Origin of the sequence: Parabacteroides sp. MSK.9.14 (genome assembly GCF_019041495.1) — a bacterium.
Lineage (GTDB): Bacteria > Bacteroidota > Bacteroidia > Bacteroidales > Tannerellaceae > Parabacteroides > Parabacteroides merdae.
In genome coordinates this window covers 57672-115342 of sequence record NZ_JAHPXO010000009.1, presented here as the reverse complement: position 1 = coordinate 115342, position 57671 = coordinate 57672, and the positions used below count along the sequence as shown (strand labels likewise).

44 protein-coding genes, 1 tRNA gene and 1 pseudogene (2 of these 46 cut by a window edge) are annotated in these 57671 nt (G+C 46.8%); 23 read left to right on the top strand and 23 right to left on the bottom strand.

The window, feature by feature from the left end:
- The 4 genes and pseudogenes from KTG12_RS07065 to KTG12_RS07050 form a co-directional block, all read left to right on the top strand.
- Positions 1–614: pseudogene (locus tag KTG12_RS07065) on the top strand (SusC/RagA family TonB-linked outer membrane protein); it begins 2471 nt to the left of the window's first position.
- A gap of 25 nt (positions 615–639) precedes the next feature.
- Positions 640–2238 carry a RagB/SusD family nutrient uptake outer membrane protein gene (locus KTG12_RS07060; RefSeq protein WP_005640251.1) on the top strand — a complete coding sequence of 533 codons (1599 nt, stop codon included), beginning with the start codon at positions 640–642 and terminating at the stop codon, positions 2236–2238.
- 193 nt (positions 2239–2431) lie between these two features.
- Entirely contained in the window at positions 2432–3601 is a 1170-nt protein-coding gene (locus KTG12_RS07055; RefSeq protein ID WP_022322010.1) for a glycoside hydrolase family 105 protein, read from the top strand.
- 325 nt (positions 3602–3926) lie between these two features.
- Positions 3927–7280 carry an SUMF1/EgtB/PvdO family nonheme iron enzyme gene (locus KTG12_RS07050; protein ID WP_155143941.1) on the top strand — a complete coding sequence of 1118 codons (3354 nt, stop codon included), beginning with the start codon at positions 3927–3929 and terminating at the stop codon, positions 7278–7280.
- 40 nt (positions 7281–7320) lie between these two features.
- Here the strand turns inward: KTG12_RS07050 and KTG12_RS07045 are convergent, their stop codons facing one another.
- Together KTG12_RS07045 and KTG12_RS07040 are read right to left on the bottom strand one after the other, a co-directional pair.
- Complete coding sequence (locus tag KTG12_RS07045; RefSeq protein WP_138272934.1) at positions 7321–10284, bottom strand: AAA family ATPase; 2964 nt, start codon at positions 10282–10284, stop codon at positions 7321–7323.
- On the bottom strand, positions 10281–11525 hold the full coding sequence (locus KTG12_RS07040) for an exonuclease SbcCD subunit D (RefSeq protein ID WP_046451429.1): 1245 nt from the start codon (positions 11523–11525) through the stop codon (positions 10281–10283). The genes KTG12_RS07045 and KTG12_RS07040 overlap by 4 nt, the downstream gene beginning before the upstream one ends.
- A 171-nt stretch (positions 11526–11696) precedes the next feature.
- Here KTG12_RS07040 and KTG12_RS07035 point away from each other — a divergent pair, with 171 nt between their 5' ends.
- On the top strand, positions 11697–13367 hold the full coding sequence (locus KTG12_RS07035; RefSeq protein WP_216945419.1) for a putative transporter: 1671 nt from the start codon (positions 11697–11699) through the stop codon (positions 13365–13367).
- Between the two features lie 4 nt (positions 13368–13371).
- Here KTG12_RS07035 and KTG12_RS07030 read toward each other — a convergent pair whose 3' ends face one another.
- The 3 genes from KTG12_RS07030 to KTG12_RS07020 all read right to left on the bottom strand — a co-directional run bounded on the left by KTG12_RS07030 (position 13372) and on the right by KTG12_RS07020 (position 15397).
- Entirely contained in the window at positions 13372–14556 is a 1185-nt protein-coding gene (locus KTG12_RS07030) for a class I SAM-dependent methyltransferase (protein ID WP_046451427.1), read from the bottom strand.
- Between the two features lie 74 nt (positions 14557–14630).
- Positions 14631–14717, bottom strand: a tRNA-Ser gene (locus KTG12_RS07025).
- Between the two features lie 128 nt (positions 14718–14845).
- A complete protein-coding gene (locus KTG12_RS07020; RefSeq protein WP_005640236.1) occupies positions 14846–15397 on the bottom strand; it encodes an NADH peroxidase in 552 nt (183 codons plus the stop codon).
- Positions 15398–15586: 189 nt separating this feature from the next.
- On the opposite strand from KTG12_RS07020, the gene KTG12_RS07015 reads away from it, so the two are divergent.
- Positions 15587–16645 carry a class I fructose-bisphosphate aldolase gene (locus tag KTG12_RS07015; protein WP_022322812.1) on the top strand — a complete coding sequence of 353 codons (1059 nt, stop codon included), beginning with the start codon at positions 15587–15589 and terminating at the stop codon, positions 16643–16645.
- A 64-nt stretch (positions 16646–16709) separates the two neighbouring features.
- Here KTG12_RS07015 and KTG12_RS07010 read toward each other — a convergent pair whose 3' ends face one another.
- Positions 16710–18836, bottom strand: a complete 2127-nt coding sequence (locus KTG12_RS07010; protein ID WP_173022555.1) for a S9 family peptidase — start codon at positions 18834–18836, stop codon at positions 16710–16712.
- Positions 18837–18921: 85 nt separating this feature from the next.
- Here KTG12_RS07010 and KTG12_RS07005 point away from each other — a divergent pair, with 85 nt between their 5' ends.
- Entirely contained in the window at positions 18922–19410 is a 489-nt protein-coding gene (locus KTG12_RS07005) for an SPOR domain-containing protein (protein WP_005640233.1), read from the top strand.
- A 114-nt stretch (positions 19411–19524) separates the two neighbouring features.
- On the opposite strand, the gene lepA is transcribed toward KTG12_RS07005, so the two are convergent.
- Positions 19525–21312: a translation elongation factor 4 gene (gene lepA, locus KTG12_RS07000; RefSeq protein WP_005640232.1), complete on the bottom strand. Its 1788-nt coding sequence runs from the start codon at positions 21310–21312 to the stop codon at positions 19525–19527.
- A gap of 85 nt (positions 21313–21397) precedes the next feature.
- On the opposite strand from lepA, the gene KTG12_RS06995 reads away from it, so the two are divergent.
- Positions 21398–23575: a tetratricopeptide repeat protein gene (locus KTG12_RS06995; RefSeq protein ID WP_216945418.1), complete on the top strand. Its 2178-nt coding sequence runs from the start codon at positions 21398–21400 to the stop codon at positions 23573–23575.
- Between the two features lie 67 nt (positions 23576–23642).
- On the opposite strand, the gene KTG12_RS06990 is transcribed toward KTG12_RS06995, so the two are convergent.
- From KTG12_RS06990 to KTG12_RS06980, 3 genes are all read right to left on the bottom strand, one after another.
- Positions 23643–23819 carry a hypothetical protein gene (locus KTG12_RS06990; RefSeq protein ID WP_005640230.1) on the bottom strand — a complete coding sequence of 59 codons (177 nt, stop codon included), beginning with the start codon at positions 23817–23819 and terminating at the stop codon, positions 23643–23645.
- Positions 23820–24035: 216 nt separating this feature from the next.
- The gene (locus KTG12_RS06985) at positions 24036–24905 is read right to left on the bottom strand and encodes a carbohydrate kinase (RefSeq protein ID WP_022322815.1); all 870 of its coding nucleotides are present in this window, start codon (positions 24903–24905) and stop codon (positions 24036–24038) included.
- Positions 24906–25090: 185 nt separating this feature from the next.
- Positions 25091–27823, bottom strand: coding sequence for a substrate-binding domain-containing protein (locus KTG12_RS06980; RefSeq protein WP_022322816.1), 2733 nt, complete (start codon positions 27821–27823; stop codon positions 25091–25093).
- Between the two features lie 96 nt (positions 27824–27919).
- Between KTG12_RS06980 and KTG12_RS06975 the strand changes: the two genes are divergently transcribed.
- Positions 27920–28387, top strand: coding sequence for a WbuC family cupin fold metalloprotein (locus KTG12_RS06975; RefSeq protein ID WP_138272936.1), 468 nt, complete (start codon positions 27920–27922; stop codon positions 28385–28387).
- A 217-nt stretch (positions 28388–28604) separates the two neighbouring features.
- Here KTG12_RS06975 and KTG12_RS06970 read toward each other — a convergent pair whose 3' ends face one another.
- Both KTG12_RS06970 and metA read right to left on the bottom strand, forming a co-directional pair.
- Positions 28605–30434: a U32 family peptidase gene (locus KTG12_RS06970; RefSeq protein ID WP_138272937.1), complete on the bottom strand. Its 1830-nt coding sequence runs from the start codon at positions 30432–30434 to the stop codon at positions 28605–28607.
- Positions 30435–30456: 22 nt separating this feature from the next.
- On the bottom strand, positions 30457–31389 hold the full coding sequence (metA, locus tag KTG12_RS06965; RefSeq protein WP_005640220.1) for a homoserine O-succinyltransferase: 933 nt from the start codon (positions 31387–31389) through the stop codon (positions 30457–30459).
- A gap of 108 nt (positions 31390–31497) precedes the next feature.
- Here metA and KTG12_RS06960 point away from each other — a divergent pair, with 108 nt between their 5' ends.
- The 6 genes from KTG12_RS06960 to KTG12_RS06935 all read left to right on the top strand — a co-directional run bounded on the left by KTG12_RS06960 (position 31498) and on the right by KTG12_RS06935 (position 38685).
- A complete protein-coding gene (locus tag KTG12_RS06960; RefSeq protein ID WP_005640219.1) occupies positions 31498–33903 on the top strand; it encodes a TonB-dependent receptor in 2406 nt (801 codons plus the stop codon).
- A gap of 144 nt (positions 33904–34047) precedes the next feature.
- Positions 34048–34455 carry a methylmalonyl-CoA epimerase gene (gene mce, locus KTG12_RS06955; RefSeq protein ID WP_005640217.1) on the top strand — a complete coding sequence of 136 codons (408 nt, stop codon included), beginning with the start codon at positions 34048–34050 and terminating at the stop codon, positions 34453–34455.
- Positions 34456–34567: 112 nt separating this feature from the next.
- On the top strand, positions 34568–36121 hold the full coding sequence (locus KTG12_RS06950; RefSeq protein WP_005640215.1) for an acyl-CoA carboxylase subunit beta: 1554 nt from the start codon (positions 34568–34570) through the stop codon (positions 36119–36121).
- Between the two features lie 21 nt (positions 36122–36142).
- Positions 36143–37030, top strand: a complete 888-nt coding sequence (locus tag KTG12_RS06945; protein WP_046451493.1) for an OadG family transporter subunit — start codon at positions 36143–36145, stop codon at positions 37028–37030.
- Between the two features lie 22 nt (positions 37031–37052).
- The gene (locus tag KTG12_RS06940; RefSeq protein WP_005640211.1) at positions 37053–37484 is read left to right on the top strand and encodes a biotin/lipoyl-containing protein; all 432 of its coding nucleotides are present in this window, start codon (positions 37053–37055) and stop codon (positions 37482–37484) included.
- A 4-nt stretch (positions 37485–37488) separates the two neighbouring features.
- Positions 37489–38685, top strand: a complete 1197-nt coding sequence (locus KTG12_RS06935; RefSeq protein WP_005640209.1) for a sodium ion-translocating decarboxylase subunit beta — start codon at positions 37489–37491, stop codon at positions 38683–38685.
- A 192-nt stretch (positions 38686–38877) separates the two neighbouring features.
- Here the strand turns inward: KTG12_RS06935 and KTG12_RS06930 are convergent, their stop codons facing one another.
- The 4 genes from KTG12_RS06930 to tsaB all read right to left on the bottom strand — a co-directional run bounded on the left by KTG12_RS06930 (position 38878) and on the right by tsaB (position 43104).
- Entirely contained in the window at positions 38878–39024 is a 147-nt protein-coding gene (locus tag KTG12_RS06930) for a hypothetical protein (RefSeq protein ID WP_005640207.1), read from the bottom strand.
- A gap of 281 nt (positions 39025–39305) precedes the next feature.
- The gene (locus KTG12_RS06925; protein ID WP_216945417.1) at positions 39306–41396 is read right to left on the bottom strand and encodes a BT4734/BF3469 family protein; all 2091 of its coding nucleotides are present in this window, start codon (positions 41394–41396) and stop codon (positions 39306–39308) included.
- Positions 41396–41782: an HU family DNA-binding protein gene (locus KTG12_RS06920; protein ID WP_005640203.1), complete on the bottom strand. Its 387-nt coding sequence runs from the start codon at positions 41780–41782 to the stop codon at positions 41396–41398. The genes KTG12_RS06925 and KTG12_RS06920 overlap by 1 nt, the downstream gene beginning before the upstream one ends.
- Positions 41783–42384: 602 nt before the next feature.
- Positions 42385–43104 (bottom strand): tRNA (adenosine(37)-N6)-threonylcarbamoyltransferase complex dimerization subunit type 1 TsaB, encoded by a 720-nt coding sequence (gene tsaB / locus KTG12_RS06915; RefSeq protein WP_138272938.1) that lies wholly within the window; start codon positions 43102–43104, stop codon positions 42385–42387.
- Positions 43105–43327: 223 nt separating this feature from the next.
- Between tsaB and KTG12_RS06910 the strand changes: the two genes are divergently transcribed.
- The 8 genes from KTG12_RS06910 to KTG12_RS06875 all read left to right on the top strand — a co-directional run bounded on the left by KTG12_RS06910 (position 43328) and on the right by KTG12_RS06875 (position 50551).
- The gene (locus tag KTG12_RS06910; protein ID WP_173022983.1) at positions 43328–44200 is read left to right on the top strand and encodes a YicC/YloC family endoribonuclease; all 873 of its coding nucleotides are present in this window, start codon (positions 43328–43330) and stop codon (positions 44198–44200) included.
- Between the two features lie 9 nt (positions 44201–44209).
- Complete coding sequence (gmk, locus tag KTG12_RS06905) at positions 44210–44779, top strand: guanylate kinase (protein WP_005640193.1); 570 nt, start codon at positions 44210–44212, stop codon at positions 44777–44779.
- Positions 44776–44949, top strand: coding sequence for a hypothetical protein (locus tag KTG12_RS06900; protein WP_005640190.1), 174 nt, complete (start codon positions 44776–44778; stop codon positions 44947–44949). The genes gmk and KTG12_RS06900 overlap by 4 nt, the downstream gene beginning before the upstream one ends.
- Positions 44934–45545: a nicotinate (nicotinamide) nucleotide adenylyltransferase gene (nadD, locus tag KTG12_RS06895; RefSeq protein WP_005640188.1), complete on the top strand. Its 612-nt coding sequence runs from the start codon at positions 44934–44936 to the stop codon at positions 45543–45545. Before KTG12_RS06900 ends, nadD begins: the two co-directional genes overlap by 16 nt.
- A gap of 90 nt (positions 45546–45635) precedes the next feature.
- Positions 45636–47366 (top strand): lysine--tRNA ligase, encoded by a 1731-nt coding sequence (gene lysS, locus KTG12_RS06890; RefSeq protein WP_005640186.1) that lies wholly within the window; start codon positions 45636–45638, stop codon positions 47364–47366.
- Positions 47367–47376: 10 nt separating this feature from the next.
- Positions 47377–48372 (top strand): NAD(P)H-dependent glycerol-3-phosphate dehydrogenase, encoded by a 996-nt coding sequence (locus tag KTG12_RS06885; protein WP_005640184.1) that lies wholly within the window; start codon positions 47377–47379, stop codon positions 48370–48372.
- A gap of 10 nt (positions 48373–48382) precedes the next feature.
- On the top strand, positions 48383–49726 hold the full coding sequence (locus tag KTG12_RS06880) for a glucose-6-phosphate isomerase (RefSeq protein WP_046451416.1): 1344 nt from the start codon (positions 48383–48385) through the stop codon (positions 49724–49726).
- Between the two features lie 90 nt (positions 49727–49816).
- Entirely contained in the window at positions 49817–50551 is a 735-nt protein-coding gene (locus KTG12_RS06875) for an HAD-IA family hydrolase (RefSeq protein ID WP_005640180.1), read from the top strand.
- Positions 50552–50613: 62 nt separating this feature from the next.
- Here the strand turns inward: KTG12_RS06875 and KTG12_RS06870 are convergent, their stop codons facing one another.
- The 7 genes from KTG12_RS06870 to KTG12_RS06840 all read right to left on the bottom strand — a co-directional run.
- A complete protein-coding gene (locus KTG12_RS06870) occupies positions 50614–51501 on the bottom strand; it encodes a sugar phosphate isomerase/epimerase (protein WP_046451414.1) in 888 nt (295 codons plus the stop codon).
- A gap of 169 nt (positions 51502–51670) precedes the next feature.
- Positions 51671–52915 (bottom strand): ABC transporter permease, encoded by a 1245-nt coding sequence (locus KTG12_RS06865; protein ID WP_022322824.1) that lies wholly within the window; start codon positions 52913–52915, stop codon positions 51671–51673.
- An 11-nt stretch (positions 52916–52926) separates the two neighbouring features.
- Positions 52927–54108, bottom strand: coding sequence for an ABC transporter permease (locus tag KTG12_RS06860; protein WP_046451413.1), 1182 nt, complete (start codon positions 54106–54108; stop codon positions 52927–52929).
- Positions 54109–54128: 20 nt separating this feature from the next.
- A complete protein-coding gene (locus KTG12_RS06855) occupies positions 54129–55136 on the bottom strand; it encodes an HlyD family secretion protein (protein WP_138272939.1) in 1008 nt (335 codons plus the stop codon).
- A 75-nt stretch (positions 55137–55211) separates the two neighbouring features.
- A complete protein-coding gene (locus tag KTG12_RS06850; RefSeq protein WP_022322826.1) occupies positions 55212–56621 on the bottom strand; it encodes a TolC family protein in 1410 nt (469 codons plus the stop codon).
- A gap of 220 nt (positions 56622–56841) precedes the next feature.
- Positions 56842–57450 (bottom strand): Crp/Fnr family transcriptional regulator, encoded by a 609-nt coding sequence (locus KTG12_RS06845; RefSeq protein ID WP_022322827.1) that lies wholly within the window; start codon positions 57448–57450, stop codon positions 56842–56844.
- Between the two features lie 2 nt (positions 57451–57452).
- A protein-coding gene (locus KTG12_RS06840) for a hypothetical protein (protein WP_005642210.1) crosses the window boundary here: on the bottom strand, positions 57453–57671 show its 3' portion. 687 nt of this gene lie beyond the right edge of the window; 219 of the gene's 906 nt are visible here — the last part of the coding sequence; its start codon lies beyond the right edge, outside the window; the stop codon is at positions 57453–57455.

Below are 57671 nucleotides of genomic sequence, written 5' to 3'. Positions count from 1 at the left end.
TCAGCTGGGATGCCGAAAGCGGCAAGTTCCTGAATGAAGAAGGAAAAGAATACCAAAAAGGCGCTGTCCCCGGTTCTGCTAAACTGGAAGACAAAGACGGAAACGGCTCTATCACAGCCGATGACAAGAAAATCATCGGTTCCAAACTGCCCAGCTTCCTGCTGTCAATGGGTAACCGCTTCGATTACAAAAACATCTACTTCTCTTTCTTGCTGAACGGAGTGTTCGGACAGACAAAAGAATTACATGACTACAACTTCGACCGCTGGATGCCGACATACAACTACATAAGCGGTATGGACTACTGGACACCGGAAAATCCGACAAACGAAATGACATCTCCTGCTTATGTTCCTTACGATAAACATTCATTCTACAAAAAAATGAATTACGTCAATATCAAGAACATCACGATCGGATACACGTTCCCGAAGACAACATTAAGTGCAATTGGAATCAGCTCGCTGAGTATCAATGCAAGTGTCAACAACCTCTATACTTTCAGTAACATCGACAACTGGCTGAACTTAGAAGATAGCGATGCTAACAGAAATGTTCTCGTTACCTACCCGACAGCCCGTTCTTACATGTTTGGATTAAATCTTACTTTCTAACATTATAATATAATTGAATTTGGATATGAAAAATATATTAGCAACTGCCGCTGCTGCATTTTTATTGGTGACATCAACCGGTTGTTCAGGTTTTCTGGATGAAGAGCTAAAAAGCTCGCTATCTCCAGACAATACATACACAAGCAGCTATGGTTTTGAAGTCGGAGTAAACGGGTTGTACGGTTGGGCCCGTTCCGAATTTAACACATGGGGAGGAGCAACAACAAGCCAGGGACAAGCTTGTCCGTACGAATCATTTCAGGTAGCAACAGACATTGTCTACACAGGGCATGGAGACGGTTCATTGGTTCCTTTCGAAAACTTGTCTTATACACCATCCACAACATTTGTCACTTCCTATTGGAACTGGGGATACGGTTTGATCGCCTCTGCCAATGAAATCCTCGAATATTCGGAAGGTAATGTAAATTGGGACAAACCGACCGATAAAGCCTACTATCAGGCTATCGCTCGCTTCTTCCGCGCTTATGCTTATCGGTATCTGGTATATTTGTACGGAGATGTTCCATATGTTGATAAAATTGAAAAAGACTTCCGGATAGACTTTACCCGCACACCGAAAGCGGAAGTTTTAGGCAAGATGATCGAAGACTTGCAGTTTGCAATCGCAAATCTTCCGGAAGATCCCGATAAGGTCGAAGTTGGACAGTTAACAAAATGGGCTGCCCAGCATATGCTTTCGGAAGTATACCTCATGGCAGGCAAGTATGCAGAAGCGGAAGCAGCAGCAAAAGCTGTAATCGATTGCGGTTACTTCCATCTGATGACTTCACGCTTCGGTGCGGAGAAAGACAAAGCCGGAGATCCGTTCTCCGATATGTTCAAAGAATATAACCAGAACCGTACTTCCGGTAATATGGAAAGCATCTGGGTTATGCAACTCGAATACAACACGACCGGAGGCGGCGGAGCAAACGAAGACTGGACAAAACGTGCTTGGGTTCCCAAATACTACAACGAAGACGGCTTTGTGTTGGCAGACTCTTTAGGCGGACGTGGTTTGGCACAGATCGTCCCATTCAAATGGTGGATCGACAGCAACGACTTCTTCGCTTCAAGCGATATTCGTAACTCGGAATATAACATCAAGAGAAACTGGTATTACAACGATGCTTCTTCTGATAAATATGGAAAGAAAGCCGAAATCACAGAAGAGACATGGACAAAATTCACCATATACCCGGCTGTCACGAAATTCTTCTACGGAAAAGCAGAGGATTTGAGCTATGGCGGTAACAATAAAGACCGTATGAAGTTCCGTCTTGCCGAAACATATCTGCTATTGGCTGAAGCACGCTTGATGCAAAACAATGCACAAGGAGCCGCAGACGCGATCAATGTAATACGCAAACGAGCCAATGCACCGGAAATTACAGCTAAAGATGCCACAATTGACTTCCTACTGGACGAACGTATCCGTGAATTGGTTGGTGAAGAGTTACGCCGATTTACGTTGGTTCGTACAGGCAAGCTGGTTGAACGCGTAAAGAAATACAACCCGCACAGCAACACTATGGATGAACATCACACCTTGTGGCCGATCCCGCAGACCATCATCGACTCTAACACAGGAGCCGAATTTCCACAGAATCCGGGATACTAAGCATTTAATAGCTATAAAGTAAAAACACACTTATAGGATGAAAGGGGAAGTTCCAGCCAAAGGGACATCCCCTTTCTTTTTAATAATCATAAAATTTGGTACATTTTTTACTCATTTTGAGATGATATTATTATATCCTGAGCCTTATCTTTCCTATTTTTGATGCAGAATTAAAAGAAACAGAACGAATATCATGAAAACTACAATCAAGTACATCTGTACAGGCCTCTCACTTTGCGCTTGTACCTGTTTAGTGAACAATCTGCCGGCACAGGCCGAAACGACAAATACAGCCGCTGTCAGTGCGACGGAAACGGGCTGGGACCGGCAAAGCATCATGGAAGTTGCCCGGCGGGTGGCGGACTGGCAGATCAAGGATTATCCCGAAAACAAATATGCCAAGAGCGAACCGCGCGGATGGATCGCCGGAGCACTTTATATGGGGATGTTCGACTGGGCGGAACTAAGTGGAGACAATACATATTATGACTGGCTCCGGAAAATCTTCAACCGACAGAGCTGGCAAGTTGCCAACCGGATGTATCATGCCGATGACGTTTGCATCGCACAAACCTACATCGATTTCTATAATAAGGAAAAGAACGAGAATATGCTGAAACCGACTATCGCCCGCGCCGACTGGGTTTTGAACAATCCTTCCAACGGAAGCATGGATCTCGATTACAGCAAAGGCAGCACGATCGAACGCTGGACGTGGTGCGACGCCCTTTTCATGGCGCCCGGAGTCTACACGCGGCTCTACACGCTGACCGGCAACCGTAAATACATGCACTTCGCCGACAGTGAATTCCGTGCTACCTACAATCACCTGTATGATAAAGACGAAGACCTTTTCTATCGCGACAGCCGATACATCGGACAGAAAGAAGCCAACGGCAAGAAGATTTTCTGGGGACGTGGCAACGGTTGGGTAATCGGCGGGCTGGCGGAAATCCTGAAGACGCTGCCGGCGGAAGATACCGAATTCCGTCCTTTCTATCTCGAACTTTATAAAGAGATGTCCGAGCGCCTCGCCGGACTGCAAGGAAAAGACGGTTATTGGCATGCCAGCCTGCTGGACCCGGACAGCTATCCTTCACCCGAAACAAGCGCGACCGGATTTATCGTTTACGGCTTGGCATACGGAATCAACCAGGGGTATCTGCCGGCAGACAAATACCTACCAGTCGTAAAAAAAGGATGGGAAGCACTGACCCGCGCAGTTGAAACGAACGGGAAATTAGGGTGGGTTCAGCCGGTAGGTGCCGATCCTAAAAAGGTGACACGCGACATGACCGAGCTCTATGGTACAGGTGCATTCCTGATGGCTGCATCGGAAATTTACAAATTAGCAGACAAATAAGTCACAACAAGGCTCTTTTTTTCATAAAAGTACCTGCAAAAGCTCTTGAACACCCGGGTAAACCCGCCTTTAACATCCGGATGTCGGGAGGGTAAACACCCGGATGTACAGATAACAAACATCCGGGTGTTCAGCATCAAATCTCACTATCTTGTTGAAAACAAGCGATATGCTTTGTATCTTTTTCTGCCGTATTGGAAAAAGATGGAGTGATAGTAGAGTGATAGATAAAAGTGACATATATCACACAACAAACAGTTGTATATGAATAGTTTATATACGAAGTGTGATAGAGTGATAGAGATTTTGAAAAAATAATAATGATATGAAGCATAAAGTTTGTTTACTCTTCACGTTCCTCTCTCTTTCCGTATCCGGTATTTCCGCAACGAACGGACAAGATTCAATACGCCAAATTCAGCTAAGCGATCTGGAAGTGCAAATCCGATGGGTAAATCCTACTGCCATACGTGCCTATCTGGACGACACAAAAACAGCATTGGGAGGAAAAGCTCCCGCGCTTTACGAAAAACTATCCCGTCTGGAAACACTTCTGCCCGGCGTGCGGCAGGCCTTCTCCGATAAGGTTTCCAGCAACACGGTCGACGAAGTAATTGGCCAAGCTCAAGAAATACTTGCCTTGAAGCGTGAGATCATCCTGGCCAACCCGCTGCTGGACATGGACAAGATCATAGTGGCCCGTTACCGTTTGGGAAACAAGGCCCGTAAGGCGATGGGCCCGTCGATGGGAACTTCGACAGCCAACTACAACTCGCTATTTTCCAACTCGCGTAAAGGCTACGATGCCGAGATCGACCTGCTCACGGGCTTGCGCGGACAAATCGAAAGCAGCCGGATATACAAGCCCGAAGCCGATGTTCCCGTTTCGGACATACAGCTCCACTGGGATGCCGACCGCCTCCTCTTCTCCTCGCTCGACAAGAACCGGAAGTGGCAGATATACGAAATGAACATCGACGGAAGCAACCTTCACCAAAAGATCACCGTTGATGAGCCGGATCTGGAATTCTGCGACGCCAATTACCTGCCGGACGGGAAAGTGGTGGCGACGACCAACATCGGTTACAACGGCGTTCCTTGCGTGCATGGCGACGATGTGGTAGCCAACCTTGTCTCCTTTGACCCCGAGACGCGTGCCTTGCGCCGCCTCACCTTCGACCAGGACGGGAACTGGTCGCCTATCGTGATCCCAAACGGACGCATCATGTACACCCGTTGGGAATATACGGACCTGACACACTATTTCTCCCGTATCGTGATGCACATGAACCCCGACGGGACAGAAAACAAAGCGCTCTACGGCAGCGGCTCCTATTTCCCGAACAGTACGTTCGACATGAAACCGCTCTCCAAGCACAGCAGCCGCTTCATCGGCATCATCTCCGGCCATCACGGGACGGCACGTTCAGGGCGGCTCGTCATCTTCGACCCTGCCAAAAGCCGGAAAGAGGAAAAGGGGATGATACAGGAACTGCCGTTCAAAGACCGCCCGATCGTCCCGATCATCAAGGACGAATTGGTGGAAGGCGTCTGGCCTCAGTTCATGAAGCCGTTCCCGCTTAGCGAAAAGTATTTCCTGGTCGCCTGCAAACCGGCGAAGGAGGCACTTTGGGGAATTTACCTGGTCGACGTTTTCGATAACCTGACACTCATTGCCGAGCAGGAAGGAGAAGGTCTGACCGCTCCCATCCCGCTGGTAAAACGCGAAACACCTCCTGTCATCCCTTCGAAGATCAAGCCGGACAGCAAAGAGGCTACGGTCTTTATCCAGGATATCTACGAAGGAGAAGGTACGCAGGGCGTTCCCCGGGGCACGATCAAGGCACTCCGTATCTTCGCTTATGAGTATGCCTATATCTTAGCTCCTTCCGATCACGATGCACAGGGAATACAGAGTGGATGGGATATCAAACGTATACTCGGAACAGTCCCGGTCGAGGAAGACGGTTCTGCGCTATTCACCATTCCCGCCAACACGCCGATTTCCATTCAGCCATTGGATAAAGACGGGACAGCCATCCAATGGATGCGCAGCTGGCTGACTGGGATGCCGGGCGAGATCGTCTCCTGCGTCGGTTGCCATGAAGATCAGAACAGCATACCCATTCCCAAACGCACGATTGCTTCGGCCAAGCAGGCACGCCGGCTGGAAACACCGGAAGGAGGTGTCCGCCCGTTCACGTTCCGTCTGGAAGTGCAACCGGTACTGGATCGTAACTGCGTCTCTTGCCACAACGGGAAAAATGCCGAACCGGACTTCCGCAAGGATCAGATGGTCACATATAAGAGAGGTATCTTGACGAAAATCAACAAGCAGTACGACCAAAGCTATCTGAACCTGCACCCATACGTGTACCGCCAGGGACCGGAATCAGACATCTATGTCCTCAAGCCGGCCGAGTTTCACGCGAGCAACAGCGAACTGATCCGCATCCTGCAAGCCGGACACCACGGCGTAGAGGTTCCGGAAGAGGACATGCGGACGCTCTATGCCTGGATCGATCTCAACGCGCCTTATTATGGGGCTTTCACCCAAATAGACCTGAAGCCTCAATCTCCCAAAGGTCAGGTGGAACGCCGTATGGAGCTGGCCGAGAAATACAGCGGTGTACAGGTTGACTGGCAAAAAGAGATTGCCGACTACGCCGACTGGCTGAAAGAAAACAAAAAGGCAGACGGCATTACCGGAGCAACGACCGGCGAAACAGTCGAAATAAAGAAGCCGACCAAACCGGTCCGCCCGGTCAAGGTAAAGGGATTCCCGTTCGACACGCAGACGGCGACTGCCCGGCAAGCTGCCAAAGACGAAACGACCCGCCGCCTCACCATCACTCCGGATGTACATATCGACCTGGTATGGATTCCCGCCGGCAGCTTTGTGATGGGTAACAACCGAACTCCCTCCGCTTCGCCAGCATTCAAGGCAAACGTGAAGGAAGGCTTCTGGATGAGCATGACCGAAATCACGAACGAGCAGTTCCGCGCACTTTTCCCGGAACACGACAGCCGGTACATCGGACAGACTTGGAAAGATCATACGACCCCCGGCTATGCAGCCAACCGGCCAAAACAGCCTGTCGTGCGCGTCAGCTGGGACGAAGCGAATGCTTTCTGCCAAAAGATCAGCGAAATATCAGGCAATACAGTTTCTCTGCCTACCGAAACACAATGGGAATGGGCAGCACGCTCGGGAAGCGCAGATGATTTCTGGTTCGGATCGACGGAGAGCGACTTCGGTGCTTTCGAAAACTTGGCAGACAGTACGACTGTCGATCTGGCGGTAACAGGCGTAGATCCGAAACCGATGCGGGCAAACGATCCCATGCGCAAGTTCTGGGATTTCCTACCGAAAATCCTGAACGTAAACGACCACCAACTGATCAGTTGCCCTGTTGCCTCTTACCAGCCCAATCCCTGGGGATTGTACGACATGAACGGGAATGTGGCGGAATGGACAGCCTCCGATTACATTCCTTATCCTTTAAAAGAAAAGGCAAACAAAAAGACTGCTGAGAAGAAAGTTGTACGAGGCGGCTCCTGGCGTGAACGTCCTAAATACTCCACATCGACCGTCCGTAAAGCCTACCTGCCTTGGCAGCGGCCGATGAACGTCGGCTTTAGAATTGTGGTTCTTGACCACGATTCTAAAGCCAATTAACAATTGAGAATTGACAATTAGCTTTCGACACATTTAATTGTCAATTCTCAATTCTTACAACGCTTTTTCCATTGCCTACCCGACTTACTTGTACGCGGACAGGGATGCGCTCTGTCATTTCCTGCACATGCGAGATGACGCCGATCTTGCGTCCCTGCGTCCGCAAACTTTCCAAAGCATCCATCGCCACACGAAGCGTCTCGGCATCCAAAGAACCGAAACCTTCGTCAATGAAAAGGCTTTCAACCCGCATCCGGTTGGATGAGAGGGAAGACAGGCCTAGCGCCAGTGCCAACGAAACAAGGAACGATTCGCCCCCTGAAAGGCTATGGACGGTACGCACCTCATCGCACATATCCCGGTCGATCACCTGCAAGGCAAGCGTTTCGGGAACCCGTTCCAGCCGATAGCGCCTTGTCAATTCACGCAGTTGCACATTGGCATAGTTCAACAGTATATCGAGCGTATATCCTTGCGCTATACGACGGAACTTGGCGCCGTCGGCAGAACCGGCCAGTTCGTTCAGCTTCGCCCAACGTTCGCTTTCCGTACGCCGGACATTCAATTCTTCCTGCAGACCGGAAACTTTCGCCTTGTTCTCCGTCTGAGTACGAAGCCGGAAAGCAAGTTCCGTCTTTTCCTGTGTGTACCGGGACAAGATAACTTCGAGTGGCTCTCCACCCGAAGAATCCAAATAATCAGCTGTCCATTTGTCTAAAGCCGCCTTTCTCCGGAGTAGGTCGGCAGAGGCCTCGGTCAGGTCTTTTGCAATCTGGTCGGCAATGCCGCGTATCTGGTCGGCGATGCCGGATTGCTCAGTCTGGGTGGCCGACAGTTTTTTCAAACGCTCTTTCAGTTCTTCCATTCGTCGGATGTACTCCTGTTCTACGCTATCTGCAGATCGGCCATTCAAAAGTTTCTTTCGTTCTGCCTGCAAAGAGGAAAAAGCGGCACGGTTCTTTTCGTGGAGCTGTCCGGATTCTTCGGCTTGCTTTTCGAGAGAAGGAAGGAAGGAGGCGAGAGATTCGCATTCGGCTTTTTGGGCGCTTTCCTGCCGTTCCAGTTGATGGAGTTTCTCGATATTCTCATGCCACTGACGGGCGAAGTCTGTCAATGTTTTACGGAAAGTTTCCGGATTCTGCAACCAGGCTTTCTGCCACTCACTATTGCCGAACAGCAGGTCGGCAGCCGAAAGGGACTGGGTCAACAGGGTGGATTGCTCTTTTACAATAGCTTCTTCCCTCTCTTGCCGACTGGCAGCGAGTTGTTGCTTACCAGCCATTTCCTTACAGGCGGCCTCGCTATCTGCAAGTTCTTTATGGAGTTGGAGCAACTGCTGTTGCAAACGGGTAAGATGGCGGGTATGAGCGACGTAGGTTTCTTTTTTATTCGATAAATCCTGCAATTGAAGGGTTAGAGCAGAAACAGGAGCGACAGGAACCTGATTTGCAAAAGGATGATGCGTGCTCCCGCAAACCGGACAAGGTTGTCCATCCTGCAACCTGCCGCGTAAATCCTTTATGTTACCGGAAGCCTCCAAGCGTGCCTGTTCGATAAGCAATTGTTCCCGTTCCTGGCGAAGTTTCTCGATCTGTTTGTCCAAAGCCGGTGCATCGACAGCTTTCAGTTCCTCTTCCAGATTCCGGTAATCCGCTTCAGCCCGCTTCAACGCCTGCTGTTTGTTTGCACTGGTCTGTTGCAGGTCGGAAAGTTGTTTATTCAACGCCGCCATCTCCTGCCGGAGCGTTTCGATCGAACGGACAGCCGCCTCCATCCCTGAACGGGTGGCCGATGCTGCATCCAAGTGCAACAACAAAGCTGAAAGTTGCTCCGCAATACGTTCCTTCTTTTTATAACGCTCGCGCCAAGCGGTCAGACGGGCAATCTCCTCCGCTCCCTGTCTCCGGCGGAGGACGGCAGCTTGATATTTCTTTTCGGCCTCTTCTTTCCGAAGCATTACATTTTTCAACTGCTGCTCCGAATGTGACAGGTCACGGATGGCTGTATCCAACTGGATATCCAGTTTACGCGCCTGCAAGATCTCCTGTTGAAGGGATTTGAAACGAGCCTCAGACTGTTGCTGTTCCTCCACTCCCTTTTCGTATTCATGGCGAGCGACCGTCAACAATTCCGTTGCGTGCACCAACTTATCGGCCGCCTCTTTTTGTTGTCTTTGGCGGATGGTTATCTGCTGTTCGATAGAACGGACGGCCTCTTGAAGGGCCTGTTGCTCCGCTTTCGCTTTCTCGACTCGCTGCAGCTCCTTTTCCGTTCCGGCAAGGCGAGTGCGCAAGTCGTTTTCTTCCTCATCCGTCAATAGCTCGATACCCTGTATTCGCGTTTGGATCAAGTCGAAGGCTTCTTTCGCCCGCGCATTCCTTTCAAATATCTGGCGAGAAATGGCGGAATAGAGTTCGGTTCCGGTCAACTTCTCCAACAAGGAAGCTTTTTCTCCCTGCTCGGCTTTCAGGAAAGTGGAAAAATCGTTCTGCGCCAGCAATACGGAACGCGTAAACTGTTCGAAAGTCAAGCCAATCAAATCGATAATACGGGCTTGCAAATCGGAACGCGTCCCTTGCTCTTCCTCCTCCTTGTCGAGGTTATACAGAGCCAAACGCGGATTCTGCAACCGTCCGTTTTCCTTGTCGCGTGCCCGCGCCACCGACCAGCGTGTCCGATAGCGGTGTCCGTTCAAGGCCATGAAATCCACTTCTGCAAAACCGGAGGATGTTCCCCGCCGCAGCAAGAAACGAGGATCGCTCTGCGACAATTGTTCATTACTGACATCCTGAAGCTTGACATTATTTTCTTTCGCCTGGTCGGTACGAGGCGTACGGGCGAACAGAGCTAAGCACATCGTATCCAAAAGGGTGGACTTACCTGCTCCCGTAGGCCCGGAAATAGCAAATATCCCGGCTGAAAGTAATGGCTCCACCGTAAAATCTATTTCAAAATCACCTTCCAACGAGGCCAGGTTACGACCTCGTATCGCTAATATCTTCATAGGGAAACCTCCCGCATTACATCGTTAAACATCTTTTCCAACTCTTCCGGCAAATCTCCCCCGAAACGGTTCGTAAAGGTATGGCGAAGCATATCCAGCGGAGCGATCTTTTGTAAATCCGTATAAGAGAAAGGACGAGAATCTTCCTCTCCCTCCTTTTTCGGATAAGAAGGGATGATGGAAGTCAGGCGTACAGCCTTATCCGCAAGTGCCTCCTCCACCCGATGCCGAAACCCCGGATCTGGCTCCGTCAGCAGTACCTGCACCTCCAGATAAGGCCATAGGCTGCGATCGGCTCCCTCTTCCGCCAACGGTAGGTTGGAAAGCGACAAAAGGACTTCGGCAGGCGACGCCGGTTCCGCCGGAATCCGATGCAGGGCGGTTCGGAGTGGGATGGGCACTGCTTCGAGATCCGACAGGCATCCGTTTTCGAGGGTAAAGGCAACAACCTGATGGTGATAATGCTGTTCGGAGAAAGACATCGGAAGCGGGCTGCCGGCATAGCGTACAGACTCGCGTCCCCCTACCCGTTGCGCCTTGTGGATGTGACCGAGGGCCGTATAGGCCAAGTCCTCATTAAAGGCTTCTACCGATATAGATTCAAGTCCTCCCATGATGGTCCGTTCGCTCCGGTCATCTTCCGACAGTTCAGCACCAGTCGCATGCAAGTGTCCCATCGCAAACAGGGCCTCGCCCGGTTGCCTTTGGCTGTCGGCATAGTCATAGAGCTGGCGATACATTCGGGTAACGCCCTCCACATAGGTATCTTTCCCTTCTTTCGAAGCGGGATAATCTCCCTGACGAAGATAGGGAACAGCCAGACAGATCGCTTCCCGTTTTCCTTCCTTATTATATAAAGGAATCAGAAGCGAATCGAAATCGATCTTGCACAGGTCGGTTCGCGGGACAACCCCTACAATTGACGTATTCAGTTCTTCCAACAGGGGTATCGGCGCCTCCAGACGGGCTGCCGAATCATGATTACCTGCGATAATCACGATCTGCAATTGTGGGTTATGCCGGTTCGCTTCCCGCAAAAAACGGAAAAAACGGCGTTGGGCGGCTGCCGACGGATTGGCAACATCGAAAACATCGCCTGCTATCAGCAAGACATCAGTCTGCCGTAGCGTCAATATATCGATCAACCACGAAAGAAATGCCTCATGTTCCTCATCACGGTCATACCCGAAAAAGGTTTGCCCAAGATGCCAGTCGGCAGTATGGATTATTTTCAATGACATGTTTTTCCAGATTTAATAAATATGAATCTGATCTTATTTTGGGGATAAAGGTAATGAAACAAACGAACAAAGACAATAAGGGGAGCCTGTGTCAAGCGCGGGAACGAGAGAAATAGATGACGAATCAAATTATTGTCCTATCTTTGTGCCGTCAATAAACAGGGGAACTTTATGAATTGGTTACAAGAGGCCTTTTTAGAGCCTACGATGGTGCAGGCAGTCATCATTATTTCACTGGTCTCTGCACTTGGATTGTATTTAGGACGGATCAAGATATTCGGGATCTCACTGGGTATCACATTCGTATTCTTTGCCGGTATCTTTGCCGGGCATTTAGGGATCGTCGTGAATAAGGATATGCTGTATTTTGCTCAAAGTTTCGGCTTGATCCTTTTCGTCTATGCATTAGGGTTGCAGGTTGGTCCCGGTTTCTTCTCTTCGCTGAAGAAGGGAGGGGTAGCTATGAACATGATGGGGTTAGGCGTTATCCTGCTCGGACTCATTATGACAGTCAGTCTGCACTGGGTAACAGGAGTTTCCCTTTCCAATATGGTCGGTTTGCTTTGCGGGGCCGTTACCAACACGCCTGCTTTGGGAGCCGCCCAACAGGCTTTGTTGCAGATAGATCCGGCCAATACCAAAGGGGTGACGGACATGGCTTTGGCGTGTGCCATCGCTTATCCGCTCGGCGTAGTGGGCGTGATCTTGGCGATTATTATCCTGAGAGCCTTGTTTGCCGACAAGAAACAGAAAGACTTAAAGGAACAACGCGACACGACTACCTATGTCGCCGAATTTCATGTAAGCAATCCGGCTATCTACGAAAAGAGCATCAAGGACGTAATGAAGCTGACGGACAAGCATTTCGTTATTTCACGTGTATGGAGAAACGGTAAAGTAAGCATTCCGACTTCGGACACCTTACTTCACGAGCATGACCACCTTTTGATCATCTCCGTTAAATCGGATGTCGAAAATATTAAAGTCCTTTTCGGCGAGCAGGAGAATGTAGATTGGAACAAGGCGGATATCGACTGGAATGCCATTGACAGCCAACTGATCTCGCGCCGCATCGCGGTGACACGCAACCGGGTGAACGGTGTGAAATTAGGCTCTCTCCGCCTTCGCAACCTCTACGGTATCAATATTACGCGTGTGAACCGTGCCGGTATAGACCTGCTGGCCTCTCCCGACCTGCGCCTGCAAATCGGTGACCGGTTGACTATCGTGGGAGAAGCGAATTCGGTAAACACAGTCGGAAAGATTTTAGGGGATGAGATCAAGCGGTTAAACAATCCGAACCTCTTGGCTGTCTTCATTGGTATATCGCTGGGGATGCTGTTAGGAGCATTGCCGATCACGTTACCAGGGATGAGTACGCCAGTCAAATTAGGGATCGCCGGAGGCCCGATCATCGTCGGAATCCTGATGGGCGCATTCGGCCCTCGTTTCCACCTGACAACCTACACGACAATGAGTGCCAACCTGATGCTTCGTCAACTGGGGATCATTATTTATTTAGCGGGATTGGGGATCGATTCGGGTGTACATTTCTTCGAAACGGTTTTTCGGGCAGAAGGATTGCTTTGGATCGGGCTTGGATTTCTGCTGACGATCGTGCCGGTGCTGATCGTCGGTTTCATAGCTTCGCAATTTTTCAAACTCGATTATGCGCACAACGTGGGTATGCTCTGCGGGAGCATGGCAAACCCGATGGCACTGAGCTATGCCAACACGACTGTCGATGGCGACGAACCCTCCGTTTCTTATGCCACCGTCTATCCGCTTTCAATGTTTATCCGCGTGATTTCAGCACAATTGGTGCTGATGTTATTCACCTGATCGATCAGGCTTTGGAACACTTAACCAGCACCTTTTCTCCATCCACCAAGGTGGTTGCAAAGAGATAGACGTGGCCTCCGTCGGTGATCTTCGTCCGCTTACGCAGTTCTTCTACGGAGAGAGGAAAATTACGCACGGTTATATTTGCTTGGGGGATTGTCTTTGATAGTCCTTTACAGAGTTTTCCGGTAAAAGACAGCACTTCATCCACTCGGAATCTGCGACCGGGAAAGTCGGAAACTAAATGGTCCGCTGTATATAGATGGCTGTTCACCTGCAACTTCTTCACTCCCGTCCGGACGGCAATCTGCTTAAATGCGCCGGCTTTTAAAACCGAGGCATTCGGTTCATACAAATATGTACCTACCTGACCGGCAGGAACCAATACGGCGCTACGTTCCTCTTCTAATGTAAAAGAGAAAGATTGCATTCCATCCAGTCCGAAATTGATGCACCGGACTAACGGTTCTCTGCCATCCGCCTCTCGTTCCACCACAAAAAGCAGTTCCTTGCATTCGTTCCTAACCGAAAGGACATGCACGGATGTCGTCCCCGGCAACAGCTCCAAAGTCATTTGTATATCTGCCATCGGCGAAAGCTTTGCAATGACATGCGGGGAACGTTTCAGAAGCGCCGGCAACAGTCCGGGCAGGTTAGGTTCACAATCCTGCAAAGCAAAAACCCGCTTGTTAGATTCTCCTCGGCGTGCAGGATCGATATAGAAAGCATCGACCTCCGGAAGGGTATCAACAACTTGGGCGGCATCAGCATTTATGATCGTTATATTGTTGGCCTCCAAGACAGAAAAATTATGTTTCGCGGCTTCACAATAAACAGGAAAACGTTCTATATAAGTCAAATGTTTCGCCTTGCGGGAAAGAAAATAGCTATCGATTCCCAGTCCTCCCGTCAGGTCGCAAATAGTCCAACTTTCACCAATCAGTTCCTGTTTATAAGCTGCTGTCTGTTCAGATGAACACTGTTCCGCCGCAATCTTAGCCGGAAAAACCAATTGTCCGTTCTCAAACCACGACGGCAACTTCTCCCGGATCTGCCTTCGGACAGCAATCTGATCGACTAAAAAGGGAATATCCATTCCGGGATACTTGGCAGCGGAAAGCAACAGGCGGGTTAAATCGTCTGTTGCATGTTCTTTGATAAACTGTATGTGTGAAGTTGTCAGTTCCATATCGGCACTAAATCAGTGACGACATAGAAAAAGAGGGTGTGTCATGATATTTGGTGGACACATCCTCTTTTCTGCGGAAAGCGAGGGATTCGAACCCCCGGTACAGTTACCCGTACACCGCATTTCGAGTGCGGCCCATTCGACCACTCTGGCAGCTTTCCTTAGGTCGTCGTTTGCGAGTACAAATGTAGGGAAAATTTAAATTCGTTGTCCCCTCAAAAGCATTTTTTTCCAATAAAAAGGGCACTCTCCTAAAAGAATGCCCTTCCTTTGTTAACGAATTTGCGAATTATTTGAAATAACGGTTGTATAAACCTTCAAATCCTTTACCGTGGCGAGCTTCGTCCTTACACATTTCGTGAACTGTGTCGTGGATAGCATCCAAGTTTAATTGTTTTGCACGAGTGGCAATACGTTTCTTATCTTCGCAAGCACCGCATTCAGCGTCTTTACGTTTCTCCAAGTTTGTTTTTGTGTCCCAAACAACATCACCCAGCAGTTCGGCAAACTTAGCAGCGTGTTCAGCTTCTTCCCAAGCATAGCGTTTGAATGCTTCTGCTACTTCAGGATAACCTTCACGGTCAGCTTGGCGACTCATAGCCAGATACATACCGACTTCAGTACATTCACCCATGAAATGCGCGTTCAAATCTTTAATCATTTCTTCATCACAACCTTTAGCAACACCGATCACATGTTCATCGGCAAAAGTCAATGCACCGGTAGTTTCTACCATTTCTTTAAATTTACTCTTCGGCTGCTTGCATTGAGGACAGAATTCAGGAGCTTCATCACCTTCGTGTACATAACCGCATACTGTGCAAATCCATTTCTTTTTCATCTTTGTAAATTTTTATTGGTTGTATAATCTAAAATAGTTGTAACACTCGTTATTTGTTCTTTGCAAATGTAGGGAAACATTCTAAAACAAGCCCTACAAAAACTCATAAATTTATTCTATCTGTTAATTGATAAAAACTATGAAACCTATCCTTTACGGCCCATGTTATATTAAAAAACTTTCATAAATATGGACACTTCAAAGATTATCAGCCTACTGGGCGAACAAAGCGAATTCCTGTTGGGACACACTTGTAAAACGATCGATAAATCACTTATACACATTCCTTCACCGTCTGTCATCGACAGTATATGGATCGGCTCGGATAGAAATATCCAAACATTAAACAACCTGCAACGCCTGTTAGGAAGCGGACGGTTGGCAAATACGGGATACGTCTCAATACTGCCTGTGGACCAAGATATCGAACATACGGCGGGAGCTTCCTTCGCTCCGAACCCGATCTATTTCGATCCGGAAAACATCGTCAGGTTGGCTATTGAAGGAGGATGTAACGGAGTAGCCTCTACGTTCGGAATCTTAGGTTCCATAGCACGTAAATATGCGCATAAGATACCGTTTGTGGTCAAACTGAATCATAACGAATTACTGACTTATCCCAATTCATACAACCAGATCATGTTCGGCTCCGTAAAAGAAGCCTGGGACATGGGAGCTGCAGCCGTAGGCGCTACCATCTACTTCGGTTCGGAAGAAAGTAGAAGACAGTTGGTCGAAGTGTCAGAGGCTTTTGAATATGCGCACGAGCTAGGAATGGCCACCATCTTATGGTGTTACTTGCGCAACAGTGAATTCAAAAAAGACGGTGTTGACTATCATGCCGCAGCCGACCTGACAGGCCAAGCCAACCATTTGGGTGTTACGATCAAAGCAGATATCATAAAGCAGAAGCTACCGGAAAACAACGGAGGATTCACAGCTGTCAAATTTGGCAAAATCGACCAAAAGATGTACACCGAACTAGCTACAGAACACCCGATTGACCTCTGTCGCTACCAGGTTGCCAACAACTACATGGGACGTGTCGGCCTCATCAACTCTGGTGGTGAATCTCACGGAGCTTCCGACTTGAAAGATGCGGTCTACACGGCTGTCGTCAATAAGCGGGCAGGCGGTATGGGACTGATCAGCGGGCGAAAAGCGTTCCAACGTTCGATGAAAGACGGTGTAGAGCTGCTGCACACCATACAGGATGTATATCTGGACCCGGGAATCACAATTGCTTAGTATAAATAAAGAAACGACGTCCCAGACTATTCGGAACGGCGTTTTCTCTTTTATGAATAAATCCTTATTTCTTCAACCACATATCCAGCCATTCGAAGAATGTACGCTGCCAAAGCACGCCATTCTGAGGTTTCAGCACCCAATGGTTTTCGTCGGGATAGATCAACAACTCGGCCGGAACACCTCGAAGGACAGCTGCATTAAACGCCGCCATACCCTGGTTAGCCAAAATTCGATAATCCTTTTCACCGTGGATGCAGAGAATCGGTGTATCCCATTTATCGACAAACAAGTGCGGGGAATTGGCAAATGTACGTTGTGCCGTCGCATTCTGTTTTTCCCAGTAAGCACCCCCCATATCCCAATTAGCAAACCACATTTCTTCTGTTTCCAGATACTGCATTTCCATATTGAAAATACCGTCATGTGCAATAAAGGCTTTGAAACGTTTGTTGTGGTGACCAGCCAGCCAATAAACGGAGAAGCCTCCGAAGCTCGCTCCCACACAACCCAGACGATCCTTATCGACAAACGACTCTTTCGCCATCTCGTCAATAGCCGTAAAATAGTCTTTCATGCACTGGCCTCCATAGTCGCCGCTGACCTGTTCGTTCCACTCCATACCGAAACCGGGAAGGCCACGGCGGTTCGGGGCAACCACGATATAGTCGTTAGCAGCCATAATCTGCATATTCCAACGGTAAGACCAGAATTGGCTTACCGGGCTTTGAGGACCACCTTCGCAGAATAACAAGGTAGGATATTTCTTATTCGGATCGAAATGAGGAGGATAAATCACCCAGGTAAGCATCTGTTTACCATCTGTCGTTTTCATCCAACGACCTTCCACCTTACCGATTGTCAACTGATCATAGATATGCTTGTTCTCTGTTGTCAACTGGGCTATTTTATTATTATCAGCCAAATCGATCGAATAGATTTCATCTCCCATGCTCAAAGAATGGCGCTGCACGATCAGCTTATGTTCACCCAACAAAGCCACACCGGCATAATCGTACATTCCGGAAGTAAGCGGCGTGATTTTATTGCTATCCGTCAGATCGATCTTATATACTTGGGACTCACCATGCCATACCCCCGTAAAGTAAAGAGCCTTTGCATCTGCACTCCAAACGAACCCGTCTACGTTGGAATCAAAATCCTTGCTGGCGAATATCTTTTCACCTGTTTCCAAGTTCATGACCATCAAGCGGTTCTGGTCTGACTCATAACCGTCACGCTCCATGCTCTGCCATGCGATGAACTTGCCATCGGGAGAGTATTGGGGATTCGTGTCATACCCCATAATACCTTCACTGATATTGGCCGTCTTTTTCGTATTCAGGTCATACACATAAATATCCGAATTGGTGGACAACGCATATTCCTTTCCGGTCTTTTTACGACTCGTGTAAGCAATCTTGTCCGATGTAGTATTCCATGCCAACTGCTCAATTCCTCCGAATGGTTTCATCGGGCTTTCAAACGGTTCGCCTTCCATAATATCGACAGGGTTACTGATTGCCTTACCATCAAAATCAGCAACAAAAGGATGCGGGGCTGTTGTTACCCATTCATCCCAATGTTTATACATCAGGTCTGTGACAATAATACCAGTAGCCTTATCCAGGTCGGGATATTTATCTGCCGTACTTTTGACTGTCTTTACCTGTGAAATAAACAGGACTTTCTTCTCATCGGGAGAGAAGGCGAAACCTTCGATATCACCTTCATATTCAGAGAGCTGTCTGCGGCCGCTTCCATCCGGATTCATTTCCCAAAGCTGGCTGCTGCCGCTTTCATTGCAAAGGAAAGCGATTTTTTTTCCACCTTTAATCCAAACAGCTTCATTTTCGGAATAAGACGTTTTTGTAATCTGCTTATTGTCCGTCCCGTCTGCATTCATAACAAACACTTCGCGATTACTTCTGTTTTCCGGTACGCTGTAGTAGGCTACAGTATACACTACTTTCTGTCCGTCCGGAGATACATTCATCCCCCCGATACGTCCCATTGCCCAAAGCACTTCCGGCGTCATCCGTCCGTCTTTGACTTTAATATCCGAACGCCCGATCACATTTTCCGTGTTTCCTTTCTGTTGGGTCGCACGATCGCACGTTTTTCCATCCCCACTACAAGCTCCAAATAATAAGGATGTTGCCATAACCATTGTTCCGATAGATTTATTCATGTAGTTTATAATATATTGTGTTTTGGGCACGAAAGTACAAAATATAATTTATATCTTTGTCCCATTAATTTAAGAACTGAACAGTATGAATAAGATTTGGTTATTTGGAGCCTCCATATGTATGGTTTTAGCATTAGGTTCTTGTAAACCTAAACAGAGTGCGTATAAGGCTGCTTACGAACAAGCAAAAGAAAAAGAATCGACAGCTCCGGTCGAGGTGGTCGAAGAAGAGGAAGTAGTTGAAGAGGTAACTCCGGTTTCTAAACCGAGAACTTCCAACGTCAGTACACGCGCAGAAAGAATTAATGCTGCACAAGGTGAAGATGCAAGCAGACTGAAACGTTACAGTGTCGTTATCGGCAGTTTCAAGAACAAAACAAATGCTTACGCTTTGAAAGAACGTATGCAGAACGACGGATATAACGCTGTTTTGGGAGAAAACGAACAAGGTATGCTTCGTGTGATCGTCGCCAGTTTCAATGACAAAGCCGATGCTGCGGACAGCCGCGATGCAATCAAAGCAAAATACGCTCCAAACTTCCAGGATGCATGGATTCTGGAAAGACAATATTAAAAATCCAATCCACGGTAATAAAAAAGGATGAGTCTTGACAGATTCATCCTTTTTTATTGCTTGCCGTCCCGATTCCATGCTCCTCCGGTTTTGAATACACGAGCATGAAAAACTTTAATCCAATTTCAATACAGCCAAAAACGCTTTTTGTGGAACCTCAACTGTACCGATCTGTTTCATTCGTTTCTTTCCCTCTTTCTGTTTTTCAAGCAACTTACGTTTACGGGAGATATCACCGCCATAACATTTGGCCGTTACATCTTTACGAACTGCCTTTATCGTTTCGCGGGCAATGATCTTGGCTCCGATAGCCGCCTGGATAGCGATATCGAACTGTTGCCGAGGAATCAGCTCTTTCAGTTTTTCACACATACGCCGGCCGAAGGCAACGCTGTTGTCCATATGAGTCAGCGTCGAAAGAGCGTCCACCGGTTCCCCGTTCAGAAGAATATCCAGTTTAACCAGCTTGCTCGGACGAAAATCATGGATATGGTAATCAAAAGAAGCATACCCTTTAGAAATACTTTTCAGTTTGTCATAAAAATCGATTACGATCTCACCTAAAGGCATATCATAATGAATCTCGACACGATCACCGGAAATGTATTCCTGCTTGATCAATATGCCACGTTTACCCAGACAAAGTGTCATGATCGGACCGATAAAAGTCGTATTAGTAATAACAGACGCACGGATGTACGGTTCATCAATATGGTCGATCAACGTAGGATCGGGCAAGCCGCCCGGATTATGAACCTCCGTACAGTTGCCTTTCTTATCGTAAACTTTATAAGACACATTAGGAACGGTCGTGATCACATCCATATTGAACTCACGGTCCAAACGTTCCTGCACAATCTCCATATGCAACAACCCCAGGAAACCACAACGGAAACCAAAGCCCAATGCCGCTGAGCTTTCCGGCTGGAATGTCAAAGAGGCGTCGTTTAACTGGAGTTTTTCCAAAGAAGCGCGCAAATTCTCAAAATCTTCGCTGTCGATCGGATAAACACCGGCAAAGACCATCGGTTTCACTTCTTCGAACCCAGCTATCGCGTCTTTCGCCGGACGGGCCACATGGGTGATAGTATCTCCAACCCGAACCTCGCGAGAAGTTTTAATACCAGAAATAATATAACCGACATCCCCGGTACGAATCTCATCACGAGGAGACATCGTAAGCTTCAATACTCCAACCTCATCGGCATCATACTCCTTACCGGTTGCAATAAATTTGACATGATCTCCTTTACGGATCACCCCGTTTACGACTTTGAAGTAAGCAATAATGCCACGGAAGGGATTAAACACAGAGTCAAAAATCAAGCACTGCAACGGAGCTTCCGGATCACCTTTCGGAGCCGGCACTTTTTCGACAATTGTATTTAAAATGTCATATACCCCTTCTCCCGTCTTACCACTGGCCCGGAGAATATCTTCCCGAGGACATCCCAGCAGTTCGACAATCTGGTCTTCCACCTCATCCGGCATTGCACTCGGAAGGTCTATCTTGTTCATGATCGGAATAATCTCCAAATCATTTTCTATCGCCATATACAAATTGGAAATAGTCTGTGCCTGAATACCCTGAGCTGCGTCAACAATCAGCAAAGCACCTTCACAAGCTGCAATCGAACGGGATACTTCATATGAAAAGTCGACATGTCCCGGAGTATCGATCAGATTCAGGATATATTCTTCTCCTTTATAATTATACTTCATCTGAATGGCATGACTCTTGATCGTAATGCCTCGTTCACGCTCCAAGTCCATATCGTCCAGAACCTGCGCCTGCAAATCTTTACCTTCTACTGTCTTGGTATACTCAAGCAAACGGTCGGCCAAAGTACTTTTACCATGGTCAATATGAGCAATAATACAAAAATTGCGGATATTCTTCATCTGCTAAACTTATTTAGGTGTGCAAAGATAGTGAATTTAGGCTAAATTGTTATACATTTGGCATACCATTTGTTATTAATAATATATGACACTACAAGAAATAAACAAAGCATACAACCGCATAGTCGGTTCATTAGACAGTAAAGAATTGAAGAATGCCTTCGATTCCTTACAGGCTCTTATTGCTGGAAGTCGCGAATATTCTTTTCAGGACAAGCTGAACGAACTGCAGGACACCTACAAATATATGCTGCGCTACCGGATTGAAGGAGCAAAAGATCCGATGCAGGAACAGATATACAACAATCTACAGGCATCGACTTATGAATTGGCCGATTCAGTCAAGCAGAAAGCAGTAGCTGTGGAATCTCCCCTATCCTATTACAGCCGCCGAAGAAGCCTGAACATACAGCCTTCTCTCACTTACAAACAGCTGCATGACCAACTGCTCTTAGAACATGAAGCCGGAAAGCACAAAGAAAGTGACGCATTCAATATTCTCATCTTTAATAAGATATGGGTATCTTCTTTTCTGAAAAGAGAGGAAGCTGAAGATATCCGCGGCATGCTACACGACAATGCACTACCTTTTACAACCGGTAGCCAGATTGTTTCCGCCTTGATGTTAGGATTGCAAGAGGCGTTCGACAGAGAAAAGATACTTTTATTGTTCGACGCAGCCAGCCATCCGAACGAAGAGGTCAAAGTCAGAGCATTAATTTCAATCCTGATCACTTTATACACATATAGAAAACGGACGCAGTTATATCCGCAGATAGCCGACAGGCTAGCGGCTTTGGCCGAAACTCCGGGGTTCATCAAAACGATCCGCACAATCATCCTACGCTTCATCTTAGCCCGCGAGACAGAGAAGATCACCCGCAAACTACAGGATGAGATCATCCCGGAGATGTTAAAATTGAGTCCAAAGCTCAGCAAAAAGATCAATCTCAACGAACTCACCCCTGAAGATTTGACAGGAAATGAAATGAACCCAGAATGGGAAAGCTTCTTTTCTGACAGTACCCTCGGAAAGAAAATGGTAGAATTCGGGGAGCTTCAACAGGAAGGGGCCGACGTCATGCACTCAACCTTTGTTCATTTGAAAAATTTCCCGTTTTTCCATGAATTAAGCAACTGGCTGCTTCCATTCACAATCGAGCATTCTTATTTCGATGATCAGTTCACTCCGGACAACGAAGCTGAAAAGCAGATGCTCGACTCTATGACATTCGCTGCTTTTATGTGCAATTCGGATAAATATTCGCTTTATTTCAGCATGATGCAATTGCCGAAAGAAGCCCGAAAGATGATGATGAACCAATTCGACAGCCAGGCCACAGAAATGATCCAGCAGAATAAAGAAGAATTGATCAGCAAACGTGGAAAACAGGATACGATCATCGGACAGTACATACAAGACCTGTATCGTTTCTTCAAACTATATCCGGGCCATCTGGATTTTACGGATATCTTCACGATGCCGCTCGACTTCCACAATCTTGCCATCCTGCGCCCTTATATTTCTGATAAAGAAAGTCTTACAAACATCGCTGAATATTATCTCCGTAAAAACTATTTTAGCGATGCACTGACCATATTCAACCAATTGGCAAAAATGGATCAAGATAGCGACATTCTTTTCCAGAAAATCGGCTATTGCAAGCAAATGGAAGGAGACTTGAAGGGCGCCCTGGAAGCCTACCTACACGCAGACTTGTTGAATTCCGAAAGCAAATGGGTAATCCGACGAATCGCCGGTTGCTACCGTTCACTTAAACAACCGGAAGAGGCTTTGAAATATTACCGCCGGTACGAAGCTTTAAATCCGGATAATTTATCAGTTCAAATCAGCATTGGCCATTGCCATCTCGAACTAAAGGATTATAACGAAGCGTTGAAATGCTTCTTCAAAGTCGATTACCTGGATAACAAAAGCCATAAGGCATGGCGACCTATTGCATGGTGTTCTTTCCTGACAGGGAAATACGACCAAGCACGGAATTACTACAAAAAGATACTGGATAACCAACCCCACGCACAAGATCTGCTGAATGCCGGACATACCGAATGGGCACTGCAGAATATCAAGGGCGCTCTCTCCTTTTACCAGCAGGCGGTGCAAATGGAAAACGACAACATCCTTAAGTTCCAAGAACAGTTCAGCCAAGATGTAGCAGACCTGTTGATCGCCGGTATAGAAGAAGCCGAAGTCGCCCTGATGCTGGATCAGTTAAGATATAAAATAGAAGGAGCTATTTAAAAATTTAAAATGGAGAATTGAAAATTACATCTGTAGCTAATTTCCAATTCTCCATTTTAAAATTCCTTTATCCTCTGCTACCAAGGCTATCCGTATCGGGATTGAGTTCTTTGACAGCATCCTTCACTTCTTTCTCACCTATCGGATAAGTAACAGCTACTTGTTGTACGGGGTATTCTTCCTTTTCCCTATCCACAGCTTTCGATTCGGCATTCTCCGGAATCTTGGCAAAATCTTTGTTCATATCATTCACTATTTATGTTTCTATAGCTATTCAACAATAAAAATGGCCCGGAAGTTCCGAGCCATTCAATCAACCAAAACAAAAAAACCTAAAAACCTAAACATCAACCATCTTTTTCTTTTTGCTCTACTATACGTTAAGGTTTCCTAACTACTAAACAATCTTTCTGACCTAAAAACTAAACCTATCAAATCGTATATATATTTCCCTTGTTTCCTATTCCTCGTATGCCGGCCATGCCCCCTCTTTCGTACAGACATAAGCAGCTGTGCGGACGGCAAATTCATGCGCTTCCCTTAGCGAAGCCCCTTTCAACAACGAAATGACCAGTGCTCCGGAGAAAGCATCACCTGCTCCAACCGTATCCGCCACCTGCACTTCCGGGGTTTGCAAAGTCGATTCTTCATTAGCGGTATATATCGTACTATAAGCTCCTCCGGCCGTCAGAACCACCAAGCGGAGATTATAGTGTTCTATAAACCAATGAGCCACCTCCTTGTCCGTTCCTTCCAAATGAAACATATCCCGCAGGACGACCAACTCCCCATCATTCACCTTCAACATATTTGCTAGATAAAGCGACTCTTCGATCAACTCTTTCGTATAATAATGCTGACGCAAATTGATGTCAAAACAACGATAAGCATCGTCCGGAGCAAAAGAAAGAATCGCTTGTATCGTCTCTCTCGACTGTGCGGAACGCTGTCCTAACGTACCGAAGCAAATGGCACCCGCCCGTTCGGCCAAATCAATCGCATTTGACGTCGGAGAAAGATGATCCCAAGCTACACGTTCATTAATAATATAGTCAGGGACACCATCCTGCAGAGTAACCTGTACCGTTCCGGTCGGATAAGGGACTTTCTCGATCAGATACCGGATCGAATTATTATCCAGTTCTTCGAGGATTTCGCGCCCCAGCCCATCGTCTCCCACGGCGCTGATAGCATATCCTTCCGCCCCCAACCGCGACGCATGGTAGACAAAATTGATAGGAGCACCACCTGCTTTCTTTCCTGTTGGCAACATGTCCCACAGGAGTTCTCCTATGCCTACTACGACCGGTTTCTTATTGTTGCTTTGCATTGTTTCATTATAGTTTATTTGACAAGGATAATTTATTATCTACGATGCAAAGATAGAGACAGGTAGCAGATGCGACGATAACTAATGCTACAAGATTGATAACACTTGTTACATTATACTCTTATTTTCGAGTTACATGCACAAGTGTTACACAAATGTAACGAGCGTTATCAAAGAGAAGAATATTATTCCTTTTCCAGATACTCCGTCGGAGTAATATTGTAAACGGCTTTAAAACATTTCGAGAAATAAGCAGGCGAACCGAAGCCCGTCGCATAAGCCACCTCATTCACATTCCCGGCTTTCCGTCGGAGTAGAGCAGCAGCTTTCTTCAAACGATAGTTACGCAGGAAATCGGTCGGTGTCACTCCGGCAAGCTCCTTCACCTTCCGGTAAAGATGCACACGCGACAAGCCCAATTTTTCACTACCTTTCTCAATACTGAAATCCGGATCGGCATAGGACTCTTCGATCAGTTTCAAGAAACGATTCATAAAAAGATCGTCCATGCTTCCCGCTTTTTCCTCCTTCACGGAAACAGCAGGCGAAGAAGCATCGCGAGCATAAGCCTCACGCAACCGGACACGGTCCTCCAGCAGCTTGATGATACGCAGTTTCACGACTTCTATGTTAAAAGGTTTCTGGATATACGCGTCCGCACCACTGGCAGCCCCGTACATCTGTTGCTTGTCGTCGGACAAAGCAGTCAACAGCATAACCGGAAGATGACTCAGGACAATATCCGACTTGATCTTACGACAAAGATCGAAACCGTTCATTTCCGGCATCATCACATCGCTGATAACCATCGAAACCTCTTCGCTCATCAGCACCTCCAAAGCCTTCACGCCGTTATCGGCAACCAACACACGGAAGTTCTGTTTTAATTCCGCCTGCAAGTAACTCTGTATATCAAGATCATCTTCTACGACCAGAACAGTATAATTGTAGGTACGGTTCAAAACCTCCTGCAATTCATCCGTGTTCAAGTCGGCGACACCACTGGAAAGCTCGGTTACGGAAAGATCGAATGTACAAGATTCGTCAAAATGAGATTTACCTTTCAAGAGGATGACCGTAAAGACAGTACTCTTATGCGGAACACTCTCCACCCGGATCGTGCCTTTGTGCATGTGGACGAACTCACGCGTCAAGTGCAGGCCGATCCCCGTTCCCGTCACATAGTTCTGGTCACCGGTAAAGAAACGGTCAAAGACGGAAGCAATATTTTCCGACGGAATACCTTTGCCATTATCTTCGACAGAAAGCTCGACCTGATCTCCTTTATCTTTCAGATGGATCGTGACCGTACCTCCGTCCAGCGTGAACTTGAATGCGTTGGACAAAAGATTGGCCAGAATCTTCTCCATCTTATCCCTGTCTACCCATATATTAACAGAAGGGCAGTCATGCTCAAACGTGAAATGTATCTGCTTGGTGGCAGCCATCGTATCGAAATAAGATTTCACTTCTGCCACAAAAGCAACTAAATCTACCTCTCCGACCCGCATATTCATCTTATTGCTCTCTACCTTTCGAAAATCAAGTAACTGGTCCACGACTCTCTTCAATCTTTCCGCATTTTTCCGAATGATACGGATATCGTCTGCCAATGAAGAACCTTCCGGAGCCTCTTTCGACAGCTTGCCGAGCGGACCGAGGATCAACGTCAACGGCGTCTTGATCTCGTGTGTGATATTGGTAAAGAATTGCAGTTTCTGAGCCGTCGACTTCTCAATATAACGGTTTGCCTCAGCCAATTCTTCTTTTTGCTGTTGCACCTGCAAGTTCGTACGTTTCAGCTCGCGGTTCTTCCGCTTCACCGCCCGGTTCACATGGACCACGTACAAGGCGGACAAAAGCAACATCCCCATCAGCAAAAGGATAATGCCGACGGAGTTTTGGAGGAACGTGTATTTGGAAAGCATACTCTCCAAATTCTCCCGTTGCAACTCGATCTGGTGCTGATAGTCGACCACCTGTTCGGACTGGATAAACAGCGTTCCGGCATTGTTCTTATCGATCAAGGCAGAAGATAGCAAATATTGCCGGGACACATCTTCTCCGTTCAATATCTGCATGGCCACACGGATAGCAAGGCTCCCACCCGTCGGATACAAGACCGAAGCGGCCAACTCTCCGTGCATGACGGCTTCCAGCCCCGATCCCCGTCCCGAAACGGCATCGATCCCCACAAAGCTAATCCTGTCCGCCAATCCGGGATGCATCCTTTCGATTGCCCTGCGGGCAGCCATTGCCATCACATCATTATGGGCAAACACAACATCCACCTCCTCCAGCGAATCCATTTCCGCTATCTCCTTCTCCACCGTTTCCGGCTTCCATTTCCCGAATATTTCCTTCACCTTGATGCGGGAGTTCAAAACCTCCATAAAACCGCGATGGCGATCCTGCGCCGGAGAAGAACCGGACAAGCCCCATACTTCCAATACGGTAGGATATTTCTCTTTCACCTGTCGGTTCACGAAAAAGCCGGCCTGGCGACCGATCTCGTAATTGTTACCACCGATATAAGTCGTATATTCGTCCGAACTGATCTTCCGGTCTACCAGGATAGTCGGAATGCCGGCACGGTAGGCCTCAATCGCAATAGGAGTGACAGGTTCCGATTCATTGGCGGAGATAATCAATAGATCGACCTTACGTTTTATCAGGCTGCGTATCTGCTCCACCTGCAACAGACTACTGTCCGCTGCATCCTCGACTAACAGGGAGACGCCCGGATATTCGGAGGCCTGCACCTTCATATCCAGCAACATCGATTTACGCCAAGAACCTTCAAGCGTACACTGCGAGACGCCGATAACAAACTTTTTCTTCTCCGAATCTGTTTTGCAGGAAAAGCAGGATGCCAGAAGTAAGACCAGCAGAGCGTAATAAGTTAGAGCAGGTTTCATTCTGTTTTATTTACAGGTTTCTGCAAATGTACGGAGAAATGGCATACCAGCCAATATTTATTTTGTACATTCGTCCTCCAGTAATCAATTATTCGCATGAAGATCATAAACGAAGCTTTATTGAATGAAACGACCGGGCGTGCCAAACAGTCGCCTCGGCTACGCATGAACTACAACTTTCATGAGCATTTGGACGATCCCGTCAACCGTTTGCTCAATGCCCTGGAACCGGGAACCTACCTCCGCCCACACCGCCATCTGAACCCTAAAAAAGATGAAATATTCCTCCTGCTGCGCGGTCGCATTGCTGTATTCCTCTTTGACAACAAAGGGGAAATCACCCAAACACAGATACTCGATCCGAAAGAAGGTGTTTACGGCGCCGAAATAAAGGCGGGAACATGGCACGGGCTGTTAGTTCTAGAATCCGGCTCTATCATATATGAAATCAAGGAAGGGCCGTTCGCTCCGCTCGCTCCGGAAAATTTCGCTCCCTGGAGTCCGGCTCCAGAAGACACGAAAGGGGTGGCAAAATATATGGAGTTATTAGGAAAGGCTATATAACCTTGCACTACCTTCCCGTTCCCCTTAAAGAAAACTTTATTTTCATGCAAGGGAAACTTTATTTTCATAGGGATGAAACTTCTTTTTCATCCCCATGAAACTGTTATCACATACCTATCGGCTCCTTTATTGCTGGAATACTTTTGTCAAACGGATCATGGCTTCTTTCACCGGACAGTCATTCTTATCCGTTCTGACAATAGCGTTCTCATAATTTTCAACTTTCAAATACCAACATCTGACAATGCTTGCAGTCGAACTGCAACCGGAGGCGCGTATCTTTATAAAGCAGATAATACGGTTCCTTGTAGGGAGACTTGTCTTTTTGATAAGTAGGACACCACCCCATGCTGTAGCGCAGGCAGTGTTTGGTAAACATCAACGGAACATCTTTCCGGGGAGACAGTTCAAATGCCGGGTCAATCTGTTCCACCCCGTGATCCTGGTAGAACGAACGGGCTTTCCCGTTGGCAACATTCCCCAAATAAGTAAGTTGGCGTTCGGGGAAAGGTATCGACACGGACGGCTGCACACGTTTCACTGTCTCACGAGGATAGCGGGCACGGCGTGCTTCCAGCAACTTCTCCACTCCTCTACGGCGCATATCGGCAAGCAGAGAAGAGGGAACGAACCAGTTTTCAGACAAACCGACCACCACCTTCGATGCCTCGAAAGGCGTATTCCCCAACTTGGATAGCTGTGTCCGTATATTATCCTGCCGTTCACGACGCGCCAGCTCTTTCGCAAACGGCTCGGTCAGCATGATCCGTGCTCCCGTCTCATCCTCCATACAAAGCGTAAAACCGAAGGGATTGTCCAAGAACTCGATCTCCACGGACAGCTTGCGTTCGGCTGAAGGCTTGGCGAGCAGTTTATCAAATGCCTGGTCGAAATTGCGGTAAAGCGGAGTCTTGGGGGTAAGCTGCGGCATATCCAGCGGAAACACCCGGTTTGCCTCCACCCGGTTTACACGAAAACCTTCCAATTCGCCTTTCCTATTGAAGAAAACAAGCCCGTCTCCGTTGCTCAGCTGCTTCAAGCCGGCCACAGTAAAAGAATTGCCTTTGATCTCTTTGACCGTCCCGACAGGTTCACCCAGCGATTTAGGCGTATTGAAAGCGGTAATATCCGCCGTCCGTCCCTCCAAAAGGAACGGGGTGAACCCACGGTTAAAACTCTTTTCAGCTACCGGCTCGAACGTATAAGTGCTTCGACCAGCAGAAGCACGACGATATTCCGGACGGCGGGACAGGACTGCATCTAACTTCTTCCGATAATAAGCCGTGATATTCTTGACATAGCCGACATCTTTCAACCGCCCTTCGATCTTGAGGGAAGAAACACCTGCATCCAACAGGGCTTCCAGCTGATCGGAGCGGTTCATGTCCTTGAGCGAAAGCAAGTGTTTATGGGTGACGATCTCCGTCCCTGTCGCATCGACCATCGTATAGGGCAGGCGGCAATATTGGGCGCATTCTCCGCGATTGGCACTACGTCCACTCAAAGCGGCGCTCAGATAACATTGCCCGCTATAGCTGACGCAGAGGGCGCCGTGCACGAATACTTCCAGCGGAACGGTAGTCGCTTCCGATATCCGGCGAATCTCGTTCAGCGACAATTCACGTGCCAGAACCACCTGTGTAAAGCCTGCGGCTTCGAGGAAACGGACCTTTTCCGGTGTACGATTGTCCGTCTGCGTGCTGGCGTGAAGCGGAATAGGAGGCAGGTTCAGCCGGGTAATCCCCATATCCTGAATGATCAGGGCATCCGTCCCGACACGCCAGAGATCCCAGATCATCCGTTCGGCTTCTTCCAACTCATCTTCTTTCAATATCGTGTTAAGCGTAACATAGATGCGGGCGCCATACAGATGCGCATACTCGCAAAGCTCGCGTATATCTTCCAAAGAGTTGCCGGCAGCAGCACGCGCACCGAACTTGGGTGCACCGATATAGACGGCATCGGCACCGTGATTAATCGCTTCAATCCCGCAATTGAGGTCTTTAGCCGGAGAGAGAAGTTCTATAGGACGGGATTTTGTTTGCATGCTATTATTTCTTATTTCTTGATTACAAATCACCCAACTTGCTGATATCCTCGATACGGAACGGGGTTTCCTGATAGACATAATAGTTCAGCCAGTTGGTGAACAGAAGATTGGCATGACCACGCCAGCGGACCACCGGACCGAGGGCCGGATTGTTATTACGGTAATAGTTACGGGGAACGGCAATTGGCAATCCCTTGTTCACGTCGCGCATATACTCGTCATTCAGCGTGTAAGGCGAGTATTCGGAATGCCCGGTGATAAAAAACTCGCGTCCTCCGCGCGCCATCGCCATATAGACACCAGACTCTTCGCTTTCGGACAAGAGCGTCAAATCGGGAACTTTCATCACATCCTCGCGGCGTATCTCCGTATGCCGGCTGTGCGGCACATAGAACTCGTCGTCGAAGCCTCGGAAGATCGGCACATAGGGCTCGCGCAACGTATGGCGGAACACGCCGAACATCTTGGCTGGCAGATCATATTTGGGGACACCATAAAAATGGTACAACCCGGCTTGCGCCGCCCAGCATATATATAAGGTAGAAGTCACATGCGTACGCGCCCAATCGAATATCTCGGTCACTTCCTCCCAATAGTTCACTTCCTCGAAAGGCATCTGCTCTACCGGAGCACCTGTGATAATCATGCCGTCGTAAAAATCATCCTGCATCTCGTCAAAGTCTTTATAGAATTCCTTCATATGCTCGATCGGCGTGTTCTTGGGAGTATGGCCTTTTATCTTCATAAAGTCGAGCTCCACTTGCAAGGGGGTATTGCTCAGGAGGCGAACAAGGTCCGTCTCCGTCGTGATCTTCAGTGGCATCAAGTTCAGCACAACTACACGTAGCGGACGAATGTCCTGCTCAGACGCACGCAACGAGTCCATCACAAAGATGTGCTCTTTCTTCAACAGCTCAACAGCTGGCAAGTTCTTCTGTAGGTTTAAAGGCATCTTCTTTCCTTAATTATTTATATAAGGCACAAAGATAGTGAGAAATTGCCTTTCATTGAAAATAAATCGTTGTTTCCCGCGTTTGTAGATTTAATAATTAGATGGAATATGAAGATTCGTGCAATAGCTACACTACTATTTATATTATTTTCGATAAGTGCTTTCGGGCAGGGACGTGCCAAAATCAGCGGTTATATCCGCGACGCGGACGGTAATCCGCTGGACTTGGTCAATATCCGGGTCAAGAACACGTTAAACGGGACGATGAGTAATGAAAAAGGCCACTACTCGCTTTCGGTCGCTACCGGTGACTCGGTGACGCTTATCTATTCATGCCTGGGCTACAACAAGGCCGAAAGGATCCTACCTCAGGTAACCAAAGATATGCGTCTCAACGTGCAGATGAACTATACATCACTCGAACTGGGAGAAGTCGTAGCTACCGCCATCCGAAAGCAGACAACCACCCTTGAAACCCTGAATGCCGACCGCGTCAAACTACTCCCCGACCCTGCCGGAGGAAGCATTGAAAGTCTGGTCGTTACATTTGCTGGCGTTACTTCCAATAACGAATTAAGTTCGCAATACTCCGTACGCGGCGGCAGCTATGACGAAAACATCGTATATGTGAACGGACTGGAAGTGTTCCGTCCGCTGCTCATCCGTTCCGGACAACAGGAAGGGTTGAGTTTTATCAACCCGGACATGACGGAAGCCGTCAATTTCTCCGCCGGAGGATTCGAAGCCCGTTATGGGGACAAGATGAGTTCCGTGCTGGACATCACCTACAAAAAACCGAAAGGATTCGAAGGTTCGGCTTCCGCCAGCCTGCTGGGAGCCAATGCTTATGTGGGCAGTTCTTCCGGCAAGTTCACACAGGTGACCGGTTTCCGTTACAAAACAGGACGATCTCTTTTGAAAACAACCGATACGGATGCCGAATATGATCCTAATTTCATTGATTTGCAGACTTATATGACATACCAGCTTGCCCCCAAATGGGAGATCAACTTTCTCGGAAACTTAGCCATAAACAATTATAAGTTCATTCCCCACACCCGAGAGACTTCTTTTGGAACGGCAACAAATGCCAAAAAATTTAAAGTATTCATGAGTGGCCAGGAACGGGATAAGTTCGAAACGTTATTCGGAGCACTCACTTTAAAGCATAACCTGAACGACAATACGGAACTCGGCTTGCAAGCATCCGCCTTTACCAGTAAGGAAGAGGAAGGATATGATATTGCCGGTGATTACTGGCTGGGAGATGCAGCCGAAGAAGGAGGCGGAGAAATACAGAAATTATCCATCGCACGCTATAACGAGCACGCTCGCAACCGTCTGCACTCCAATATCATGAATGTCGGGCATTATGGTGTCGCTCGCATAAAAAACAATACGTTGAAATGGGGTGCTACCGTCCAGTTGGAGAAAATCAACGACAAGATCAGCGAATGGGAAAAACGCGACTCCGCCGGATACTCGTTACCGCAAGGGGGCGGGAATGTCAACGTGATCGCAAACCTGTTCTCGGATAACAAACTGGAAAGCACACGTATTTCCGGCTATTTGCAGGATGTATTCAAGTTTCGTACCAAACAAGGACTGTTCACGCTGGTTGGTGGTGTACGCGGCAGCTATTGGAGTTATAACAGGGAATTTATATTCAGCCCGCGTGCTTCAATAGGTTTCATTCCGAACTTCGACCAGAACCTGACATTTCGGCTGGCTTCCGGTCTGTATTATCAGTCTCCGTTCTATAAGGAATTACGTACAACTGTGCAGGACGAACACGGCAACAGTATCATACAACTGAACAAAAACCTGAAATCACAGCGTTCCATCCATGTCATTGCAGGAGGCGATTATACATTCCGGGCATCCGGCAGAAATTTCAAAGTCAGTGCCGATATGTATTATAAAAAATTGGATAACCTGAACCCCTATACGGTGGATAATGTCAAAATCCGATACTACGGCGAGAACTGTGCGCAAGGCCATGCGATGGGGCTCGATGTCAAATTCTTCGGCGAATTTGTTCCGGGTACGGACTCCTGGATCAGCTTCTCCCTAATGAAAGCGGAGCAAAGCATCCGAGGGAGCGAATATGTACCGATGCCTAACAGCCAAGGTTATAATGTCTCGCTCTTTTTTCAGGATTATTTCCCCGGATACAAACGTGTCAAACTGAATCTGAAAGGCGTACTGTCCGGCGGCCTTCCCGTCACAGCCCCACGTACAGGCTACGAGGACGGCTATTTCCGTACTCCGACCTACAAACGCGTGGACCTCGGTTTCTCCTACCAGCTTGCCGGGGGAACGGATGCAATCATGGATCGCGGATTCTTCCGCAATCTCAAGAACATTTGGCTCGGATTGGATATTTTCAACTTGTTCGACATAAAGAACACTAGTTCCTATTATTGGATTACCAATATAGACAACCACCAGTACGCAATCCCTAATTACCTGACCGGAAGACAATTGAATATTCGACTTATCGTTGATTTTTAACCACATGATTTCAAAAATATGCTTTTTAAACATATCCGGATCATGCTGATAAATATTAACGAATTATTTCTCTATTAATAAAAAGAGTGTACCTTTGCCAACATAGAACAAAAAGCAATATTAAATTACTAAATTATTATTGACATGGAACTTACACATATCGAACATTTGGGTATCGCAGTAAAGAGCATCGAAGCTTGCCTGCCGTATTATGAAGAAGTTTTAGGACTAAAATGCTACAACATCGAAGAAGTAGCAGACCAGAAAGTAAAAACTGCATTCTTTAAAGTAGGCCAGACTAAGATCGAGTTGCTGGAGCCGACAAGTGAAGACAGTACAATCGCTAAATTTATCGAAAAGAAAGGTGAAGGTATCCACCACATTGCATTTGCTGTTCCCGACGTACAGGCAGCATTGGACGAAGCCGAATCAAAAGGTATCAAGCTGATCGACAAAGCTCCTCGTGGAGGTGCAGAAGGCTTGAACATTGCATTCCTTCACCCGAAATCGACATGCAGCGTTCTGACCGAACTTTGCATGCCGGGAAAATAAGAAACAATTGACAATTGAGAATTGACAATTATTTGATGCTATTCAATTGTCAATTCTCAATCGTTAATTGCCAATTAAATAAGTTCATTTCTAACAACAAATCTATAGTACAATGAGTAACCAACTTGAAAAAGTAAAGGAGCTTATCGCCCTTCGCGAAACAGCTCGTTTAGGTGGTGGAGAAAAAAGAATCGAATCTCAGCACAAAAAAGGTAAATACACCGCACGCGAACGTATTGCCATGTTGCTGGATGAGGGAAGTTTTGAAGAATTCGATATGTTCGTACAACATCGTTGTACAAACTTCGGTATTGAAAAAACTAAGTATTTGGGCGACGGTATCGTAACAGGTTACGGAACGATCGACGGACGTCTGGTATATATTTATGCTCAGGATTTCACCGTGTTCGGCGGTGCTTTATCCGAAGCATTGGCCATGAAGATCTGTAAAGTAATGGATCAGGCCATGAAGATGGGTGCTCCCGTTATCGGTCTGAACGACTCGGGTGGCGCACGTATCCAGGAAGGTGTCAACGCCTTGGCCGGTTATGCAGAAATCTTCCAACGTAATATCTTGGCTTCCGGGGTTATTCCTCAGATTTCCGGTATCTTCGGTCCATGTGCCGGCGGTGCGGTTTACTCTCCTGCCCTGACAGACTTCAATATCATGACCCGCGGAACAAGTTACATGTTCCTGACTGGTCCGAAAGTTGTAAAAACAGTTACAGGCGAAGACGTTACACAGGAACAATTAGGTGGCGCAAGCGTACATACGACCAAATCCGGTGTGGCCCACTTCGCAGTCGATACGGAAGAAGACGGTTTACAGTTGATCCGCAAATTGATCAGCTTCCTGCCGCAGAACAACCTGGAAGAAACTCCTCTGATCGAATGTAAAGACCCGATCGACCGTCTGGATGACAACCTGAACGACATCATCCCTGACAATCCTAACCAGGCTTACGATATGTATGAAGTTATCGGAACCATCATCGATAACGGCGAATTTCTGGAAGTACATGCCGACTATGCCAAGAACATTATCGTCGGTTTCGCCCGTTTTAACGGCCAGACTGTCGGTATCGTAGCCAACCAGCCGAAAGTAATGGCAGGCTGTCTGGACAGCAACGCCTCCCGCAAGGCAGGCCGTTTCGTCCGTTTCTGCGATGCTTTCAACATTCCTTTGGTTACATTGGTTGACGTACCGGGATTCTTACCGGGTACAGGCCAGGAATACAACGGTGTTATCCTGCACGGAGCCAAATTGCTTTACGCTTACGGCGAAGCCACAGTGCCTAAAGTAACTGTAACATTGCGTAAATCTTACGGTGGAGCCTATTGTGTGATGAGCTCCAAACATCTGCGTGGCGATATGAACTACGCATGGCCGACAGCCGAAATCGCAGTTATGGGCCCAAGCGGCGCTGTAGAAGTGATCTTTGCAAAAGAAGTGGCTGCCTCGGAAGATCCGAAAGCTTGCGCTGCAGAAAAAGAAGCCGAATACAAAAAAGCATTTGCAAACCCATACAATGCAGCTCAATATGGCTATATCGACGATGTTATCGAACCTCGTAACACTCGTTTCCGTATTATTCGTGCTTTACAACAATTGCAGACCAAGAAGTTAAGCAATCCTGCCAAGAAACATGACAATCTGCCTCTATAATTCTTAAAACAGGAAATGAATATGATTAATAAGAAAATAGGGGTATTGCTGCTGTTCGCGTTGCTCGTTTCATTCGGGGCAAAAGCACAGCGTGCAACCTCCATGCGAATAAATGAAGTGCTGGTCATCAACGAAGATAACTTTGTTGATGATTACGGCAAACGCCATGCCTGGATCGAATTGTTCAACAATTCGGCCGGTTCGGTCAATATCGCCGGTTGCTACTTGACTAATGACAAGAGCAACCCGAAAAAGTATCCGATTCCGAAGGGCGACGTTCTAACAGTAATTCCTCCTCGCCAGCACACTTTGTTCTGGGCAGACGGAGAACCGGATCGGGGAACATTCCATGTCAATTTCACGCTCGACCCATCAAAAGAAAATTACATTGCGTTATACGATGCAGACGGTAGAACTCTGATCGATGAGATCGTTATCCCTGCTTCACAAAAAGCAGATGTCAGCTATGGTAGAACTTTAGACGGACAAGGAGAATGGACAGCTCTGACAAAAGTTACACCCAGCACCAATAACGTAACATTGGATTCTAACGAGAAAATCGAGAACTTTAAAGAAAATGATTCTTGGGGTATCGGTATGACCCTGACTGCCATGGCAGTTGTGTTCTCCGGATTATTCCTGTTGTTCATCATCTTTAAACAAATCGGAAAGCTCTCGATCGCGGCCAGCAAACGCAATGCACAGAAAGCGGCCGGAGCGGCTGTTATTGCAGACAATGCAGGTCAGGAATCCGGGGAAATCTTTGCGGCTATCGGTGCGGCTCTATACGAAATGAGCGACGACAACCACGACATCGAACATACGGTTCTGACGATCCGCAAGGTTCAAAGATCTTATTCTCCGTGGAGTTCCAAGATTTACGGTCTGCGTGAAGTTCCCAAAAAGTAATTATCTCTAAAAACAAACAAGAATGAAAAGTTTTAAATATACTATTAACGGTAACGTATATAAAGTACATATCAGCTCGGTAGTGGATGACATCGCTGAAGTAGAAGTAAACGGTACTCCCTATCAGGTAAAAATGGAGAAACCGGCAAAAAAACAGATGGTTACACTGAAACGCCCGGCTCAAGCTCCTACAACGGCAAGTGGCGAACCGGTTATTTCCCGTCCGGCAGCCTCAACCACCAAGGGCGCTGTCAAATCTCCGCTGCCAGGTGTAATCCTGCAGGTTAACTGTAAAGTCGGTGATACTGTCAAGAGAGGCCAGAATCTACTTGTCCTCGAAGCCATGAAGATGGAAAACAACATCAACGCCGACCGTGACGGCAAAATCATTGAAATAAAAGTAAACAAAGGGGATTCCGTACTGGAAGGTGCTGACCTCGTCGTAATAGGATAATATTATGTTAGGATCAGTATTATTACAGGCAGCAGGTACGGCTCATGAAAGCTTTCTCCAGTTCTTGGGAGAAAACTTGGAGTTGTTCCTCACTTATACAGGAGTCTACAACGCGACACCGGGTCACCTTATCATGATCCTTGTCGGTCTGTTGTTCATCTTCCTGGCTATTAAATATGAATTCGAGCCTATGCTCCTTATCCCTATCGGATTCGGTATCCTGATCGGTAACATTCCGTTCAAAGATGCAGGATTGCAGGTGGGTATTTACGAACAAGGTTCTGTGCTGAACATCCTCTACCAGGGTGTAACCTCCGGATGGTATCCGCCGTTGATCTTCCTCGGTATCGGGGCCATGACCGATTTCTCCGCATTGATCTCCAATCCTAAACTGATGTTGATCGGTGCAGCGGCTCAGTTCGGTATTTTCGGAGCATATATCATCGCTCTTCAAATGGGATTTGAACCGAACCAGGCCGGTGCAATCGGTATCATCGGTGGTGCCGACGGCCCGACAGCAATCTTCCTTTCTTCCAAGTTAGCTCCGAACTTGATGGGTGCTATTGCAGTATCGGCATACTCTTATATGGCGCTGGTTCCTATTATCCAGCCTCCGTTCATGCGCCTGCTGACGACTCAGAAAGAACGTCTGATCCGTATGAAACCGCCGAGAGCCGTTTCTTCCACGGAAAAGATCGTATTCCCGATCGTAGGCCTGTTGCTGACTTGCTTCCTAGTTCCTTCCGGTCTGCCTCTGTTGGGTATGCTGTTCTTCGGAAATTTGTTGAAAGAAAGTGGTGTAACACGTCGTTTGGCTGAAACAGCCCGTGGTCCGCTGATTGATACGATCACGATCCTGTTAGGTATTACGGTAGGTGCTTCTACTCAAGCAACTCAGTTCCTGACATTGAACTCCATCAAGATCTTCGGTTTGGGAGCGTTGTCATTCGTGATCGCAACTTGTGCAGGTATCCTGTTCGTGAAGTTCTTCAACCTGTTCTTGAAAGAAGGCAATAAGATCAATCCGCTTATCGGTAACTCCGGTGTGTCTGCCGTGCCCGACTCTGCCCGTATCTCTCAGAACGTAGGTCTGGAATATGATCCGACCAACTACCTGTTGATGCACGCCATGGGTCCGAACGTAGCAGGTGTAATCGGTTCTGCCGTAGCAGCCGGTATCCTGTTGGGATTCTTAGGATAATTCACTTATTCTACATAAAAAGGAGCTGAACTCCAAGTCATCTCCAAATATAAAAAATTACCCAAGTTTACGGACTTTAACGTATTCTTGGGTAAGTTTGTATATGCGCACAACGATTCATCAGAAGTATATTAATGGCTGTATCATAAAAAACTATTTACGACACAGCCTCCCTTTTTATATCCGACCTTATCAGATATTTTGTTCGACGGTCATCGGATCTGTCTCTGGATTTGCCTCCTGTTCCAATGTTGTCCCCAAAAACAACCAAATCATTAACAGGATAATCGCGATCACCACACCAAAGACCAGCAGTACATTCGTATTCTTTCGTCTCATGTCTATTCTTCAATATTGATTTGAAGATTAAACAAGACACCCCCTTTTTTGGTTTAACCGTTCCTTACTTTTGTTCTTTATTTAACTGAGTAAATATTTTAGAAAGAATGTTTTTTTCTTCACTTACAAATACAATTGGAAATAGACGATCCAACTATCATACCATCATAATTGGCAATAACCCACTATCTATCAACACAAAATAGCCATGACAGTTCGCAAAATAACTGTCATGGCTACTATCATACCATCATACATAAAATTAGTCAATCAATTATATATCAACCATCTACCTCTTCCACATAATAACAAGTCCCCCTCATCGTCCGCTTATTCGGCACGCTATTCCGCTTCAAAAGCTTGCCGAAATTAAGGATCATCGTTTTTGTAATGTTAAAACCGGGTTGTTTCTCCGCGATCATATCCAGTATCTCGGACGCCAGAAGCGGCTTTGCCTCTTCAATATCCTCCGCGATCTTGAAATAACGCAGGAACAGTTGCTCTTCAGCCGGCTGCTGCTGGAAATCCCTGTTGTTTTCAGTGATCAGCGCCTCTTCCTCCGGAGTAAACCAAAAACGTTCACCACGCCTCAACAATTCTTTCGCTTCCGCATACAACTGATCATAATCGATCGGCTGGGCATAATCGATCCGCCCCTTCACCTCCACGCAAATGAAACGGCGGCTACCGGTCGGATCTGTCAGCAAATCATAATTGTTGCTGGTCGCGATAAACGTGGCATAGCGACGCAAGTTACGGCTCGCACTCTGATAAGGCAAACGGGTGTTCACAACCGCTTTTTGCAGGATATGCTTCAAAAAACTTTGATGAGAACTTTTCACTGAATCAAATTCATCGATATTAATCAACGCATACCGGTGCAAAGCCAACTCCGCCCCACGGCGATTGCCGAAATCGATACTGTCCGTATAATAAGGACGCAACACTGGTGGCAACAAATTCAAGCAAAACGTGGACTTCCCACACCCTTGGCCACCGACCAACAGAGGTGTCGTACTATTCCCGTGTTCCGAATCCAGTTCCATCCAATGTGCCACCATGCTTAGGAACCAGCGGTAAAACAAATCTCCCCATACCGGATTGTCACAAGGGACACGCCCGGCTAATGCCCTGATGCGTTCTTTTCCGTCCCAAGCCGGAAGATTCCCAAGAAAATGATCGATAGGATGATATATCGGAACACGATCGGAGTTGACATATCGGTCGATATCCTTGTCCCATACATTCAACCCTTCCTGCTGGGCTTCCAAGCAAATGGAATTCCGGACTTTCGTCGTATAAGGCTTGTAAACGAACTGTATCATCGAACGGTCCAAATATTCCACTCCACCGCTCATCTCATTCGTCCGGAAGAAATAACGCCGGTTCATAAACTCGTCCAACCGCAACACTAACGACATGGATGGCGGGACGGAAGAGAGCGGCTCCGCCCGGTTTGAAACATTCTCCAACGTATATGCCGTACGGAAAGCCATACGGACGTCTATCTTATATTTTTTCAAAGCTTCATAGCGCAATGTCCAGCCCACCGCCTCTTCCTCCGGTATTCCAAGCCGGCAGCAAGCCTGCGCCAAGTCGAAGAACAGCAGTTGGATATCATCTTCCGGGCTTTCTGAAAACCGACGCGTCATCTCCATCAGGATGACACTGAACAGCGTGGCGATCTGCCCGTTCCGATCCGCTCCCGGAGCCATCATCTCCAACGGATCCCGAACCGGAGAAGGCACGATCTTCAAGTCACCCCCGTCCGGCATCTGCAAAGGTTGCTCGATCCGGATCGCCACCGCATCCGGATTGTAATAGGCGTCCGGATCCACACTCATCCGGCACCCCCGCGACAGGAACGGTTCTTTCAACGATATAATGCTGCCCAACTGCGGCTGGTAATGCCGCACCGCCAGCTGATAAGCCGCAGCATGAAACATACGGGCCTGCTCCTCTTTTTTCGGCAGCGAGCCGTCGGGCAGCACAAAAGGAACCACGATCTTGACCGAACGCCCGCTCAGCCCGACGAACGCCAGCAAGGTCTGCGGCAGGGCGGCAGCTTCACGGCGGACGGCCTCCGCCTCACTCTGGCTTTCCAAGCCGTTCACTTCCAACAAGACATACCCGTTATAACGCCTCAACTGTATTCCATCGCCATTCTTCTTGAACGTCGAGCCAAAAGCCAGAACCGGTAGTTTTCCGGACAAATCCGTGGTTCGTGCCAAAAACGCCATATTCAATTTTCGACGAACCGACAGTATCGCTTCCGCATCTTTGCCGTTTTTCAGCAACCCGACAATATATTCCATATCACGCGAGTGCATCCGCAACACGCCTTTTTTATGCCTGTAATATGTGATTTGCATTACCAAGGATTTCTTTCGAATTTGACAAATTTCATGCTCTTTCTCACACAGGGAGCCATCCTGAAACAGACACGACGCGCCTTCACCCGATGGGGAGTACATTTTTTCGGATCTTCGAAGCCTTCGCTCCCTGCCGAAAGATAAAAATCACCCAACCCGTCCAACTCCACGGAATAGCCGTCTTTCAACAATTCAAGAATCATCCCTCCGATCTCGCAAACCGAAGCGAACACATCACCTCGGCTCAACGAGCAACGATCGGCAACCAAATCAGCCAGCTTTTTCGTTGAAACCCGCCCGCACGTAACCGGAACACCATAATAGCGTACTTTATCTTCCGCTCCCGTCTTGTCCAGTTTTTGCCGGACTACATAGTAATGTGCCATAAATAACAGTATTTTTAATATTAAACAACCAGATATTCTTCTCAAGACGCCCATTTTAACACTTTTGACACCCCCATCTGAACGGTATCAACACCCGGGTCTCACCCCTTCCGACACCCGGATGACGGGCTTCTTTTCTTATTACAAATATACAAATAAAACATCTATAATACAAATATTTACAGCACTTTATTCAATTATATCTACACTTATTTTTCCCCAGCACGAAGACAGAAGCATGTGATATACGACATGATAGTATGATAGTATGAAATGATAGTTGAAAATAGATACTATCATATTTTTATAAACTAATATACAGATATTTATATGTAAATATGATAGTATGATAGTTGGATTTAAAAAAAATCGTATGTATATAATAGGTGGATGTTTACAGCAGCTTATTTATATTGCTTGCAGGAGGAAGACTTACATGGATGGCAACCCTAAATAACACATCGTCCCGTTTCCATGTTTGACATTACAGCTATCAAACACAAGAAACAGGACGATTTTGCATATCTAAGTTCTTTTCCGATTGACCGGACTTACATAAAAATTTCGACAAACGTGCCATTCCGACATAGCACACAACTACATCATCGAGCTAAAAGCACCTTATTTTTTGCAACCGTCGCCTGGAACTCTTTCAGGTAGAACGGTTCGAAATAGGCGGTGTCTTCAAACTTGCCGGCGGCAAAAGCTTGTTCCGAGAGCGGAATCATGTTTACGGCAAGAGGATGGATGTCCTCGATAAAGATGGCGTTCGGAGAAGTGATGACCGATTTGCATTTGGAAACACCGTTGCCAAAGAAACAAACTTTCCCTTTTTCCAGATAAGAAGCATACGTACCGGCTTCCACAATATCGGCCTTCGTCTCGCGGACAGGCTTTAAGGAAGCATCGTAGATAGCGGCATAAACCTCCATACGCCGGGCATCCAACATAGCACAATAAAGGCAATCATCAGTAATAGAGACGATTTGCGAATCGCCCTTACTGTTGACAGTAGCAGCCATGATGTCCAACGTATGAATGCCGATCAGAGGAATACCGAAACCAAAGCAAAGACCTTTAGCGACAGACACTCCGATACGGAGTCCGGTATAAGAACCAGGACCGCTACTGACCGCTACGGCATCCAAGGCTTTCTTCCCCTTCTTTTTCAATACGGAAAGAGCTTCTTCAACAAATACGCCTAATAAGGCTGCATGCGAAGGGCCGTCGAACGAGGCCTTCGCAAAAAGGACTTCACCATCCATAGACAACGCTACAGAGCATACAGAAGTCGATGTTTCGATATTTAATATACAAGACATTTTAATTGACAATTGACAATTGACAATTGACAATTAAAATATGTGTCAAAAGCCAATCGGTTGATAATGGATGCAAAAGTATAAAACATAACTGTAATCTCATGATCAAAACCGATTTTATTAAGGCTGACACGGATGGTTTCGGCTTTTTCTCAATTATATTGTCAATCGTCAATTGTCAATTATCAATTGATTAGCTATCTTTGCACAAATTTTTAGAACAATGATACAATCAATGACTGGATTCGGTAAGGTTACAGCCGAACTTCCTTCTAAAAAAGTAACCGTAGAAATAAAAGCTCTGAACAGCAAGCAACTGGATTTGTCGACCCGCATTCCTTCCATCTACAAAGAAAAAGAAATGCAAATACGCAGTTTGTTACTCCAGTCGCTTGAACGTGGAAAAGTCGAATTTAATATATTTGTCGAATATATCGGTAAAGACACGCCCACACAGATCAACTTGGCTGCGGTAGAAAACTATTACAATCAAATCAAAGATATTGCCGACCGCCTGAACATCGGACTTCCCGCCGACTGGTTCCAGACCCTGCTCCGCATGCCGGACGTGATCAAGACAGAGGCCCAGGAAGTAAACGAAGAGGAATGGAAGGTGGTTGAGAAAGCGATCAAAGAGGCCATAGGGCACCTTTGCGATTTCCGTATTCAGGAAGGCGCCATGTTACAAAAGTTGTTCGAACAGAAAATTGCCAATATCTCCCGCCTGCTTTCAGAAGTAGAACCGTATGAAAAGGAGCGGATCGAAAAAATCAAAGCCCGTATCATGGACAATCTCGAAAAGATTGCCGGACAGGACTACGACAAGAACCGGTTCGAACAGGAGATGATCTATTATATCGAAAAACTGGATGTAAACGAGGAAAAGAACCGCCTGGACAACCACCTGAAATATTACATCAGCACGATGGAGAGCGGACACGGACAAGGTAAGAAACTCGGTTTCATCGCCCAGGAAATGGGACGTGAAATCAACACCCTTGGTTCGAAAAGCAACCATGCCGAGATGCAAAAACTTGTCGTCCAGATGAAAGACGAACTGGAACAAATCAAAGAACAAGTATTAAACGTATTATAAAAACGATATATGGCTGGCAAACTGATCATATTCTCCGCGCCGTCCGGTTCGGGCAAATCCACTATCATCAATTTCCTGCTGAAGCAGAATCTGAACCTGCATTTTTCCATCTCGGCTACCAGCCGGGCCCCACGTGGTACGGAAAAGGACGGAGTGGAATATTATTTCCTTACACCGGATGAATTCCGTGCCCGTATAGCAGCAGGAGATTTCCTGGAATACGAAGAGGTCTATACCGACAAATATTACGGCACGCTGAAAAGCGAGGTGGAACGAAGGCTGATGAGTGGCGATAACGTTATATTCGATGTCGATGTCGTAGGAGGTTGCAACATCAAGAAGTTTTATGGCGACCGTGCTCTTTCGGTCTTTATCCAGCCCCCCTCGATCGAAGATTTGCGGAGTCGTCTGGAAGGACGCGGTACGGATGCTCCGGAAGTAATCGAAAGCCGCATTGCCAAAGCCGAATTTGAACTGGGTTTTGCCGACAAATTTGACGTAATCGTGGTGAATGACAAGCTGGAAGTCGCACAAAAAGAAGCACTAAAAGTGATAAAAGAGTTCCTTAAAAAAGCATGAACGGCAAGAAGTTATCCAAGAAATGGCTATATACATTCATTGGTATAGCATTTGTCGCTCTTGCCACTTGTACAGCCGCCCTATATTATAAGGAGTATATCATAGCGACCGGTACCGGATTGGTATTCGGTGCACAAGTCATAAATATCATCAAGTGGAAACGGGACTGAAAGAAAATACGGTCAGCAAACGTAAAACCGGCATTTATTCCGGTTCATTCAATCCGGTTCATATCGGCCATCTGGCATTAGCCAACTGGTTGTGTGAATTTACGGAGTTGGACGAGCTATGGTTTCTGATCACCCCCCATAACCCGCTAAAAGAGAAGGAAGAACTGATGGATGACCGGCTTCGCTATGAACTGGTAAAAAAATCCATCGCTGGTTACCCTAAGTTCCACGCCAGTGACTTCGAGTTTTCCCTTCCTCAACCCACTTATACCATCAACACACTCCGGACATTGGAAGCAAGTTATCCGGACCGTGAATTCTATTTCATCATGGGTGCGGACAATTGGAAATATATTACCCGGTGGGTAGAATACGAAGCCATCATTTCCAATTATCCGATCTTCATCTATCCGCGCAAAGGATTCGATGTTGAAATTCCGGCACAATATCCTCACATAAAAAAAGTAGACGCCCCTTTGGTCGAAATATCCTCAACCTTTATACGCGAAGCTTTCAAGACCGGAAAAGATGTCCGCTTCTTCCTGCCCGAAGCCATACGTAATCTGCCTTTTCCATTACAAAACAATACCTTTTAAGAACATAAAGCGTAAAGTCGCATACGTTTTTAGGCAATAAGTAAGAAAAGTTTTGTATTTTTGCGCCGTATTATACAAAATAATAGCGTAATGAATCTATTAGAACTGAGTGAACAGGAAATCATAAGACGTAACAGCATGGAGCAGTTACGTCAGATGGGGATAGAACCTTATCCCGCAGCTGAGTATGTAACGAATGCATTTTCCAAAGAGATAAAAGAGAATTTTAAAGACGATGCAGAGCCCCGCCCCGTAAGTATTGCCGGTCGCATCATGAGCCGCCGCATCATGGGAAAGGCTTCCTTCATGGAATTGCAGGATTCAGAAGGCAGAATACAGGTTTATATCTCTCGTGACGACATTTGCCCGGAAGAAAATAAAGATCTGTATAACATTGTTTTCAAGAAATTGCTCGATATCGGCGACTTTGTCGGAATCAAAGGTTTCGTATTCCGTACACAGATGGGCGAAATTTCCGTCCATGCACAAGAGATAACGGTATTATCCAAATCACTCAAGCCGCTACCGGTCGTCAAATACAAAGACGGTGTAGCATACGATGGATTCAACGATCCGGAATTGCGTTATCGCCAACGCTATGTTGACCTGGTGGTCAATGATGGCGTAAAGGATATTTTCATGAAACGTGCGGCAGTTATCAAGACCATGCGTACCGCCCTGGACGAAGCTGGATATACGGAAGTGGAAACTCCGATCCTGCAATCCATCCCCGGAGGGGCAAGCGCACGTCCGTTCATTACGCACCATAACTCGCTGGATATCGACCTCTATCTGCGTATTGCTACCGAACTGTATCTGAAACGATTGATCGTCGGAGGTTTCGAAGGTGTCTACGAAATCGGTAAAAACTTCCGTAACGAAGGTATGGATCGCACCCACAATCCGGAATTTACCTGTATGGAACTTTATGTCCAATATAAGGACTACAACTGGATGATGAGCTTCACCGAACAGCTGTTGGAACGTATCTGTATCGCCGTCAACGGTACATGTGAAAGTGTAGTCGACGGCAAGACCATCAACTTTAAAGCTCCTTACCGCCGTCTGCCGATTCTGGATGCCATCAAGGAAAAGACAGGTTACGACCTGAATGGCAAGAGCGAAGACGAGATACGCACGATTTGCAAGGATTTGAACCTTGAAATCGATGAAACAATGGGTAAAGGCAAGCTGATCGATGAAATCTTCGGTGAATTCTGCGAAGGCACGTTTATCCAGCCGACTTTCATTATCGACTACCCGGTCGAGATGAGTCCGCTAACCAAGATGCACCGGAGCAAACCTGGATTGACCGAACGTTTCGAATTGATGATCAACGGTAAAGAAGTGGCAAATGCCTATAGTGAGCTGAACGATCCGATCGATCAGGAAGAGCGCTTCAAAGAGCAATTGCGCCTGAGCGAAAAAGGGGATGACGAAGCGATGTTCATCGACCAGGACTTTTTGCGTGCACTGCAATTCGGTATGCCTCCGACGTCTGGTATCGGTATCGGCATCGACCGTCTGGTGATGTTGATGACTGGCCAAACGACTATTCAAGAAGTGTTGCTCTTCCCGCAGATGCGCCCGGAAAAGACAGTTAAGAAAGACACCGCAGACAAATATGTCGCACTGGGTATCGATGAAGCATGGGTTCCTGCTTTACATAAAGCCGGATATCTCACAACCGACACGTTGGTAGATGCTAATCCCAACAAGCTGAGACAGGAACTCTGCGAAATGAATAAGAAATACAAACTGGAATTGCAAAACCCCACTGCCGAAGAAGTAGAGGCATGGATTGCAGGCGCAGCCAAATAAGAGTAATACTATGAAGTTGCCCGGAAAAATTGCAATAATGGGAGGTGGTAGCTGGGCTACCGCCTTGGCCAAGATTGTACTTTCTACACAAGATAGTATTAACTGGTATATGCGTCGGCCAGACCAAGTAGAAGAGTTTCTGTTGTTGGGACATAACCCCAGCTATCTTTCCGCCGTCAAATTTGATACTGACAAAATCAAATTCTACACGGATATCAACAAAGTAATCAAAGATTCGGACACTTTGATTTTCGCCACCCCTTCTCCTTTTTTGAAACAACATTTGATGAAGGTGACGACCTCCATGCAAGACAAATTCATCATTTCGGCCATCAAAGGAATCGTTCCGGACGAAAACATGCTCGTAGCCGATTATTTTGCCGAATACTACAATGTCCCGATTGACAATATCGCTGTCATCGGCGGTCCGTGCCATGCCGAAGAGATCGCTCTCGAACGGTTGTCCTATATCACGCTGGCTTGCCCTAATATCGAGAATGCAAGAGCTTTCTCCTCCGTATTTAAGAACCAGTATCTGAACAACTCCTGTTGCAAGGATGTTACAGGTATTGAATATGCTTCCGTATTGAAAAACGTATATGCCATCGTCGCAGGTATCTGCCACGGTATGAAGTACGGAGATAATTTTCTGGCAGTTTTCATCTGCAACGCGATCGAAGAGATGCGTAACTTCCTCAACGCCGTACATGGCCTGGAACGGGATGTGACAGATTCGGTATATCTCGGTGATCTTCTGGTAACCGCATATTCTCGCTTCAGCCGGAACCGTACGTTCGGGACCATGATCGGGAAAGGTTATTCCGTCAAAATAGCCCAGCTCGAAATGGAGATGATCGCCGAAGGATACTACGGGACAAAATGTATTCGGGAGATAAACGAAAAATATAAAGTAAACATGCCGATCTTGGATACTTTATATAGTATTCTATACGAAAAGAAATCGCCGACTACCGCGATACGGCAGTTGACTGAAACATTTAAATAATAATGTAAATATGAAGAACATCAGTCTTAACATTGACAAAGCGCTGGGTACCGTAACGAAAGAACAGGTATATGCTCAGGCTGCAAAGGCCCACGAATGTAATGCCACTTTACAAAATGGTAATGGTGCAGGTAACGACTTTTTAGGTTGGTTGCACCTCCCCTCTTCTATTACAGATGCTGAACTGACAGACATCGAAAATACAGCTAACGTACTTCGTTCCAAATGTGAAGTTGTTGTCGCCATCGGTATCGGCGGCAGCTATTTAGGAACAAAAGCAGTGGTAGAAGCATTAAACAATAGCTTCGACTGGTTACATACGAACCGTAAAAATCCGGTTTTAGTATATGCCGGACACAATATCGGCGAAGATTACTTGTATGAACTTTGCGAAATCCTGAAAGGCAAACAGTTCGGTCTGATCAATATCTCCAAATCCGGTACGACTACCGAACCGGCCTTAGCTTTCCGCATGCTGAAAAAGCAACTGGAAGACGCAGTCGGCAAAGAAGAAGCCAAACACCGTATCGTCGCCATCACGGACGCCAAAAGAGGCGCTCTCCGCACGCTGGCTGACCAGGAAGGCTATAAGACATTCATTATTCCCGACAACGTCGGCGGTCGTTTCTCCGTACTGACTCCAGTTGGTTTGTTACCTATTGCCGTTGCCGGTATCAGCATCCGCGATTTGGTTGCCGGAGCTATTTCGATGGAAAAAGCAACAGACGTAAGCGTTCCTTTTGCTGAAAATATGGCAGAAATCTATGCTGCTACCCGTAACGAATTATATAAGAGCGGCAAGAAGGTTGAAATCCTCGCCAACTTCCATCCGAAACTCCACTACATCGCCGAATGGTGGAAACAGTTGTACGGTGAAAGCGAAGGCAAGGACGGTAAGGGTATTTTCCCTGCTTCCGTCGATCTGACAACCGATCTGCACTCTATGGGCCAGTGGATTCAGGATGGTGAACGCACGATCTTCGAAACTGTTATTTCTGTTGAAGAGCCGAACCACAAAGTAGTCGTCCCAACCGACGAAGCAAATCTGGACGGTTTGAACTTCCTCGCCGGCAAACGTGTGGACGAAGTGAACAAGATGGCAGAATTAGGTACTCAATTGGCTCACGTGGACGGCGGTGTTCCTAACTTGAAGATCACAATGCCGGAAGTAAGCCCTTACTACATCGGCCAGCTATTCTACTTCTTTGAAAGAGCCTGCGGCATCAGCGGTTACATGTTGGGAGTAAATCCGTTCGACCAGCCAGGTGTAGAAGCCTATAAAAAGAACATGTTTGCCCTGCTGAACAAACCGGGTTACGAAAAGGAAAGCGAAGCGATCCGCGCACGGTTGTAGCCAACAATCACATAATATAAAAATTTTTCAGGCACGACTCTCCTTCAAAAGGATCGTGCCTGAAAAATATCTATTAGCAAGCAATTAAAAATGATTCAAGAAGCAATCGCCCAATATCTGCAAAAACAGCGACAAGTTTTATTTTCTCCCAAGGCCGTACTTTTCGATATGGATGGTGTCCTTTACGATTCCATGCGTTTTCATGCCCGTGCCTGGTACGAAACGGCTACCCACCACCAGTTGATCTCCACCCCGGAACTATTCTACCTGTATGAAGGCCGGACGGGTGAAAGCACGATCAACGAATTGTATCAAAAAACTTTCCTGCGAGATGCGACTGATGAGGAAAAGAAATCCATCTATGAAGAAAAAGCTATCTTGTTCAATCAATATAACGATGGAAAGGCAATGCAAGGAGCGGCCGAAGTACTGAAAAAAGTAAAAGCCTCCGGCTTGCAAACACTTGTCGTAACCGGCTCCGGACAACACAGCTTAATCAACAAGCTGGAACATACCTACCCGGGCTATTTCAAACGGGAAAAGATGGTGACGGCCTTTGACGTGAAGTTAGGCAAACCTCATCCCGAACCTTATCTGATGGGATTGGAAAAGGCAGGAGTCAAACCCTATGAAGCTCTTGTCGTAGAGAATGCCCCGATGGGCATACAAGCGGGAGTAGCTGCAGGGATCTTCACGATAGCAGTCAATACTGGTCCTTTGGACGACCGAATTTTACTCGATGCTGGCGCCGACCTACTTTATCCGGACATGACGGCTTTGGCGAAGGATTGGGACAACCTTATGAATGCAATCAAGATCTCTTAAATAAATTAGGCACGGATTACAATTTATGTAACCTGTGCCTAAAAAACTTATACAAAAACGTCTTACTTCACATAATCCGCCTTGTTCAGATAATCATAGCTCTGCTGGACGCTGGCAACCGGATCATTTTGGGTATACTGTTCGACTTCAACATACCAATCTTTGATATTATTTGCGTACATCTGGTCAAAAATAGGTTTGAAGTTCATCTTACCACTGGCGCCGATTTCCTTTTCGTCTTTGATATGGACAGCCTTGAACTGGCTCGGACGGTTCTTCAGGTAAGCAACCGGATCACCACCGCCTTCCTGTACCCAATACACATCCATTTCAAAAAATACATGATTCGGACTTACATTATCTAACAAGAAGTCGTAGATCAATTGATCTCCGATTTTACGGAATTCAAAAGCATGGTTATGGTAACCGAATGCGATGCTGGCGGCTGCCGTCTTGTAGCCAACGGTATTGAAATAGTCGCAATACATCTTCAAATCGTCCAAAGTCGTCTGGTCGGTAACCGGCATCCACGGCTGAACCATGTATTTGACACCTAATTCATTGTGGGCATCGATAGCCTGATCCCACCAACTCATCACTTCAGCTTCTTTTTCCTTTGTGAAAGCTTGTCCTAAGTGAGCGCTCGTACATTTCATGCCCAAATCATTCACCATCTTCTTGAACTCAGCAGGAGCCAAACCATAGATCTTGCCATTGTCATAGCTAGCTGTTTCAAGATTCTTATAGCCCATTTTCGAAGCCGTTTCCAATACCTTCTGGATTCCTTCTTCTTTTACAAGGTCTCTTAAAGAATATAGCTGAAGCCCGATATACTTGGAGGACTCGGAAGCTGAGGCTTTACCGGCACAAGAAGTTAACAACTGAGGCATCACCATCCCCCCTGCGAGCATTAACGAAGCCCGCTTTAAAAACTCACGTCTGTTCTGCATAGTACTAAAAAATTAAGTTTGCTTTGAGAATTTCTACAAAAGTAAAACTATATTCGGTGGATTCTAACATAATAACGTTAAAATCATCAAAACGGAGTCATAAAACCTTCTTATCTTCTTTTACCAACCTCTTAAGAGGACGACAAGAGAAGCCACAAGAGGAATACCATTAAAAAGTCTGCTTCATCTTCATATACCTATGCTGCTTTATAATCATTTTCCGGCTACGGATAATTTGAAAGCGATATATCACGAGGGCCAGTACAAAATAGGCACCTGCCTGAATCCATAACGTATGATATTCATGTACCACCTCATTCAATGCCGCCCCACATGTATTGATACGGATGAATCCCTGGATCCCCGGTGTCGAAGGAAACAGATATCCTATAGCCTGCCAGAACGGAGGAATCGCTTCTTTCGGCCAGGAGACTCCGGATATGAATAACAAGATCACAGATGTAAAGACAAACACTAGCATAGGCGCCTCTCGGGTAGTCATAAAACCGGACAATGTCATGGCAAAGAAGATCGAAGCAAACAGATACGGCAGGATGAACAGCAAGATCGTAACCGGATCACCCACTTGAGGCAGGGAGAAGAGTTTCGGCACGACGGCTAATACCCAGATGCAGACAACTACATAAATCAAGATATAGGTCAGAGACTTGCCTAACACGATACGCAACGTCCCGTTGAAATGCCGGCTAATCGGAACAAGGCTGTGGAAACGGTTCTTTTCACGTGCTGTCCCCCCTAACATACCGATCCCTAAAACCAGTGTTTGCTGGATAACTAAAATCAAGATAGCCGGAACTAAAAAACTGGCAAAGCCGTTCTGCGTATTGAAGAGGGTCACGGATTCATAAGGAATCGGATTGACCGTTATTTCCTCCTGTTTTGCCGATGCACCCGGAGCATTATGCATCCGTATTTCTTTCCCTAAGTCGAGTGATACTTCCGTTGCCGCCAGCAAAAACGCTTTATAAAACAGCAGGCTGCTCATATCGCAATACAAGGGAACCGTCGTCTGCTTGCCCGTATGCAAATTCTTACTGAACTCGATCGGGAAATAAAGGATTCCATAGGCTTCTTTCCTGTCCAGCATCCGCTTGGCCTCCTCCATATCCGTCGAGACGGCGACTACCCTGACATCGGGCGTAGCATTCACACGACGGGTAAACTCGCGACTTAGATAAGAATCGGACTGGTCCACAACCACCATCTTCGCCTCGCGTACCACTTCATTATTATAAATAAAGGAATAAAGCAACGGATAGGCAAAAGGCACCAGGAAAAAGAAGATCAGCACGCCCTCGTCTTTGAAGACATTTTTCAATTCATCCTTCCAAATGTAAAAGATGTCCAAGATCCCTTCCTTGATCATATCTCGTAAACGATATTCTCTTTTCATTACTTTCTGTTTTACGGAATATATTTAAAGTACAACAATGCGTTCTTCAAGTTTTTTCCAATCAGGAAAGGCAAAACGAGAAAACCCATAAGCCAGGCATATTCGGCCCAGCTATAAAAGAAAGGCCTTCCGTTCAAAGCCTGGTCGACATAGATCAGAAAATAGTGCCGGAGAGGAAACAGGTTGGAGAGTGCCTGCAAAGTAGGGTCCATCCCCAATACCGGAAAAGAAAATCCGACGATAGAAAAAGCGATCATCCCGAATAGGCAAGCAGAGCTCAACCCTAAACGAAAAGTCGGCAACACCCCTATCATGAAAATCCCGACCGCCTGCGAAGCAATCACCAGCAGAAATAGAGCTGACAGCATCGGTAACCAGCCACTATTCAACGGGAACGAATTAAACCCATACAAGGCCACCGCATACAGGAATGCCACAATCGTAAAAATCACCGTATGAGGGAATATCTTCCCTATGAGGCTCACCGTAAGCGAATTTCCACCCATCTGCAACCATTCGCGGGCCGTCGAGTATTTAATCTCGGAACCGATGCTCAATACCGTCACCAAAAAAATCATCAATTGTAAAACACCAGGCAAAAGTGTGTTATTCAGATAGACCGAATAGTTAAGCCAAGGATTCCCGATCGCGTGTGTATCGATCACGATCGGCTGGAGCTGCGCCATGATCTGGTTTTCAGTATAGCCATGCGCCAGCCCCGTCTGAAGCCCGACCGAAGCACCTGCTAAGACAGACATGGTTTTCATATCCCGAAACAACAGAGATGCAGCAATAAGATAAGTACCGTTCGTATAGAACGACAGCTTAGGCTGCCGACCAGCTGTCGCATCCACACCAAAGTCCTTCGGAATATAAAAAATGCCATAAACTTTCCCTTCCTGCATAGCCTGGCGAGCTTCCTCAAACGAGACGGTTGTCAGCATCACCTTCGTCTGCTCGAATGCATCCAACTGGCGGGCTAAGTTACGGGAGTTGGAAGAGCCGTCCAGATCTACTACCGCAACAGGCATATCGGTAGGCAAACCCTCCTTCATCAACGAAAGAAAAAAGACCACACAGATAGTGGGAGCCACCAACATACAAAAGAAGTAGACCGGGTCTTTACAAATCCTGAATATCTCACGCTTTGCAATTGACAATTTTGGGGTACTATTTAATTTTTCATTATTCATTTAACCTTGTTCTTTAATTGTCAATTATCAATCGTCAATTTCTTAATGACCGACATTCCAGGACGTAAGTCGGCCACCTTTTCCATTGGACGGGCACGCACCTCGAATGTCTTGGAGTCAAACTGTCCGTTCGTTTTTGTCGCTTTCCAGGCGGCATAAGTTCCCATATCCTTCATATAATAAACTTTCAGTTTGACCGGCCGGTTATCCAACGCCGGGATAAAAGCGTCTAATTCGGTACCGATCTTGATGTTTTTCAGATGATCTTCACGGATACTGAAGGTCACCCACATATCGTTAAGGTCGGTGATATTCATAATCGGAGCACCCGTACCGACCAACTCGCCCACTTCAGGAAAACGTTCGGACACCTCCCCGTCGATCGGTGAGACAAGTGCCGCTTCCTTCAAGTAAGATTCCACTTCGGCAACCGCTCCGGCAGCCTGCCCTACGAGAGCGGCAGCCGCGGCCTTATCTTCCACACGGGCTCCGTCTACAGCCATATCATACTGGGATTTGGCAGCTTTCTCAGTAGCGGCCATTGCCTTGTAACTGGCTTCTGCCTCATCGCGTTTCTGGGCAGACATTACCCCTTTATCGAACAAGTTTTGTACGCGCGTATATGATTTCTGGGCAATATCCAATCCAGCCTCCGCCTTCTGCCACATTTCATATGCTCCAGCTATCTCTTGTGCACGGGCACCTTTAATAGCCTTTGCGTTCTGAGCTTCAGCGGCACGACGTACAGCCTCCGCTTGCTGAAGCTTGGCAAGAACTTCGGGCGTATCCAGGAAGACAAGCGTGTCACCCACTTTCACCTTGTCGCCCTCACTGAAACGATATGCTTCGATTCGTCCGGGAACTTTTCCCGAAATACGAACTTGCGTAGCCTCCGCTTGCCCCATGATGATATCATCCGGCGGCGTCAGTAAAAAGAAACCGGTTAATGCAACTAATCCGACCACACCTAAGAATGTGATAAATGCCAATAGCATATTATTGATTGAGTATTTTTTATTCTCGTTCATGAGTTTATAATTTGAGATTTATGATTGTATGATTTAGATAGTGTCCTCAAAAGTATCAAGTCCGTGTTCATCCACTTAATCCGCGTTCCTGGTTCTTCCAGAGAGCTCATCCCCCAGCTTTCCCATCGCTTTCGTCAAGTAGACTTCCGTCAATTTCACCTCTATCTGTGCATCTATCAGGCAGGAACGCGCCGACACCCAAGCCGTCTGCGCCTGCATCAGGTTAAGAGCCGGGATTACGCCTTCCTCAAATCCGAGATTGGCATGACGAAGATTCTCTTCCGCATTCTCCATATTGCGGGTGGAAACGATCAGCTTCTTGTTTGCTTCATTGACCTTGTAAACGGATTGATTGACCTGCAATTCCACCTTCTCGCGTGCATCCTGTAACTCCAAAGACTTGATGCGTGTCTCGGCACGAGCCGAATTGCGCTTATAACTGCCCTCCCACCAGCCGGAAAGCGGAACTTTCACCATTACACCGACATTGAACATCCCGGCAAATTCATTTTTGAAGCCGTTCATGGAATTAGGGTTCGTGACCAAGTAGTTTGCCATAAATGCCACATTCGGCAACATATCCGACAAAACAATCCGTTCCTTCCTCTTATAAATCTTAGTCGCCAAGTCAAGGCTCTTCAGCTCGTTACGATTCATAAAGGCCTCGTTCACATCGGCCGCCGTAACGGAAGGCTCTGTCAGAAAACTTTCGATATCTTCATCTGCTAAAACAAGCGGGTCTTCTAATGGCAACCCGCATATCTGTGCCAATAACATGCGGGAAAGAGCCAGACCGTTATCGACTTTCGTCTGTGCCATCTCTGCCTCATTCAGTTTGACTTTGACGGAGAGTCCGTCGGCTTCGGTCGCTACTCCCTCATTGATCATCGCTGTCATATCATGATCGGTCTTACGGAGCAAATCGACATAGGCATCAGCTAACTTCTTCTTATTTACTAATGAAATCACCTGCCAATAGGTTTCATCGGTTTTACAGATGACATCCTGCAGTTGCTGGTCATTCATCGACTCGGCCAATTGCTTGGCGTACTTAGTAATCTGATTGTAATTGATAATCTTGCCTCCCATAAACACAGGTTGCACAAGTGAAACGCTTCCCACCCAGATATTCTGAATGTCGAGGTGTTGCAAGTCATCCACCCCTTCCATCAACTTTCCAAACACCGGCAATTGGGCGATCGGCCCGAGAGCCCCTCCAATAGAAGCGCCGAGTGCTCCCATATCCAGCAGATTAATATCTTTCTGGTTCCACATATACGCGCCAGTCGCCGATAGTTGAGGAAAATATTTGGTGAAAGCGGCGTTTTTCTCATAGCCGGCCATTTTAATCTTTTCTCCCGAGATCTTCAACTCTTTGTTGTTCTGAATAGCCAATTCACGACATTCCTCCAGCGTCAACGTACGCCCGGCACTTGCATAGCCCGACGAAACCAGTAATGCAACTAATACGACAAATCTCTTCATCTTTATCTTGTTTTATTCGGATTCTTTCCTAAACGGTGCAAAAGTACTGGTTCGCTTTAAATATACAATTGAACTAATTCAATAACTGCTTTCTTATACGTTCACAAGCATATAGTTTCACATGGTTTCATCCTGAAGAAACCGTTGTTTCCCACCGATGAAAATATAGTTTCCCACCAGTAAAAATACAGTTCCATGCCCATGAAACTTGTTCCGCCACCTATTCTGTTCTAGTGAATGAGAGGACTTTCCGCTTCAACTTGCAATACCAGGCATTACTAATTCCCATATAATGGGCGATATACTTATCGGGAACCCGGTTGATCATCCAGGCATAGTTCGTGTAGAGAAACTGGATGAACTCTTCCGCTGTGGAAGAGAGGCGAACGGCCAACAGAACATCCAGTTTATAGATGATCGTCAGCATGATATTCTGATAATAAGATGCAAACAAAGGATAACGGAACGAAAGGCTCTCGATATGATCGCGGGAAAAGCAGAGCAACTCGCCGGCTTCAAGCGCCTTAATCTCAAATTCAGAAGGTTGCTTGGTAAAATAGCCAATGGCGGAAAGGAACGGAAACATATTATCAGCCGCAAAACCGGTGACACATTCATTACCGTTCTCGTTTACATATAAATTGATGAAAAGACCTTTGTTGATGAAATAGGCATCCTGACACAACTCACCTGTACGCAACAGATAATCTCCTTTCTTCACGGAGATCAACTTTGCGTTTTTTGCCAGTTCGCCGAGAAAAGCTTCATCACAGACGAGGGCTTCCGGAAGGTCGGCAAGTAGTCGCGCAAAATGGATATCTGTTTCCATTGCTATTTTTCGAGTGTGAAACTTTTACGGCCGATCAAATTGCCATCCGCAAATATATCGACCCGATATGTACCCGGAGAAAGAAATTCTTCGATATTCCAGTACATCGTAACCGGCAATTCCTCACCGTCATATTCGACCAGTTTCTTCATGGAGTAATTGATTTCTTTTCCTTCGAAGGTAAATACATCGGCACGGCTCTTCAACAGGATATCGTCGTC

Bases quoted from the DNA above. Each gene is read 5' to 3' on its own strand.
- KTG12_RS07030 (WP_046451427.1), bottom strand. From the start codon at position 14,556: ATGGAACTGACAACTTCACACATACAGTTTATCAAAGAACATGCAACA.
- KTG12_RS06900 (WP_005640190.1), top strand. From the start codon at position 44,776: ATGAACGGCAAGAAGTTATCCAAGAAATGGCTATATACATTCATTGGT.
- KTG12_RS07015 (WP_022322812.1), top strand. From the start codon at position 15,587: ATGGACACTTCAAAGATTATCAGCCTACTGGGCGAACAAAGCGAATTC.
- KTG12_RS06875 (WP_005640180.1), top strand. From the start codon at position 49,817: ATGATTCAAGAAGCAATCGCCCAATATCTGCAAAAACAGCGACAAGTT.
- KTG12_RS06995 (WP_216945418.1), top strand. From the start codon at position 21,398: ATGACACTACAAGAAATAAACAAAGCATACAACCGCATAGTCGGTTCA.
- KTG12_RS06930 (WP_005640207.1), bottom strand. From the start codon at position 39,024: ATGAGACGAAAGAATACGAATGTACTGCTGGTCTTTGGTGTGGTGATC.
- KTG12_RS06950 (WP_005640215.1), top strand. From the start codon at position 34,568: ATGAGTAACCAACTTGAAAAAGTAAAGGAGCTTATCGCCCTTCGCGAA.
- KTG12_RS06925 (WP_216945417.1), bottom strand. From the start codon at position 41,396: ATGCAAATCACATATTACAGGCATAAAAAAGGCGTGTTGCGGATGCAC.
- KTG12_RS06940 (WP_005640211.1), top strand. From the start codon at position 37,053: ATGAAAAGTTTTAAATATACTATTAACGGTAACGTATATAAAGTACAT.
- KTG12_RS07005 (WP_005640233.1), top strand. From the start codon at position 18,922: ATGAATAAGATTTGGTTATTTGGAGCCTCCATATGTATGGTTTTAGCA.
- mce (WP_005640217.1), top strand. From the start codon at position 34,048: ATGGAACTTACACATATCGAACATTTGGGTATCGCAGTAAAGAGCATC.
- metA (WP_005640220.1), bottom strand. From the start codon at position 31,389: ATGCCTTTAAACCTACAGAAGAACTTGCCAGCTGTTGAGCTGTTGAAG.
- lepA (WP_005640232.1), bottom strand. From the start codon at position 21,312: ATGAAGAATATCCGCAATTTTTGTATTATTGCTCATATTGACCATGGT.
- KTG12_RS06860 (WP_046451413.1), bottom strand. From the start codon at position 54,108: ATGAATAATGAAAAATTAAATAGTACCCCAAAATTGTCAATTGCAAAG.
- KTG12_RS06975 (WP_138272936.1), top strand. From the start codon at position 27,920: ATGAAGATCATAAACGAAGCTTTATTGAATGAAACGACCGGGCGTGCC.
- KTG12_RS06935 (WP_005640209.1), top strand. From the start codon at position 37,489: ATGTTAGGATCAGTATTATTACAGGCAGCAGGTACGGCTCATGAAAGC.
- KTG12_RS07040 (WP_046451429.1), bottom strand. From the start codon at position 11,525: ATGTCATTGAAAATAATCCATACTGCCGACTGGCATCTTGGGCAAACC.
- KTG12_RS07060 (WP_005640251.1), top strand. From the start codon at position 640: ATGAAAAATATATTAGCAACTGCCGCTGCTGCATTTTTATTGGTGACA.
- KTG12_RS07055 (WP_022322010.1), top strand. From the start codon at position 2,432: ATGAAAACTACAATCAAGTACATCTGTACAGGCCTCTCACTTTGCGCT.
- KTG12_RS06845 (WP_022322827.1), bottom strand. From the start codon at position 57,450: ATGGAAACAGATATCCATTTTGCGCGACTACTTGCCGACCTTCCGGAA.
- KTG12_RS06920 (WP_005640203.1), bottom strand. From the start codon at position 41,782: ATGGCACATTACTATGTAGTCCGGCAAAAACTGGACAAGACGGGAGCG.
- KTG12_RS06885 (WP_005640184.1), top strand. From the start codon at position 47,377: ATGAAGTTGCCCGGAAAAATTGCAATAATGGGAGGTGGTAGCTGGGCT.
- KTG12_RS06880 (WP_046451416.1), top strand. From the start codon at position 48,383: ATGAAGAACATCAGTCTTAACATTGACAAAGCGCTGGGTACCGTAACG.
- KTG12_RS07050 (WP_155143941.1), top strand. From the start codon at position 3,927: ATGAAGCATAAAGTTTGTTTACTCTTCACGTTCCTCTCTCTTTCCGTA.
- tsaB (WP_138272938.1), bottom strand. From the start codon at position 43,104: ATGTCTTGTATATTAAATATCGAAACATCGACTTCTGTATGCTCTGTA.
- gmk (WP_005640193.1), top strand. From the start codon at position 44,210: ATGGCTGGCAAACTGATCATATTCTCCGCGCCGTCCGGTTCGGGCAAA.
- lysS (WP_005640186.1), top strand. From the start codon at position 45,636: ATGAATCTATTAGAACTGAGTGAACAGGAAATCATAAGACGTAACAGC.
- KTG12_RS07045 (WP_138272934.1), bottom strand. From the start codon at position 10,284: ATGAAGATATTAGCGATACGAGGTCGTAACCTGGCCTCGTTGGAAGGT.
- KTG12_RS06850 (WP_022322826.1), bottom strand. From the start codon at position 56,621: ATGAAGAGATTTGTCGTATTAGTTGCATTACTGGTTTCGTCGGGCTAT.
- KTG12_RS06865 (WP_022322824.1), bottom strand. From the start codon at position 52,915: ATGAAAAGAGAATATCGTTTACGAGATATGATCAAGGAAGGGATCTTG.
- KTG12_RS06960 (WP_005640219.1), top strand. From the start codon at position 31,498: ATGAAGATTCGTGCAATAGCTACACTACTATTTATATTATTTTCGATA.
- KTG12_RS07010 (WP_173022555.1), bottom strand. From the start codon at position 18,836: ATGAATAAATCTATCGGAACAATGGTTATGGCAACATCCTTATTATTT.
- KTG12_RS06945 (WP_046451493.1), top strand. From the start codon at position 36,143: ATGATTAATAAGAAAATAGGGGTATTGCTGCTGTTCGCGTTGCTCGTT.
- KTG12_RS06990 (WP_005640230.1), bottom strand. From the start codon at position 23,819: ATGAACAAAGATTTTGCCAAGATTCCGGAGAATGCCGAATCGAAAGCT.
- KTG12_RS06985 (WP_022322815.1), bottom strand. From the start codon at position 24,905: ATGCAAAGCAACAATAAGAAACCGGTCGTAGTAGGCATAGGAGAACTC.
- KTG12_RS06910 (WP_173022983.1), top strand. From the start codon at position 43,328: ATGATACAATCAATGACTGGATTCGGTAAGGTTACAGCCGAACTTCCT.
- KTG12_RS06870 (WP_046451414.1), bottom strand. From the start codon at position 51,501: ATGCAGAACAGACGTGAGTTTTTAAAGCGGGCTTCGTTAATGCTCGCA.
- KTG12_RS07020 (WP_005640236.1), bottom strand. From the start codon at position 15,397: ATGAAAAAGAAATGGATTTGCACAGTATGCGGTTATGTACACGAAGGT.
- KTG12_RS06855 (WP_138272939.1), bottom strand. From the start codon at position 55,136: ATGAACGAGAATAAAAAATACTCAATCAATAATATGCTATTGGCATTT.
- KTG12_RS06970 (WP_138272937.1), bottom strand. From the start codon at position 30,434: ATGCAAACAAAATCCCGTCCTATAGAACTTCTCTCTCCGGCTAAAGAC.
- KTG12_RS07035 (WP_216945419.1), top strand. From the start codon at position 11,697: ATGAATTGGTTACAAGAGGCCTTTTTAGAGCCTACGATGGTGCAGGCA.
- KTG12_RS06980 (WP_022322816.1), bottom strand. From the start codon at position 27,823: ATGAAACCTGCTCTAACTTATTACGCTCTGCTGGTCTTACTTCTGGCA.